The organism is Bradyrhizobium sp. SZCCHNR1017 (genome assembly GCF_032381375.1).
GTDB lineage: Bacteria > Pseudomonadota > Alphaproteobacteria > Rhizobiales > Xanthobacteraceae > Bradyrhizobium.
Map to the genome: position 1 here is coordinate 1 of NZ_JAUHIR010000008.1, position 56,406 is coordinate 56,406.

The window sequence follows — 56,406 nt, forward strand, 5'->3', positions numbered from 1 at the left end:
ATGTCAGGATGGCATTGCTCGTGAGCTCGCTGCCGTTGTCGCTCACCACCATCTTGGGCTTGCCGCGCTCGGCGACCAGCCGGTCCAATTCCCGAGCGACCCGGGCGCCCGAGAGTGAAGTGTCGGGCACCAGCGCTAGGCACTCGCGGGTGCAGTCGTCGACCACGGTCAGGATGCGGAAGCGCCGGCCATCGGTCATCTGATCCGACACGAAGTCGAGCGACCAGCGATCATTCGGGAGCAGCGGCACCGTCATCGGAGTTCGTGTGCCGAGGGCCCGCTTGCGGCCACCTCTGCGGCGCACCGTGAGCCGTTCCTCCCGGTACAGCCGGAACAGCTTCTTGTGATTGACCGCATAGCCCTCCCGCTTGAGCAGGACGTGCAGGCGACGATAGCCGAAGCGGCGGCGCTCATGGGCGATCGCCCTCATGCGCTGCCGCAGCCCGGCATCATCGGCCCGGCTCATCTGATATCTGACTGTCATGCGGCAACATCCGATGGCTTTACACGCCCGCCGTTCGCTCATCCCGTGAACACCCATGAGATGTGCGACAGCTTTCCGCTTCGCCGCAGGCGTCACCACTTCTTTCCCAGGAGATCCTTCAGCGCGGCATTGTCCAGCATGGCGTCCGCCAGCAGCCGCTTGAGCCGCGTGTTCTCGTCCTCCAGCGTCTTCAGCCGCTTGGCCTCCGAGACGTCCATTCCGCCGAACTTGGCCTTCCACTTGTAAATGCTGGCGTCGCTCACGCCATGCTTGCGGCACAGATCGGCGACCGGAACGCCAGCCTCGTGCTCCTTCAAAATCCCGATGATCTGCTCTTCCGTAAAGCGGCTGCGCTTCATGCTCTGGTCCTCGTTGGGCCAGAACGAACTTCAAACTGGATTAAGCCCGAGGGGCAAGGTCAGGAGGGATCGAACCTCCGAATGACGGAATCAAAAGCTACGGGCGTCCGCTGTAAATCAACGCTAATTCTGAATTTGGCGCAGATTCTAGCCCTAGTACCCGGCGGACAGAACCTGGGATGTGCCGGTTCCGGCATCGACTGCGCCACGCTGTACATCCGCAATGTTGGCCGAGACCAACTGCGTTCCCGCGCCCGTGTGCTGGACATTACGCGAGATATCCTGCGTGACAGCGCCCTGCTGCTCCACGGCCGATGCGATCGTCGACGAAATCTCCTGCAGCTTCTCGATTGTGATGCCGATCTCGCGGATGGCACGGACCGATTGCTGGGTGGCGGACTGGATGCTCGATAGCTGCTGGCCGATCTCGCCGGTGGGCCGCGTCGTTCGCGACTTTGACATGGCCGGCAGCCAGAAAGAACGACGCAACGGCGGCTCCCCTTGGTCAAAGCTCGCGGACCCGGCGAGGATGCGCCTTCGTATGCCATGCCCAGGCTGACCTGATGATCGTATGCAGGTCCGATCGCAATGGGCGGAACTGGAGATCGTCGTTGGCAGCTGTGGGGTCCGCCACCAACGTGGAGGGGTCACCGGGGCGACGATCCTTCATCGTTGTGGGCGGCGCAGAACCGGTTTCCCGCTCAATGGCGTGCAACACCTCTTTGACCGAATAACCCTTGCCGGTTCCGAGATTGAACGCTCGTCCGACAATTTTCCTTTCGTTTCTCATCAAGGCATGGATCGCCCTCACATGCGCATCTGCCAAATCGCTGACATGAATGTAGTCCCGGACTGCCGATCCATCGGGAGTATCGTAGTCATCCCCGTAGACGGCGAACTCATCCAGGTGTCCCTGAATGACCATCAGCGCCCGCGGAATCAGATGAGTTTCGGGGTCCCGAAGTTCGCCGATGAGCCCGCAATCATCTGCCCCGCAAGCATTAAAATAGCGCAACCGAATCGCGTTGAACCCAAATGAAGCCTCGAAGTCCCCGATGATCTGCTCGGCCATCCATTTCGACCTGCCGTATGGATTTACGGCATGCCCTGCTTGGGCTTCTCTGATGGGCATCCTAGGTACTTCGCCATAGACTGCGCCGGTGCTCGAAAAAACAATGTTGGAGCATCCGGCCTTGCGCATGGAGTCGAGCAGCGTCAGCGTGCCGACCACGTTGTTACGATAATAAATGTGAGGATGCGATACAGACTCACCCACCAGGCTCGATGCCGCCAAATGAATAACGGCCTGGATCTCAAACTCCCTTAGCGCTGCAACGAGGCTCCGTTCGTCCAGGATGTCCCCCGTAACAAGAGGTCCCCAGTTCACAAACGATCGATGGCCGATTGCAAGGTTGTCGTAGCAGACAGGCTCAAATCCAGCTTCCCTAACTGCCTTGCAACAATGTGACCCGATGTATCCGGCTCCGCCCGTAACAAGAATCCGCCGCCCAGCACCCATGCAAGAACTCGCTTTCTTCAGCCGCAACCTTCCCGCCTCGCAACCTCAACCAATGCGATCAAATATCGACACGACACCTTTTGATCGATACCATGGGTTATCGTTGTGGTCGACCGGCTTGCTCTAGTCCCGCTCATTCGGGTGACGGCCTCCAACGTGCTGCAGTCGTCGTAGCGATCCACTCAAGGCAACGATCCGGCCAGTTTGCGACCTCGCCGCCATGAATTCCGAGGCCAAAGCCATGGCCGCCGTGATCACAGATCATGGCCTCCACAGGCACGGCCGCCGCGCGCAGCGCCTCAAGATAGACGAAGCTATTCTCTGGCTTGGCGATGGTGTCGTCCCGAGCGTGAACGACAAATGTCGGACAGACGCCTGGCGTGACGGCCCGCTCAAACGAGTAACGTCCGGCCACGGCATCGGATGGAGACTTCCCGAGCAGGGCCTTGCGTGATCCAGCATGGGTAATGGCTCGATCCATTGAGATTACGGGGTAGACCAGGATGGCAAAAGCCGGCGATCCCGCCGACCGCGAGGCCCATGCCACCATATGCCCGCCGGCCGAGAAGCCCATGGCGCCGATCCGATCGGAGCGGATCCCCCACACCGTCGCATGGGCGCGCGCTACCGCCAGCGCTTCGTCGAGATCGGCCATCGGCAACGGCAGGGCGGTGTCCGCCCGATCCGATTGCGGCAGCCGGTATTTCAGGACAAGGCCGGCGATGCCCCGCGCCGCCAGCCAGCGCGCGACGTCATGACCTTCCTTGTCGATGGTGACGCCGGCATAGCCGCCGCCCGGACAGATGACGATCGCCGCTCCGGTCGCGATCCGCCGCTCGGGCAGGAACACCGTCAAGGTCGGCCGGCCGACGACGCGCACCGACCGGTCGGGACGACTGACGCCACGCTCTTCGATCCGATCGGCCATCGCCGATCCGCCGTTCCTGGTGCACAGCGCCAACTCGATCGGCAGCCGCCCGTCGCCCGTCGTCGTCCATGACGATCCCATCTGCAGGACCCCGCGCAGGACGTGCTCGACGCCCTCGATGGCTGGCAGTGCCAACGTCTTGGCAGAAGATGTCTTGGCTGAAGACGCCGCTGCCTCCAAGCCCACAGCGGCATAGCGGCCGCGAACCAGCCGCACGAGGCGCGCAATGCCGGGTTGGGGACTGTCCGTCACGACGGGAATGCCGAACAGGACGCCCAAAACGGCGCCCCAGTTCGCACCGCGCGACGACGGCGCGTAGAGAGCCGCGGGTCGACGGCTACGCAACTGCCAAGCCAGCCGCATCAGGCCGGAGAACCGCGTGAGTCCGGCCGGCCAGAGTTCCGGCGCAAACCAAGTGGGATCGAAACCGTCGCGCAAGGTGGCGGCTCGCGCCAGCGATGCCGCGTCGGCATCGTCGAACAGAATTGCCAATCGGAACGGTGTGGGCGCCTTCATCGCCCCGGCCGAAGCGCACGTTGTGCTGTTCATCGCGTCCGCAGACCGTCAGACCACGTCGGCGAAGCCGCGCTTCGTGCGCATGAAGAAAGCATAACCAGCGACAGCGACAACGACGCCAGCGGCGAACATCGCGCCCAGCCTCCCCCATTCCGGCGCAAGCCCCAGCACGGCGACCTTGCGCGCATCATCGACCAGCGCGGCAATCGGATTGAGATCGAACAGCCATCGGAATTCCGAGGGGACGCTGCTCAGCGAATAGAAGATCGCGCTGGCAAACATGAGCACTGTCAGCAACAATGGCACCATCGCGTTGAGATCCCTGACAAACACGCCGAGACTGGACAGCAGCCAGCTAAAGCCCAATGCAAAGCAGATCAACGGCGCGACCACGAGCGGAAGCAGCGTCGCCGTGGCCGGAACCGTACCGTGCGCCAGCAGGACGCCACAGAAGAATGGGACGAAGCTGACGATCATCTGCACGAGCGCGGCCGCCACGGCCGACAGCGACAGAATCTCCAGCGGGAAAACCACCTTGGTGACGAAGTTAGGTTTCGAGACGACCAGAGCGGGCGAGCGTCCGACCGCCTCGGCGAAGAAATCGAATAGGATCAGCCCGCAGAACATCGAGAGCACGAAGTCCAGCTTGCCCGCGCCACCGCCGAGTTGCGGCTGCAGGATGAAGCCGAAGACGACCACATAGACAGTCAGCATCCCCAGCGGCCGCAACAGCGACCAGACAACGCCCAGATACGAGCCGCGGTAGCGCGCCAGAATATCCCGCAAGGTAAACTGCCGAAGCAGCGTGCCGTGCGCGACCAGTCTGCGCACGATTTCCCACGGCAACAGCAGTTGCGGCCAGGAAAAATGATCTCGCGATTGCTGCACGGCCGCCATGTTACGTCGCCCCCGCTACGAAACCATAAGTATCAACAAGTTTGACAGTAGCGCCAAACGAGTGCAAGCAAATAGCTGAATTTCGCAAACCGACAGCGACGATTTCGCATCCTTCTCAGGCACAGCGCTCATGACGACCGAGCATCAGGATCGCTTTCCGCCTTGGGCTCTGGCGCTCTTGACCTTCGTCGGATCGGCGCTGATCGCGTTGCCCTCGTTTCCCGGACGGATGAATGCCGATGCGCTCGACCTGTATGGCCAGGCACTCGGCGACCGCTTTCACGACTGGCACGCTCCTCTCGTGGCCTGGCTGTGGAGAATGAGCGGCGCCTCTCCGACCCTGGTCGCGGGGCATACCACGCTGATCGTCTTCGCGATCGTTTACGCGGTCGTCCTCACCTTGCGCGCCAATGGCCTTTCGTCGCTGGCGGCGTTGCTGGCCGCGTTCGGATTCGCGTTGTTCCCACCCGTACTCAACCACCTCGTTGCGGTCTCGAAGGACACCTGGGTGGCCGCGCTATTCGTCGCGACCTTCGCGATGTCCTCAGCGGCCGCGCCAGCCAGGCTCCTCCATACGCGCGCAGCCCTGATTGCGCTCGCGCCATCGATACGCCCGGAGACCGTTCTCCTGCTGCCGCTGTTCATTTGGGGCGAGTACGTCCTGGCCGGACGAAAATTGCTCCCGGCCGCCCGCTTCGCCGGGGTCTTGCTCCTCACCGCCGCCGGGCTAGGCCTGTTCGTCGCAAAAGTCGTCAAGCCTGAAGCCCGGCATGCCGAGGGCGGGATCTTTCTGTTCGACCTCGCCGGCATTTCGATCCGGACCGATCAGCTCTTGCTGACTCCCGCGAGCTTTCCCGCCAACGATCTTGCTGTGCTGCAGCGGCACTACTGGAGCGACAGCCTGTCTCCGATCGCATGGGCGAATCCCGAAAGCGAAATGGTGCGGTTCGTCGTCGGCGACGACTTGGCAGAACTGCGTCGCCGCTGGGAGAGCGCCGTTGTGGCCTATCCGCTCGCATATCTCGACACCCGCAGCGTCATCGTGCGCGAGTACCTGCGCGGGCATTGGACGTACCATCCCGGCATCGATTCAAATCCTCGTATTCACCTCTTTTGGCCGAAGGCGAACGGAATGGTGAATGCCTATCTCGATGCCGCGCCTCAATGGCTCTCCAGCCATTGGCTGCCGATGATCGGAGCCGTCGTCCTTCTGGCGGCCATAGTGCGGCTGAAGCTGCATCGGCGTCGACCAGAGTGGATGGTCTATCTGGTCGTGGCTATCGCCTATCAGGTCATGCTGCTTCCCCTCATCGTCGTGCCGGATTATCGGTTCGGATATGCGGGCGTGATCCTGTTCTTCCTGATCCTTGGGTTGACGTCGCGCGATCTCGCGCTGATGGAACGAGCGCGGACTGTGGGCGATGACCATGGGACCAAGGCGGAGGGCGTCGCCGGCGGGCTGGCCGCGCCGGCGTCGACGTCCGCGGGATTACCGGGTCAGAAGCCAATAGACCGCGCGCTGCACCGGTGAGCCCCGACGATTGCGGCCGGCATGCCAATAATCGTGCCGGAGCACCCATCGGAACGACTGCGGTCGCGCCAGCATCCGCAGGCTGTGTGGATAGGCCAGCAGTCGTCTTGCGTATACGGCACCGAATCCTTCTCCGTGCGGAATATCGCCGACATGACGCGCCTCCGCTTCGGTCGGATACTGCAGGAAGCGCTTCAATTGCGCCGCCGCCGCGTCCTTGGACAAGGCGAGGTCCGGAAACCGGACCTTCAGCGCCAGATAATCGTCGACGAATTGCATCGCCCCTTGTTGCATGCGCACGATACTCTCGACCCTGTAGGGCTCGAGATCGGTGAACGCCCTAACGGGAGAATAGTTGCCGTCGGCGTCGCGCTCCATACGAACGATCGTGCCCTCCGTCGCCGAAAACAACAATTCGACGACTTCGACCCCCTCCCAGATCAAGCGCCGGTAGTCGTCCGGTTCGCCCCGCCGGAAAAGGTAGGCGTCGTGGGGATATTTCTCGTCGGGCAGAACGATCTCGTGCGCGAACCCATATGTGCCGAGGTAGAGTCCGGTAATCTCCGGGCAATCCCCCCTCTCGCGCAGCATATCGGTGATCGACCGCTGCATCGTACCATGCCACCCGACGTCGATCAGGCCAACGCGGCGGCCCCCCACCAGACCGGAAGCGCTCAAATAGTCCAGCAGAACCTCACGTTCCTCGCGCGCGTTCTCGCAGATCGGTCCTACAAGCCCGAGGAACAATTGCCGCAGGCGTCCATAATCCGCCTCCGTCTTGACCTCGTGGTCGGGGCCGCTAAATCCAGCCGCACCGAAAGCTCCCTCATGTTTGCGCCAGTCGACGCCAGCGCGCTCGATGAATTGCGCCGCTGTAAGCACCGATGTCCCGCCCGACAGAAACCGGATGACATCCTCATTGAGGTCCTTGATCGCCGCCACGTTAAGCGCACGCCTCGAACCATAAAGATAGTGCGTCTCTTTGACCGCTCCATCTGTCGCGGCGGCCAGCTTGTCATAGACCTGCTGCATCACGAGCCCTTCACGGGCCAGGAAATACAGGGCGTCCAAGCGGCGCGCCTTAGCCTGCTCAATCAACCATTCCGTGAAGCCGACAAACAGCGGACCGGCCGTTACATAGCCGAAATCCTCCCAAAAGCTCTCCTCGCGCGAGACCGGCACGGCGTCCCGTCTTGCATGGGTGATCCGGTTGGCGATCAGCCCCTGCGCGACCGACCTTGCCGCAGATGCAGGCTCCGATGTCTTCCACACCTTCGAGGCGCGGTGAGAGCTCATATACGCGTCCATGCAGCGCCGGTAATGCCAGGTCGACATTCCATGCTTCCGTCCCATCTCGATATCCGCACGGATGTTGTCGCCGATGTGGAGCCAGCGCTGACCTTCACCGGGCAGGCGCGCTCGCGCTTCGGCATGGAGCTCGCCGGTTGACTTCGTCTTCTTCGAGACCGACGAAACCAGCAAGGCTTCATGGCCGTCGTAGCCCGCATTCCGCAGCAGATCGGCGATCACGCGCTCCGGAAGGTACGAATCGGAGATGAAGGCGATTCGCTTGCCGCGATCGCGGCACCAGCGATAGGCATCATGAATGAACGGATTGCGCCGGCAGACGTCGAGCTCCGCCTCGATTTCCATTTGCGCAACGGATTTAGACAAATCCGAATCGATCGCCAGGAGCTCGGAAAGGGTGTCGTAGATTTCGTCCAACGTGACTTCCCGGGCACGATGGCTTTGCCAGGCGCGTTCGCGCGCCAGCCGCTCCGCATCGCGCCGCGCCGCCGCGAACTGTATTGAATCTGCGCCGAGCCTGCGGCGCACAGCCGGCTCCATCAACAGAAAGAGATCATCGGGCTCCGCCAACGCGCGAAGAATCGACGTATCGAAGACGTCGAATGAAACGACGTCGGCGTCATCAAGTCTGGATTGGAGTTCCGCGTCCATGTAGCTTTGCATGCTCAATCGTATTTTCTTCGGCGAAAGACGCGATGAAGAAAGCCCTTGTCCTGGCACCGTTTTCGAAGCCACGCCTCCAATAGAAACATCTGCCACGAAATATTGGCCAGGGTGCCGATCCCGGTGCGTCCGCTATTCAGTTCCTGACGAAGCCATTCGTTGCGGAGGAAGACGCTGTAGTTCTCATGCTGGTGGCTCTGATCGACGACCGAATTGCTGTATTCGACCGCGCCGGCCGGCAAACGATGGTGATAATAGGCCAGGCATTCGCACACCACTCCGATCTCGAAGGATTGCAGGAATCGGACATTGAATTCCCAGTCACCCAGAACTGGAAGATCCTCCCGGAATGGGCCGATCTTCACCAGCGCATCTCTCCTGAACAGGAACGAGATCGGCGGGAACATGTTTTGCGCCAGCATGCGAAACAAATGCACCCCCTTCACCCAGGAATTGAAATCGTGTCGTTGCACGGTCTCGATCCGGTCCTCCCTTATGGATTCGACGACTCTCTCCGTGTGGGTGATCACGCCGGCCAGTTTCGGAAACGTCGCATTCGCCTCCATATAGGCCACAGTCTTACTGAGGAAGTCCGGTCGCCATGCGTCATCATCGTCGTGAATAACGATATAGCGGCTGGATGACGCTTCAACGCCTTGATTTGACGCGGCTTCCATGCCGCGCGATGTATTATTGTGGATGACGTGGCAACGACCTGCATAGCGGCCCGCGCGCTGGGCGATCAGTCCGTCGACCGTGGCAGGATCGCCGCCGTCGTTGACCACGACGTGAATCCAATTCTCGAAGCTCTGGTCCAACACGCTGTCCAGGGCGCGCGGCAACAGCAACGGACGGTTCCTGGTCCGCGTGATCACCGCAACAGTGTCATCCATCTGATGATATCCCCAATCCATCCCGTCAATCACCGTCGGAGCGACGAACGATGCCGATCGCGCGCAACCAGCCAGAATGCTGCCGTCTTTCCAGTTCGCCGACGCGCTGTTTGAACCTCTCGCTTTCCTGCCACCAGCGGTCGGTCTGCTCCCTCTGCCATTGCAAGTCGATGGAGGCGCGGTAGCGCTCGACGAGCCATTCGCCGCGGTAGAGATAGCCGCGGATCTTGTCCGGCACGCCTTCCGCGAGCCCGGCGCGGTACCAGTGTTCGCCCTTGGGAAAGAGGATGCCGAGCCCCCACCGGTTCAGGAATTCGAAGTGCGGATGGCGCTGCTTGATCTCTGCCCAGAAACGGGCGGACTCGTAGCCCGATGACGGCGCGATATCGTGCATCAGGACGATTCCGTCCGGGGCAAGCTTTGGCAACCAGGTGGTGAAATCGCTGCGAACCGCATCATACGTGTGCAGGCCGTCGATATGCAGCAGATCGATCGAATCGTCGTCGAACGCTTCCGTCGCCTGATCGAAGCGGGCGCGATGCAGCACAAAGCGATCATCGGCGAACAAGCCAGCCATCGTCTTCGCGGCCGTCTCGTACACTTCGCCACCGTAGTGGCCGCAGTGCTCGTCGCCTTCCCACGTATCGATGCCAACGACCCGGCTCGGCAGATCGCGATCTTTGACCGCCTGGCAGAAGGCAAAATAGGAGCAGCCGTAGTGAACGCCGAGTTCGACGATCAGGCGCGGCCGCGAAAAGCCGACAAGATCATACGCGAAGTCGCGGTGCCCCTGCCAGGGGGATATCGCGAGCTGCGGGTTCAGGACATCCGACTCGTAAGCTGGTTCGCTGACGACCCAGGCTGGTTGCTGCGACAAGTCGGCGGAATGCTCGGGCTCGATCATACGCCACACCGGATTGATGGAGGCGCTGCCGAACCGGGGGCTGGCCAGGCCGTGGAACCGCCAAACGGCACGATGTCGAGCTTCGTTATCGGGTTGTTGAAGATGCCGTGGATCGCCCGACCAGGACTGATGGCGTTGAGCTTGACGACGCTATGAGCCCAGCATTGGACGACGTGCCGCAGCGGATCCGTCCCCTCCCCAATGCCGACCGTAAGGGTGTAGTCGCCCGGCTGGATTTCCGGCCAGACAAATTCGAGCCGCACCAGGTGTTCGCCGGGATCGAGTGCGACGACGCCGCGCGCGAGGCTACAACTGTTCTCGCCGCAGATTTGATTGCCGAGACGGTCGCTGAGCAGATAGCCGACGATCACGTGCGTCTTCGTTGCGGCGCACCCCAGCAACAGGTCGACGCTGATCCGGTCGCCCGCCTGAACCGTACCGGCCGGAGCAAGATCAGGTTTGGTGACGGCGACCCGCCTGATCCGAACGTCCCCCGCCCCGCTCAATTGCGACGACTTGAGATCAATCCATGGCAGCCGCTCGAACCTGTTCGCGTCCATGTCCACGCCCGGCGCGGCGCGTCTGCCGAGCGCTGCGGAGCCGGCGTCCGCCACGGAACGGTCGCGTCCGTCGGAGACGCGGTGCGACATCCCGATGTAGAAATCGACTGCATCCCTGGAGCTTCCGGCGAAGACGATTTCGCCGCGGTCGAGCACATAGGCGTATTCGGTCACGCTGCGGATCGCCTGGAGGTCGTGCGTGACGAAGACCTTGGTGACATCGGCCATGGCCTCCCTCATGTGGCGGATGCATTTCTGCTGGAAGAAGATGTCGCCGACGCTCAGCGCCTCATCAACCAGCAGCACCTCCGGCTTGAGACAGGCGGAGGTGGCGAACGCCAGACGGACGGTCATGCCGCTGGAATAGGTCTTGGTTGGTTGGTCGATGAAGTCGCCGATGTCCGCAAACGCGGCGATTTCGTCGAATTTCGCGTCGGTTTGCCGCCGGCTCATACCGCGGATGGCCGCATTCAGATAGACATTCTCACGCCCCGAAAAGTCCGGATCGAAGCCGCTGCCAAGCTCGAGCATGGCGGCAATGCTGCCGACGACGGCGATCTCGCCCTGGCTCGGCGTCAGCGTCCCAGCGAGCAGCTGCAAGAGCGTGCTCTTGCCTGAACCATTGCGGCCGATGATACCGACACTGGCGCCGCGCCGCACCTCGAGCGAGACGTCATGCAGGGCGTAGTAGTTGCGCACGGCGCCATGCGACAATCGCTCGCAGGTGTTTCGCACCGTGGCCGGCAGGAACGGCAGTTGGCCAAGCCGCCCGAGCAGCGGCCCATGTAGGCGCGCCGCCGGCGACGACCAGACCGTATAGGCTTTGGAGACGTTCTCGACTTTGATGGCGAGTGATGGCATCTGCGCAGACTGCGGACGAAGGCCATGCCATCAAACATCAACGAGCAGGCCCTGGCAATTGCAACCTTGAAGATGTCCGATATCTATCAATCCGGGGCGAAGAACGGTAGAGAAGAACGACAGAATCGTTGAATACAATTCGTACCGGTATTCTTTCTTGATCTGGGACAACACATTGCCCCGCTGGGCGCCGCTTCTGCCGGCCAAGCTTCGCTTTCGGCACATGCTGGCGGCGCATCACGGCGGACGGACAACGGGCCGGTTCGTGCCTGTCCCGGAGGAACCGCCGCCCGACCTGCGCCGCGCGCCACTCCGCATTCACTTCTGGACACCCAATCCGTGGCCCAGCACCGCAATCCATGTCGATCGGGTCGTACCGGAGTTGCGCCGTCAAGTCGCAGCTCTCGGTCTGCCTTGGCAGATCGATGCCGGAGGCCTCCCCACCGCGCCGGTGGATTGGCTGCTCTGCCTCAAGGCCGTCCCGCCGCGTGGCCTGTGCTCACCGCATCGTACCGTCCTGCTGCAGCCCGACGACGCGGACCGGGTCTGGGCGAATCTCGACCGCTTCGCTCATGTCGTCTCGGTTTCCTCTCCGGTATTCGCATCGTTCTTAGGGACTGCCCATTCCCGCACCTGGTTCATCGAGGAGACCGAAACGGTCGATCTCATCGAGAGCGGCGGCGCCGCGCTCGACGCTGCAGCCCCCTCGCAACGACCGCCACTCTTGTTGTGGCATGGTACGCGGGAAAGCCTCGATGGTCTCGTCGCCCTGAAGGACGCGCTCGCTTCGCTCGGCCGCGACACCAATGCCGAACTCGTCATCCTCACGAACCTTCCGGAGCGGAGCGAACGGTGGGGCGCCCTGCCGGTCCGCTACGCCGCCTGGTCGCCCAAAGCGCTGTGCGCGCTGGCAGCCCAGGCCCGGCTGGGCATCGTCCCGGCGCGGCCGTCAGTTCCCGATTCCTATCTCAAGTCTGCCGGCCGCATGCGTGGTCTGTTCGCCCGGGGATGTCCGGCCATCGGCGACGCCCGGTCGCCGGATGTTGTCGCCTTCAGCGAGATCTGCGGCATGCCGTCGGCGCAGACCGCGGATCAATGGCGCGACGCGATTCGGCAGATCTGGAACGATGATGTGCGGCTGGATCGCATTGCGCGTCAGGGACATGCCCAGATGCGCGCGCATTACAATACGGCTCGAACCGCGGCCCAGTGGCTTTGGTTCCTCGGCGGTGGGGCCGAAGGGCCCGACCGCCACGGTAGCACCCATTCCGCTGCCTTGCCCCGAGACCGCACATGACCGCAACCGGCGAGAACAGCCGCTCCTCTTCTGCGGTGGTGCATCGCCGCACGGCCTCGTCGCCGCTGACGATCGAGCAGGTCCACACCCGCGCGCAACTACACGATTTCATCGTCCTGCCGCGAGTGATCTACAACGGGATGCCGGGTTTCGTCGCTCCGCTCGATTTCGAACGGCGGCAGATGCTTGATCCCCGGCACAATTCATTCTTCACTCACGGGCAGGCAGCCTATTGGATCGCCATGCGGAATGGTCGGCCGCAGGGACGCATCTCGGCCCAGATCGATCACGCTGCCGCCGGGCCGGAAGCGGCCGACATCGGATTGTTCGGGTGTCTCGACGCGATCGACGACGGCGACGTCGTCAACGCGCTGTTCGTGGCCGCGGAGGCTTGGCTGCGTCAGCAGCGGCGCAAGGTGGCTCGGGGACCGTTCCTGCTGTCGATCAATGGCGAATCTGGCCTCCTCCTGGAAGGGCAACAGGAGCCGCCGATGACGCTGTTCCCATGGCATCCCGACTATCTCGATGGTCGCGTTCGCGACGCCGGATACGCGCTCGTCCGAGAGTTGCTCTGCTTCGAGTACAATAGAATGGACGTCGGCACCGAGAGTCGTTTCGAACGATTCTCCTCCATGCGACGTCACGCCGGCATCACCACGCGCGACATTCATCTCGACGCGCTCGACGCCGACATGGAGCTGGCGAGGCAGATCTTCAATGATGGTTGGCAGGACAATTGGGGCTTCACCCCGACCACGCAGTCCGATGTGCGTGCACTGACGGCCCAATTCAAGCCGATGCTGTTTTCGGACGCTGGATTCTTCATCGAGGTCAATGGCGAGCCTGCAGCATTCATGCTGGCGATTCCCAACTTGTTCGATGTCGCCGCCGGGCTCGGGCCTGTCCCGAGCCTCGTCGGCTGGCTCAAGCTGTTCATCCGCATCAAACGCGCGAAGTACCGTTCCTTCAGAATTGTCCTGCTCGGCATGGCCTCGAAATACCGCAGCAGCGCTCTCCGCGCAGCGATTACGGCCGTCATGGTCGAGGAACTCTGGAAGCGCGGATCGACGCTGGGCATCGACCGGGCAATAGCCGGGTGGGTTCTCGACAACAACCCCCTGGCGCAATCCCTGACGCGGATCGGATTGCGACAGTCGCACACCTATGGAGTCTACGAGAAGAGCATTGTAGACTGACTTGAAGTTGCCATAATCAGGCAGCGCAACCTGGCACGCAATCGGAGGCACGATTGACCCAATCGAATGTGGAAAAGGCCGCTCTTGCCGCCTCCCTGGCCGACCAGATCCTTGAAGTCATTGTCAGCGAAGGGAAGATCGACCCGGCCAAGACGATCCCCGATGCGACGCTGGAGAGTCTCGAGATCCAATCCATCGACGTCGTCATGATCCTGATGGCGATCGAGGAGAAGTTCGGCGTCTATGTGCCGATCGACGGCGGCATCGCTGACGTCAAGGACCTGAGCGGATTCGTGCAACAGATCGAAGCCCGCATTCTGGTGGAGCGCAGCTGACGTGTCGCGCCCTCGCGTCGTCGTCACCGGCATGGGCGCGGCTTGCGCGACCGGCAAGGGCATTGACGCCCTCTGGCGCGCAGCCCGCGACGGACAAAGCGCCGTGGGACCGCTCGAGTTCGAGCGGCCGGGCTCGAACCAGATCAAGCTCGCAGCGCAGATCAAATCCTTCGCCCCGGAGAGCTATGTCGAGGCCAAGGTTCTGCCGTTCTGCGACCGATACGCGCAGCTTGCCATCGTCGCTGCGGATGAAGCCCTGTCCCAGGCGGGCCTTGCGCGCGAGGAGCGCCAAGGACCGACGACCGCCGTGATTCTCGGAACCGGCGTCGGCGGCATCACCACCATCGACGAGCAGTGCTACAGCGCCTACGCGACGAAGTCCCGTCTCAATCCGCTGGCCATTCCGCGCATCATGAGCAGCGCCGCCACCTCGCACCTGAGCATACGCTACGGCTGCACTGGCCCGACCTTCACCATCACCAGCGCCTGCGCCTCATCGGCCCAGGCGATCGGAGTAGGTACCTCGCTGGTCCGGTCCGGCGCGGTGGAGCGGGCGATCGTTGGCGGCAGCGAATCGTCGATGACCGCGCTGAATATCCGCACCTGGGAATTGCTGCGAGTGCTGACCCCTGATGCCTGTCGGCCCTTCTCCACCGGCCGCAACGGCATGGTGCTCGGCGAGGGCGCCGCCATCATGGTGATCGAAAAACTCGAGACCGCGCGCCGACGCAACGTCGAACCGCTGGCCGAGATCGTCGGCTATGGCACGTCGAGCGATGCTTTCGACATCGTTCGTCCCGACCCCAATGGCGCTCGGTCCGCGATCGAACAGGCGATCGCCGACGCCGGGCTGACGCCCGGCGATATCGACTATGTCAACGCCCATGGCACCGGCACCGTCGCCAACGATATCGCCGAGGCCGAGGCGCTGCAGCGCGTGTTCAGCGACCGGCTGCCCCGCCTCGCAGTGTCGTCCACGAAGCCGATCCACGGCCACGCACTGGGCGCCGGCGGGGCGATCGAACTGGCGATCACCATCATGGCGATGCGCGACAACATTGCGCCGCCGACCATCAACTGGCTCGGTGCCGATGCGAAATGCGGCATCGACCCGGTCGCCAATGCGGCGCGCGCGATGCCGATCCGCGTCGCCATCTCGAACTCCTTCGCCTTCGGAGGCGTCAACGCATGCCTCGCCGTCGCGCGGGCGGATTGACCCTGAGGGATCTGATGTGAGCGGGCCGGACAGCGCGCAGGATCAGGTCAGCATCGGTCCGATTGCGGTCCGCGCTGACAGGGCGGACGTCGCTGCCTTCGTGTCCGCGCTGGGGCTGCAGCGCGGCTTCGGCCCCGTACCGTTTTCCTTTCCGATCCGCTGGCTCAGCCTTCCCGCAATCCGACCAACCGTGATCGGCAGGCTCGGGCTCACCGATGAAATCGTCGTGCAGCAATCGCAGACCTTCACCTATCATGAAGGCCTCGGCCCCGATCGCGACTACGGCTTCGCAGTCGAAGCCCGTCGCGCGCGGACCCCAACGGACCGGACGCTCTTGGGCGGGACCGTGTGCGATTCCGAAGGGCGGATCGTCGCAACGCTCGACACACTGTTGCGCACGTTTCGTCCCGACGCAGCACGCGACGCCGCACTCCGCTCGCGCCCGATGCCGGACTCGAGCTTTCCGGTGATCGAGACCGGGCCGATCGACATCGCGCAGACCGAGAGCTACGCGGCGGCATCGCTCGACGACAATCCGCTCCACAGCGATCCCGCGACGGCTCGCGCCGCAGGTCTCGACGGCCTGATAATCCACGGCATGCTGGCTATGGGGCAGATCGAAGGCGCGCTCCGCGACTGGATGCCGGCACTGCGGATCAATCGCATCCATGGCAATTTCCTGTTGCCCGTTCCAGTTGGCAGCCGCCTCCTCTTCTCCGGCCGTGTTGTCAAGCGAATGCCGTCGGACGTGCCGGGTAGCGGTCGCGCCGAGCAGTTGATCCTGCGCGTTATCGTCTCGACCGATGCGGGGTACGCAGCATGCGTCGCTGAAATCGCGGCGCGCCACGACGGCTGAGGATCGCACATCATGTCCGCCTCCAGTTCGATCGTCATCACCGGAGCCAGCAGCGGCATCGGCCGCGCGCTCGCGATGAACTATGCCGCGCCAGGGATCCACATGGCGCTGTCCGGCCGGGACGAGGGCCGCCTGGAAGAAACGGCAGCACAATGCCGGGCCAACGGCGCAGCCGTCACGACCGCGTCGATCGATGTCCGGGATCGCAATCGAATGGCGGGATGGATCCGCGCCGTCGACGACGCCGCCCCGATCGGGCTCGCGATCGCCGGCGCCGGGGTCACCGCTGGGCTCGGCATCGGCCGGCTGCGGGAAGATCCGGCCGTCGTGCGCAACGTGATCGCAATCAACCTGATCGGCGCCATCAACACCATCGATCCCCTGGCGGAGCGGATGTGCATGCGCGGGCGCGGGATGATCGCCGTCATCGGGTCGATCGGCGCCTTGCGCGGCTTGCCCTCCTGTCCCGCATACAGCGCCAGCAAGGCCGGCCTTCACGCCTATGCCGAGTCGCTTCGTCCTACTCTTGCCGCCCAGGGCGTCACCATCAGCACCGTTGCGCCTGGATTCGTCGACACGGCGCTCAACCGCGACACCGTCTGTCCGAAGCCCCTCATCATGAGCGCCGACCGTGCAGCCGCCATCATACGGCGGCGGCTGGAGCGCGGCGATGCGGTCATCGCATTCCCCCGCCTGCTGGCCTTCGGTCTGCATTTGACCCGCCTGTTGCCGCGGCGCTTGACCGACCTTGCGTTCGCCGCAGTCCATGTCGACGTGCCCGAGCGCACCGAACTCTACAACGAGTGACAGGCGCCGGCGATGGACGCGCTCTCGATGCTCCCGGTCGCCGCAGCGGCATGGTGGGCGATCTCCTGTGCTCTTCGCATCACGACCATCTCTGCCGCATTGGCGCACCCTCGCTTACGGCACAGGTTGGCTACGCGACATGATCGACCGCCGGTCTCGATCGTGATCCCAATCCGCCGGCTGGAGTTCGAAGCCGAAGCGGCCTTCACGTCCGCCTTCGCGCAAGTCTATCCGCAAAGCGAGATTCTGGTCGCCGCCGCGGAAGTCCGCTCGCCGATGATCGAGATCGCCCGGCAGGTCGCTGCGCAATTCCCGGCGGTCGGCGCGCGGATCCTGACCGGAAACGAGCGCATCACTCCGAACCCGAAAGTCAGTAATCTCGCGCCGGCCATCGCAGCGGCGCAACACGACCTGATCCTGATCAAGGATTCGAACATTCTCCTGAGCCCCGACCAACTCGCCGATCTGATGACGAACCTGACCGCCGGCGTCGGCCTCGTCTGCGCGATCCCGGTTGCCGTCGCCCCGACCGGATTCGCCGCCGAACTCGAGCGAGCGTTTCTCAATGGGCAGGCCGCTCCGCTGACGCTGGCACTGTCCGCCGCCGGCGCAAACGTCGGCTTCGGCAAGGTCATGCTGTTCGACCGGCGAGATCTGGCGCGGGCGGGCGGCATCGGATTGATGGCTTCGGCCTTCGGCGACGATCACGCGCTGTCGCAAGGGCTGGGACGCCTCGGCCTGCGAACGGTGTTCGCAGCCAAGGAGATCCGTCAGGCGATCGGCCAGCGGCCGTTCAGCGAAGTCTGGGACCGCCACCAGCGCTGGATGGTCATTCGTCGAATCCAGGCACCGCTGGCCTTCTGCGGCGAGCCGCTGGTCAGTGGCGCTTTCACGGCCCTGTGCGCCGCCGTGGGCGCTGCAGCCTTCGGAATGCCATGGTGGCTGATGGCGGGCGGGACCCTGCTCGGCTGGGTCTTGCTCGACGTCACCTTCTTCGCGGCCAAAGGCTGGGGCTGGTCCTGGATGTCCCCACTCTCTGGATTGTGCCGGGAAGTCCTGCTTCCCGTGATGTGGCTGAAGGCGCTGCTCGACCGCCGTGTGACCTGGGCCGGACTGCCGTTCGACGTTCCCGCCAAGACCACCTGACTAGACCGCCTGACAAGACCGCCTGATCAGAGGCCCGATCGGACCGCCGCCTGACCGATCACCGCCGGCGGTTCATGCCGACGCGCAAGGCCGGCATCGATTGATCCGATCTGCCGGTTCAGGCTTGCGATCACCTCTTTGGAGAACGGCCCGACATGGAGGTAGAGTAGAAATAGCGAGACCACCTGTTTGAGCGCCCTCGGATTGCGGATTGCGCATTCGGCGATGGTCGCAAGGAATCCGCTCAGGAGGTCCGGCCGCCGCGCGGCCACGAACCAGAGCAGGCGCACGACCGTCGCCGCATCGTTCAAAACCACCCGCCAGGGCACCGAGGCATTGATGCGAGCCGGGACCAGCAGGCGGGCGACCGCCCGGATCCGGCCGAAGAAGGCCGCAGGCCGATTGACCCGTTCCAATATCGAGCGGTAGTCGCCCAACACGTCGCGCCGCGCCCGGGCGGTTCGGAAATTGAGGCCCTCGGTGCATTGATCGCCGCCATCGGCGCTGCTGACGAAGCTGAAATCGACGTCAGGGTTCAGCCGCCCCTCGCGTTCGAGTCGTCGCGAGAGCTGGGTCTGCGGCAGCGCGGTCAGCAGGCCGACCATACAGATCGGCAGCCCGGCCGTTTCGATGCAGGAGACCATCTCGTCGGCGATCCGCTCGTGTTCGTTGTCGAATCCAACCACGAAACCTGCGGTCACGAACATTCCGGCACGGTAAACCTTGTGGACGCAGTCGGCGAGATTGCGCCGCATATTCTGCTTCTTCTGGGTGGACAGCAGTGCGTCCTCGTTGGGGCTTTCGATCCCAATGAAGACCGCCCCGAAATTCGCGTCGCGCATCAAGTGCAGGAGGACATCGTCGTCGGCGAGGTTGATCGAGGCCTGCGTGCTGAACGTGAAGGGATAGCCGTGCGCCTTTTGCCAGGCACAGAGATGCGGCAGAAACTGCTTCACCGCCTTCTTGTTGCCGATCAGATTGTCGTCGACGAAATCGACATGGCCGCGATAACCGAGCCGGTAGAGATTCTCCAGCTCGCCGAGCAACTGTTCAACGGTCTTGGCGCGCGGCACCCGTCCGTAGAGCTCGATGATGTCGCAGAACTCGCAGATGAACGGACAGCCCCGCGAAAACTGGACGGACAAAGCCAGATAATGGTCGAGCTTGAGAAGGTCGAAACGCGGGAGCGGACTCCTGGTCACATCGACGGTGAATTTCTCCGCCTCGAACAGCCCGCGGCGCTCGCCCGCATCCCAGGACTCTATGAAGGCGGCCATCGTCGCTTCGACCTCACCCGGCATGCGAAAGTCCGCATGACTGTAGGCATCCGGACTGGAGGTGATGTCGGGCCCGCCGACGACGACCGGTTTGCCGTGGGATTGACCGAGTTCGATCAGGCGCAGCGTGTCGGCTCGCTGCGGGATCATGCCGCCGGTCATGACCATGTCGGCCCAGGCGAGATCGCATTCGCCTACCTCCTCCGCATTGCGATCGATGAGGCGGACCGACCATTCCTTCGGCAGCATCGCCGCGACGGTGATCAGGCCGAGCGGAGGCTCCATGCGCCGCTTGCCGGCAATCCGGCACGTCGTCGTCAGGCTCCAGAACGACGTCAGATCGAAGCGAGGATAGACGAGGAGGACGTTGCATCGTGTCGCTGCCATGAATTCCCTCCCGATCCTGCCGACCGCAGCCGCTCAGTATCCCATCAGACCGCAACAGCGGGCGCAGACCGGCATGAGCCCGTCGCGACCGATGCTCGCCCGGAACTTCCTGTACGGCTCGGAATTCCATAATTCGGTGATCGTCGACGTCTTGACGTTGCCGACGACGTAGTCGTGGTAGTCGCGGCACGGCGAGACATCGCCGTTGCTGTTGATCTCGACCGCCTGGAAGATCGCCGCACATTCGTCATAGCCAAAGTGCTCCTGGTGATCGGTGTAATACGTCGTCAGCTTGTCAGAGCCGGAGATCGGCGGAATCAACGCGACCGCAGGCGATGACCAGCCGGACGATCGTTCCATCACCGCCCGTAGCTGATCGTCCAGCGCCTCCGTGCTGCTGGGCTTCCAGTTTCCGACCCAGCCGTGATGGCGGGTCGGATAGAAGCCGAAGCGGCGAAAGAAATCCTTCTCGTGCGCCTCCGCGTTACCCTGGTCGATCCACCATGACAGATAGAAGACAAACAGATCGACCTTGTCCCGAAAGGCATCGTAGATGTCGACCAGATGCTTGCAGTTGGCCTGCGAGATCACGGTCAGGGCGGCGATGAAGGGCAGCCCGCGGCCGTGCTTCGCCCGCGCCTCGGCAACCGCATCCAGCCCGCGGCAAAGCTCGTGGAAATTGTCGCCGCCGCCCCCCGCGGCCGGTCGCAGCGCATTGTGCAGGTCAGCGCGATGGCCGTCGACCGACACCTGCAACAGGAAGAGCGGCGCCTTGGCCAGCCGTTCGGCGGAGGCAGCCACCCGCGTACCGTTGGTCGCGATGCTCACCGGCAGCCCGAGTTCGGTAGCGCCCTCGATCAGGTCGAGGATGCCGTCATAGAGCATCGGCTCGCCGCCCCAGAAGTAGACCAGCGGGCCATGACCATGGTCGACGAGGTCGTGCAGCAATTCGAGATAGCGACCGGTCGGGATCTCGCGCTCCTTCAGATGCCGGAGGCTGGAGTTGAGCAGATAGCCATTGTCGCCCCACTGGCCGCAGGTATGGCAGCGCAGATTGCAGCGGTCGGTCAGACGGAAGCTCGCTTGGCGAATCCTACCGGCCTCGCCTTCCGCACGACTGATCCGGAACTTGCTGAAAATCCGCTTGTCAGCCTCCATCTGGATCAGTTTGGTTGCGATCCATGGATGCGGAAGGACTCGTCGCGCGTAGCGCGCCGCAGTTAGTATCCCCAGGCTGCTCGTCTTTGCCATGACTTCCCGACCGTCGTCGTCCCATCAAGCCCGATCCGAAGCCGCGACGCCGTGCGGCGCCAGCATCATCTTCCAATCAAGCCAGCTTCACCAACTTCGACACCTGGGCCACGGCGTCGACCGCCGCCCGGATCTGATCCGGCGTGTGGGCAGCGGAGACGCTGAAGCGCAACACCACGTCTCCGTCGGGTGTCGCCGGCGGCACCAACAGATTGACGTAGATGCCGCGATCGAGCAGTGCCTTCCAGAATTCATAGCCGGCGGCCAGCCCCGGCATCCGGATGCTCCCCACGGGGCCGGGGTCCGCGCATGGTCGGATGCCGATCCCGGCGAGGCCGTCATGCATGGCTCGCGCGTTGCGCCAGAGGTCGTCCCGCAATTTCGGCTCCCCTCCGATGAGGTGAAGCGCCCGCCGCGCCGCCGCCACGATCGGAGGTGGGAGCGACGCGGTGTAGAGATACGGCCTGCTCATGAAGCGCAGCGCGCGCAACGCACTCGAATCGCTCACGGCGTAACCACCGATTCCGCCAAGGCTCTTGCTGAAGGTGCCGACGATCACATCGACATTGGCTTCGACGCCGAGATGTTCCGCGATGCCGCGGCCGTAGCGCCCATAGATGCCGAGCGAATGGGCCTCGTCGACGATGACCACCGCTCCATGGCGCCGCGCGACGGTCGTCAGCCCCTTGAGCTCGCCAAGGTCGCCTCGAACGCTGTAGAGCCCCTCGCAGATCACCAATGTCTGCGGTCCGGGGACGTTGCTGCGCGCAAATCGGCTGTCGAGATCGCGGCGGTCATTGTGAGCGAAACTCTCCACCTGGGCGCCACTCAACCGACAGGCATCGAATATGCTTGCGTGGCAATGGGCATCGACAAAAATCATGTCGCCCTTGCGGGCGAGCGCCGAAGTCACGCCCAGATTGGCCATGAATCCCGTGCTGAAAATCACCGCGTCGCGCCGACCATAGAGGGTCGCGATGTCCTCCTCGAGCATCACGTGGAGACGGTGATTGCCTGCAGCGACCCGCGAAGCCGTGGAGCCCGTCCCGTAGTGTCGCGCAGCCTCGACCGAGGCCTCGATGCACGCCGGATTGAAGTTGAGCCCAAGATAGCTGTTGGTACCGAACATCAACGTTCGGCGGCCTGCGACCATAGCGGTGACGGTGTCCACGACATCATCGACGACGATGCTCAGCGGGTTGGTTCGCGAATCGGCCAACCTCTCCAGCGAGTTGCCGAGGCGATCTGCACGCGCCAATATCCCGTTTCCACCGTTGTCCATAAGCCGATCCGTCCAAGTAATCGATGAGTCGCCTGAACTACCAGTCAAGGACACGGCGGCGCGATCGCGTTCGGCAATTGATCGTGCGGTCCATTGGCAAGAGCGGCGGCGCCCCCGTCCCACAAAGCTAGTCCGGCGTGCAGCGCCGGCACGCCGGTCATTCCGAGCCGCATCGAAACGGCGGGCGTGGCGGACGGTGCGGCCATCGCCCCGCCGCGGCGCCTGAGGGCGAGGATGAGTGCCAGCGCCAGCTCGGCCAGAAAGAGCCCGCCGACCGCCCATGTCGTCCGCAAGTCCACCAGCGTCTGCTCGATGGTGAGCACCATGAAGAAATGCAGCGCCCCGATCGCGGCGCAGACGAGCAAGGCACGCGGACCTCGGCTGTCGCCGAAGCTGCGCCAGATGGGAAGCAGTTCGAGGCCGAGCCAGGTGTGGAGGAGCGCGAGAAGCGGGATTCCCAGGCGGTTGAGAGCCTCATGAATCCATTCGCGCGCCGTCCCCGGGTCGGCCATGGCCTTGGAACGGCCATCGAGGAAGTCCTGCAGGGGCACTTCGTCGATGATCGTATAGTCACGCTTGACGCCTCCGAAGCCATATTCGTTCAGTGGTACGAATATACGAGCATAGGCGACGCCCCTGACCTCCGACTGTCCGCTCCGCAAACTCTGAACGGTCCCGTCGAGCAGCACTAAGCCGCTTTCGTCCCCCTGCCTTTCGAACACCGCGTAACGAGCTTTGAAGACCCGCTCCTCGCCGTCGGACATCGCCTGCCGGATGAAGACATCGGCCAGCTCGTTGCCCTTGATGTAGTTCCTGAAATAGAAGACCTGACGACCATGATCGAACTGATTGAAAACGCCGACCTTGAGCAACGCCGGATTTACCCCGCGCCGCAGCGAGAACAGCACGTCGTGGAGATGCCCTGAGGTTAGCGGAACGACCCAACAGGTCAGCAAATAGCCGAGCGCCATCGCGGCGAACGCGACGGCAAAGCCCGGCAACCGCGCAGCGAAGGTCGAGCGACCGCTCGAATAGATCACGATCAGGATCCCATCTGCTGCAAACCTGCCGTATGACCAGACGATCGCGATCGCAACCAGCGCCGGGAGAACATGGAAGAGGATCATCGGCCCAGTGCTGGCGAGCGCGGGCCACACCAAGCTGGTATAGAGCGCCTCTTCGCCCAGATGGCTGATCAGAGAGATCAGAATCACCGGTGCGACGACAGCCGCAACGGCGACTGCCGAAGCAAGCAAGATCTGCCGTGTCAGATATCTGTCAATGACCCCAACTAGCACGCTTCGCCCCTGGCAGCAGTTCCACTCCGGGGGGACGGTCCTTCCTAGGAATCGTTCCCACCACGGCCCCCAAAGCCGTATTGCCGGCGGCTGTCTCTTACCGCCGACACTAGACATACGAAAATTATACTATCTTGGCGAGCATGTCCTGAAAACGCCGCCGGCCATCCACATTTCGCGCAGCTCTTGCGGGCAGCGGCCGAATACGGTCAATGGTTCGCGGCAATGACGTCTTTGGACAATTTTCCACGTCCACAGCCATCCGACCGCCGCCGTGTGGACGCCCCGACCAACCGCCGACGGAACCGACCGACGCGGTACTGTCGTCACGAAGCGTAGGCTCACTGAGCAGCAATGCAGAAGCTCATCAATCTCGCGATTTTCATCGACGATCTTGGTGTCGGCGGGACCCAGAACTGGCTGACTCTCCTGGTGCCGGCGCTGGCCGCGCGCGGTTTCGCAGTGCGCGTCTACGGCATGCGTGCAATCGCACATCCCGAAATCCTCGAACGTCTAGCGCCTTACGCCGAAGTTCAAATCATCGGCGAAGGCCGTCTGTGGGCAGGACCCGGGCTGCTGCGCCTGGCGCAGGAGCTCCGGACCTGGCCGGCACAGGTCGTGCAGACGGCACTGCCGACCTCCGACATGATCGGCCGCTTGCTGGCATGGCTGACGGGGGTACCGGCGGTCTTTTCTACCATCCGTGGCCGGAACGTCGACAAACCAAGTTGGCAGAGGTGGCTTGATCGCCGCACCGCACACTTGGCCAGGGCGGTCGTCTTCAATGACCGCGAGGCGGTGCCGTTTGCGATCCGCCACGAGGGCATACGCGCAGGCCAGGTCGTCTACATTCCCAATGGCGTTTCGATCACGACGGCGCGCCGGCCACCCGGCGACGTGCGCAGGGAACTGCGGACGTCCGCGGAAGCGACCGTGCTCGCGACCGTCGCCCGCCTCCATCCGTCCAAGGGACAACAATATCTGTTGCGCGCCTTCCGTCTCGTTCGCGAGCGCTACCCCGGCGCGGTTCTGTGGCTCGTCGGCGACGGTGAGTGTCGAGCAGCCTTGGAGCGCGAAGCTGACGAGCTCGGGATAACGACGTTCGTCCGCTTCGCGGGCACCCGGCGCGACGTGCGCGACATCCTCGATGCCGTCGATCTCTTCGCGCTTCCCTCTTTGTGGGAAGGCATGCCCAATGCACTGATGGAGGCCATGGCCGCGAGCCGGCCGGTGGTCGCTTCCGATGTCGACGCCATCCGCGAACTGGTGATCCACGGCAAAACCGGCTGGATGGTCAGGCCGGGCGACGCCGACGCTCTTGCACGCTGCATGATGGATATCCTGGCGGATCCCGCCCGGGCAGCCGACATCGGCCAGGCAGGCTTGCGGCACGTTCGCGAGCATTTCTCACTGGATGGCATGGCGGATGCCTACGCGACATTGTATCGCGACGGCCTGAAGGACGCAGCACTGCGCGTGGGAGCCCCGTTGCGATGAAGATCGTTCATATCCTCGACAATCTCGATCGCGGCGGAGCTCAAACCATGCTGCGGAGCGTGGTGGCCGGCCTCACGGCGCGCGGCCACATCCAGCACATCATTTGCCTCAACGAGATATTCAACGAAGAGGTCGTCGCTGCCATGCGCGCCGCCGGAGCCAGCGTCGAGATCATCGGGCGGCCGCGCCTGTACGGCCTGATCGGTCTTTGGCACCTCGCCGCGGAATTGCGGCGGCGCCGGCCGGATCTCGTCCACACCGAACTCCCGTGGGGCGATCTGATCGGACGTACCGCCGCTCGCGTCGCCGGCATCGCCCCGATTGTCTCGACTGTGACCGCCCGCTACGCGGACAAGCCGCGGCTGCAATTGTGGTTCGATCGCAAGACCGCGGCCTGGGCCGACCGCGTGGCCTTCCAGAGCGCCGAAATCGTTCCCTTCTCGCTCGCGCATGAAGGTGTCCGGCGCGACCAGGTTCAGGTCATTCCGAACGGGGTCGATGCGGACGACCGTGACCGTTCCGTTGCAGCATCCGCCCTGCGCCGGGACCATGGCGGCAGCGCCACCACCATCCTCGGCATGGTCGCACGGTTGCACCCACAGAAGGCCCACCCCGATCTCCTCGAGGCGTTCGCAAAGCTGGCGTGTTCGGACGTTCGCCTCTGGCTGGTCGGCGACGGACCCGATCGCGCGCAACTCATGGAGCAGGCGCGCGCGCTCGGCATCGCCGATCACGTGGTCTTCGCCGGCGACCGCGGCAACGTTCGCGACTGGATCGCTGCGATGGATATCTTCGTTCATCCGACTTATTTCGAGGGTCTGCCGCTCGCGGTCCTCGAGGCCATGGCCATGGGCAAACCGGTGATTACCTCGCCGGTCGATGGGCTTCGCAGCCTGATCACCTCCGGCGTCGACGGCTGGCTGGTGCCGCCCGGCAATCCCGACGCGCTCGCCGAGGTCATCGGCCACGTCGTCGCCCATCCCGAGGAACGGGCCCGCGTTGCCGCGACGGGCGCGATCCGCGCGCTGTCGCAATACGGCTCGGATCGCGTGGTCGAAGCCTACGAAACGCTGTTCAAGTCCGTGCTCGAGGCCCGGAGCGCGGGGAGCGGCGCCAACGGCCGTCGATGAACGCGTCGATCGCGGCAAAGGCCGCATCGTTGCCGCAGAAATCTCCGTGACCGATCCGGGCGCGATAGCTCTCCAGCCGCACCTCGAATTCGTGCAGGATCCGCGACGAGAAAGTCGCCAGATCGGCACGCATGCCGTAACCGAGCCGCTCCAGATAGTACGCGTTGAGAAACTGCTCGAAGGCGCCACGGACCGGAATCGACAACACCGGCTTGCCGAGATGCAGCGCCTCGGAGATGAGCGTATGGCCACCGCCGCAGACGACGAAGGCGCAGGACGCCAGATCATCGAGAAACGATTGCTCGTCGAATGCCTTGAAGACGACGCGACCCAGGCTGCAGCGCTCGCCCAGGCCGTAGACGCGGACAGGCCGGCCAAGCGTGGCGAGATGCTCGACGAAGGCCGGGAACGTCGGATAGCCCTGATAAGCGACGACGTGGTCACCCGGCGTCGGCCGGCGCGCAACGACGTCGCGCCGCAGCAGCGGCGGCAGTTGCCGAAGCCAGGGGCTCGCCGCCCGCGCGGGAACGTCGAAGAAATTGCAGACGAGGTACTGGTCGGCCGAACTGAACAGAAGCCGGACCGCCGCAGCCGTCGCTAACCGGCTCAACATCTGGCCCAGAGGGCATGTGATCCGTCCCATGGTGATGACATGTTGGTTGTCGAGCGACAGGCAAGCCACTCCCATCCTGCGCGCCACTTGCGGCACGAAGAACTCGTAGTCGGTCATGGCCAAGTCCGGGACGAAGGCCTCGGCCGCCTGCTCGACCCGGCGGCGCCAATGTGCGCCGTTGCTGAGTGTCGCGGCGGTACGCAGCAACGCCGCCGGAGCATCGACCCGATGCGAGCCCACGGGCGTGACCGGATTGGGACACTCGAACACCCGGAATTGGCCCCCGAGCAGGCGCGCCGCTTCTCCATGACAGACGAACAGGAAGTCGTGCTGGGAATAATGCTGAGCCAGGGTCGAGGCGCGGATCGCGTGCCCCCGGCCGGTCCCATGCACGCCATAGAGAATGCGCGCCATGACTTCAGACCGACGCGCCGGCAGGCCGGTGAAGCGGCGGCCAGCGCCGCGAAAGACAATTCACCATCGGCCCGTTCATTCCTTGTGCCGACAGTCCCGCAGGACCGTCGCCTTGCCCTTCGACTCATCTTATGGTTGTTATTGGTTGCTGAACATTCTAACGAGCAAGGATCGTGTCGAGAAGAGCGTCCAGGCGCATCAGCGAGAACAGTTTGGTTACGGGCGGCGCCGGCTTCATCGGTTCGCATCTGTGCGAGCGACTGATTTCCGACGGCCATCAGGTCGTCTGCGTCGACAATTTCTTCACCGGCACACGCCGCAATATCGAGCCCCTTCTCGACGATAGGAATTTCGAGCTGCTTCGGCACGACGTGACGTTTCCTCTCTATGTCGAGGTCGACAGCATCTACAACCTCGCCTGCCCCGCCTCGCCGGTCCATTACCAGCACGATCCCGTGCAGACGACCAAGACCAGCGTTCACGGCGCCATCAACATGCTAGGGCTGGCGAAACGGCTCAAGGCCATGATCCTTCAGGCCTCGACCTCGGAAGTCTACGGCGACCCGGAGAAGCATCCACAGACGGAGGATTATTGGGGCAACGTCAATCCGATCGGTCCGCGGTCCTGTTATGATGAAGGTAAGCGCTGCGCCGAGACGCTGTTCTTCGATTATTGGCGCCAGCACCGATTACAGATCAAGGTGGCCAGAATCTTCAATACCTACGGGCCTCGCATGCACCCCCACGACGGGCGCGTCGTCTCGAACTTCATCGTCCAGGCGCTGCTCGGCAAGCCGATCACCCTGTATGGCAACGGGTCACAGACGCGATCGTTCTGCTATGTCGACGACATGGTCGATGCGCTCGTCCGCCTCGCCGCGACCCCCGACGATGTGACCGGACCGGTCAATCTCGGCAACCCCGCCGAGATCTCGATCCAGGAACTCGCCAGGACCATCATCGACTTGTGCAATTCGCGGTCTGCCATCGTATGCGGGAAGCGACCGGTGGATGATCCATGTCGGCGACGGCCCGACATAGCGTGCGCCGAAGCTGTCCTGTCATGGCAGCCGAGGATTGGCCTTACCGAAGGCCTGACCAGGACCATCGCCTATTTCGACCGGCTCCTGTCCGAGGGTGCTGTCCGCCGATCCCTGCTGGACGACCCGGGTTGAGGTGACGGGCCTCGGTGTGGATCGGTCGACGGAATCTCGCTCGCCAGCGTCTGATGCCTGCGCGAGAAGTGGCAAGACGACCTGGGCGTGATCTGAGGCCGGAAAACTGGACCATTTTTGGCTAGAGTCTTGCGCTTGCCGAATCCCCTCGGCTGGGAGGAGCGGAAGACGATGAAAGCCTCGAAGTTTTCGGACGCCCAGAAGGCGTTCATTCTGAAGCAGGGCAATGACGGCGTGCCGGTCGCCGAGATCTGCCGCAAGGCCGGGATCAGCCCGGCGACCTATTTCAATTGGAAGAAGAAGTATGACGGGCTGCTGCCGACCGAGATGCGTCGGCTGAAGCAGCTCGAGGACGAGAACGGCAAGCTGAGAAAGCTGGTCGCTGATCTGTCGCTCGACAAGGAGATGCTGCAGGACGTAATCCGCCGAAAGCTGTGAAGCCTGGTCGGAAGCGCAAGCTCGTCGACGAGGTCTGTGGCGAGTGGCAGGTATCGATCCGCAGGGCCTGCGACGCCCTCGAATTCGACAGGTCGACCTACCACTACAGATCCCGTCGCTCCGACCAGGCCGCCCTCGAACAACGGATCAGGGAGATCTGTCAGGTTCGCGTCCGCTACGGTTATCGCCGCATTCACGTCGTGCTTCGTCGCGAAGGATGGCGCCACGGGCAGAACAAGACGCGGCGGGTCTATCGCGAGTTGGGCCTGCAACTACGCAACAAGACGCCGAAGCGCCGGGTCAAGGCCAAGCTGCGGGACGATCGCAGGCCGGCGACGCGATCGAACGAGACCTGGGCGATGGACTTCGTCCACGATCAGCTGGCAACCGGACGTAAGCTTCGGGTGCTCACGATCGTCGACATCTTCTCCCGATTCTCGCCAGCGCTGACACCGCGGTTCACTTTCCGCGGCACCGATGTCGTGGAGATACTGGAAGGAGTCTGCAATGAAGTGGGATTCCCGGCGACGATCCGTGTTGATCAAGGCACCGAGTTTGAAGTGCTCCCCAAAACTAGGCCAGCCGGAGCTGGAATTTTCCGGGGTTAGGCTCATGCCGGCGGGGGCGCCGATGAGCCATTCAACAGCGAAATCGGCGGCTTGTTGCCGATCGCGCTGTGTGGCCGGACCTCGTTATAGTCTCTACGCCAATCCTCCATTTTCTGCCGGGCGTCGTCAAGGCTCAGGAACCAGTGCGTGTTCAGGCACTCGTTTCGAAGCTTGCCATTGAAGGATTCGATGAAGCTGTTGTCTGTCGGTTTGCCTCGTCTGGAGAAGTCGAGAATGACATTCTTCTGGTAAGCCCAGATGTCGAGATCGCGGGAGATGAACTCCGACCCCTGATCGACGCGAATCGTCTTGGGGTAGCCGACGGCCTTGCAGACGCGTTCCAAAGTCAGCACGACGTCCTCGCCTCGATAGCTGAAGCGCGGATCGACGGCTGGAGAAAAGCGACTGAAGGTATCGACGATCGTAAGAACCCGGATCTTGCGACCGGTGGCAAGCTGATCGTGAACGAAATCCATCGCCCAGGTCTCGTTGATCTGACACGCGTCGGTACGATCCTCGCGCAGCTTGGCCTTGACGCGACGCCTCGGCGTTTTATTGCGCAATTGCAGGCCTAATTCCCTATAGAGACGATAGACGCGCTTGACGTTGACGGCCCAACCGGCACGTTGCAGCAGGACATGGACGCGGCGATATCCGTACCTCACCCGTGTCTGGCAGACGTCCTTGATCCGATTTTTGAGGGCGGCCTGGTCGCCACGCTTGGACTTGTAGACGTACAGTGCGCGATCGATCCGAAGCGTCGAACAGGCCCGCCTGATCGAGACCTTCCAGTCGCCCCGCACCTTGTCGACAAGCTCACGCTTGCGGCCAGGCTTCAGAGCTTTTTTGAGAGCACATCCTGCAGCATGGCCTTATCGAGCGACAAGTCCGCAACGATCCGCTTGAGCTTGGCGTTCTCCTCTTCGAGCTGGCGCAGCCGCTTCATCTCCGATGGCATCAGGCCCGCATACTTCTTCTTCCAATTGAAATACGTCGCCTGGCTGATCCCGGCCTTGCGGCAAACCTCCGCAACCGCCATGCCGTCCTCAGCCTGCTTCAGAACAAACGCGATCTGCGCCTCCGAAAACTTCGATGCCTGCATGGAACTCTCCTCTGTCCCGGGTCGGGATCATAAGTGGAAAATTCCAGTTCAGACTGGCCTAATTTGATGGGGGCAGGTCACCACCGCTACACCGTGGACGACCATGGAAGATCGTTAGGCAACGAAGTCGGGTTGCTTCGAGATCGGACTTCGGACTGGTGCCGCGCCTCTACGCGCATCGGATAGGTGTTCTGCTTCCCTCTCGGGGCTCTTAGTCAGAATTGCCTGTCCTTTGCGCGCGAAAATCTGCGACAAGCTTCGACCCGGCAAGTTCGTCTCTGAATTGGGAAGTCTGGCGATGATAGATGTAAGTCGCTTGTGACCGGACAAGTCCCACGAACTGCGTTTGGAATCCATACGACTGCCGCGGCTGTCGAGATTGAGGCCCTTAATGTCGAAACGAGTCATGCAGCCTACGGCTGAAACGATCGACCCATCTGCGCCGCTGCGTCTAGATATTGCCGCCAAAATAGCCTTCCCGGATGGATCTATGACCGCTTCTGGCCTGCGAAGAGAAGGCGCTAGAGGTCGACTGACTCTCGAACGGATCGCGAATAGAGATTATACTACCCTTGAAGCTATCAGCGCCATGAGGGAGTTATGTCGCGTCCAAGCAAAGGGATCAGACTCTACAAGAGAAAGGCCCGATACCGAGACGGAAAACTTGTTCATCAGGCGGTCTGGATCATCAAAGATGGAGATCGCCATATCGCCACGGGATGCGTTGCGAGCTCGATTGAAACGAAACCGCCTCGAGAGGCAGAGCAAGCCCTAGCGGACTACATCGCCAAAAAGTACCAACCCGAGCGCCGCCGGCAGGATATCGAGGACATCGACTGTGCTGACGTACTGTCGATCTATCTGACCGATATCGGCGAACCCGGCGACCAGTTTGAGATCGGGGCTAGGATTGAACGCCTCAATGAATTCTGGGGCGACAAAAAGCTGTCTACCGTCAATGCCCAGACGTGCGCCGCGTATGTCAGGCATCGTGGCAACCGCGGTGGCGCACGCCGCGACCTGGAGACATTTCGCGCTGCGATCAACCATCATGCGAAGGAAGGTTTCCACCGGGGCTTAGTACGCGTGTCGCTTCCGCCAAAGGGAGCCCCGAGAGACCGATGGCTTACGCGAGAGGAAGCCGCCGCCCTCATTTGGCATTGTTGGCGGCATCGAGAGACGCAGACTATCCATTCAGGGGCGGCGAAAGGTGATCCGGTCAGCACGAACCGCCGGCCGCTGAGACATGTGGCCAGATTTATTCTGATCGGCCTTTATACCGGCACTCGGGCTGGGGCTATTGCGTCAGCTTCGCCGTATACAGAGCCAGGCCGCTCTTACGTCGACCTTGATCGCGGGATATTCTACCGAAAGCCGATCGGCAAGCCTGCCACCAAGAAGCGCCAAACTCCAGCGCCCATACCACCGCGGCTGCTCGCACACCTGCGTCGGTGGAAAGATCGCAAGCTAATCGTCACGTGCTTCGTCGAGTTCAATGGCAAGCCGGTCGCATCGGTGAAGAAGGGGTTCGGCAGAGCCGTAGAGCTGGCGGGCCTGGCCGGCAAGGTCACCCCGCATACCTTGCGCCATACCGCCGCGACCTGGCTGATGCAGCGAGGCGTATCGATATGGGAAGCAGCAGGTTTCCTAGGAATGTCCCCAGAAATCCTGCAAGACACCTATGGCCACCATCATCCCGACTACCTGCAAGGCGCAGCAGCTGCAATCGGTCGAAAGGGCTTCAATGTTTCGGTGGCCAAAACGGTGGCCGGACTCACCGGGGATCGAACGCAGGAGAAAAACTCTAGGGAAATTTGGTCGGAGCGGCAGGATTCGAACCTGCGACCCCTGCGTCCCGAACTTGAGGGCCCACCTATCTACCATTGAAATCATTCGTGTTCTTGCGTCAATCGAACGTTGATCTTCTGGTTTTGTTCACGTTCATTCTGTACCCAATCTGTACCCCAGCCCTAGCGTCCATCATCCGTTCTGCGGAGTCGATCATGACCAAAACCACGGTCGCAATTGCCATGCTTGTGGCCACCTCGGCGCTGGCCGAGAGCCCCTACCCGACACCCACCCGAGACGGCCGGGAGCGCCTCCAGCGGCACGGCACCTGCCCGACAGGCTACGTCGGCCTGGGCGACAAGTGCGAGGCCCTACGTCGGGACACGCCTCGGGCCTACCCGAAGATCAAGGGCGCCGCCTGCCCGTCCGGCACCTTCGCCAGCGGCGACTACTGCGAGGCATTCCGATAAGTTCGTCCCCGGTGACTTTCCCGTCTAACGCCTCTTTAGAACAGGAACCCTACGGGGCAGCGGCGCGACGACCATGTTCGCAAGATCATCCCCCGAAGCAAGAGTCTGAAGTCCGGCCTTCTTCGGCGCGGTTACTAGCAATTCAGGCTGAGCAAATACCTTGAGAGCTTCGATCACATCAAGAACAGGAAATTCGCGACGCTGTTCAAGCTGGCGCGCAACTTCACGATGAGCCGGGTTTGGCAGCACGACCTCCTTGGGCACGCGCGAGTCGGCCGAAAAGAAAGCGAGTACGATGTTCCAGGCGTCGTAGAATATCTCCATGAACAAGCCATCATGGTGCAGCGGGCAGATGATCAGGTTCTTGCTCTCATCTTTAATGACCCGATCGCTGCGTCCGGACAAGCTGGGAACAATCCCGACTCGCAAACCCTTCGCGCCTACCAGAGCATTCGCGTTGATCTTTACCGTCGTGCCGACCCATCTTTCCGCCTCGGGTACGCCTAAGAAGAGATCGGCCTTCCAAAGCCCGCTGATTGATGTGGGGAGAGTCGTGGTGCGCCTACGAAACGCGCGAGCTAGCTCGCTGAGGTGGCGTTTGATCTTTGGCGGTTGGCCCTTGAGGCCAGATAGAACCCGGCTGTCGTCCGTAAATTCTTGATGCACAGTATCGATGAGCTGCTGTCTGCCAGACTTTTCAATGCCGAAAAGCAGGGACTTTGCGTCGCCCGTTACCTTGCAAAGCTTCAACGCATCGGTCACGCGCTCGACAACGTGGGCATCGCCCGTGTTGAGCGCCTCGTGAACAGCGTATTCAAAGCAAATGCCGCAGTCGCCGTCACCTTGTCTCCGCAATCGACCCAACATGAGGAGCTTCAAGTTCTCATAGTCGCCGGCCTCGATCGCAACTTCTCTCTTCAAGGCGTACAGGACCCCCCTTAAGATGGGGCCAATCACGGCTAATAGGGCCTGCACCTCGCCAGCGACTTCGTTAAGTTGTTGCTCCTGCTGAATTATCATCGTCCCTCCAAACGATTTTTACTAAAACGCTCTGCCTCCTAGCACATTGAGCCGACATACAGAAGTGCTGCGCGCTTCGCCTACCAACTCTAGCGATCCGGACTGCTAGGTCAGAAGGCAATCCTCTTGGCAGGCGAGCGCTACCTCGAGTATGTCTGTGGCATCCTGCAGAACAAGTTCTGGTACATCGAGGTGCCGATGTATGGACTGACAATAGGCCGGCAGCTGAGCTGGCTCGCTGAGAGGACCTGAAGATGCCGAGAATGATGTTGTTGCTTGCTGCGGCTGCTGCTCTTACCGCCTCCCCGGCCAGCGCATTCTACACCGAATGCACGGCCATCAAGGAAATCGAGCTGCTCAATCGGCCAGACGGCAAAACCGATCCCAGGTTCGAGCCCGTGGCGAAGGGCGACAAGGTTGCCTTCCGCGACGAGTATCAGGGCTGGTGGTTCGTCATTCACGACGGCACCTATGGCTGGGTCCAGAAGAGCGACTTGACGAAGTGCAAGAAGATGGACGGAACGCCATAATGCGAGTCCTGGTCTACGGCGGTCGGGACTTCGTCGATAGAAGATGGCTCTATCGCGTTTTGGACGAGCTGGATGCACGTTCAACCATCAGCTGTATCATTGAGGGTGAGGCGACTGGAGCCGATAGGATGGCCCGGGAATGGGCCAAGAGCCGCGGTGTCCTGTTCGATCCGTACCCAGCTGCGTGGAACGACATCACCCGCCCCGGCGCCGTGGTCCGACGCAACAAGGCCGGCAAGCTGTATGATGCAGCTGCCGGCCCATTCCGGAACGAGAAGATGCTTCGCGAGGGTAAGCCGGACTATGCGGTAGGCTTCCCTGGCGGGACCGGCACCCGGGACATGACGATCAGGTGTTGGGAATACGGACTCGCCCCTTCGCTTCCGAAGCCCACCTGATCAGGCTTGGCACTGAGACAGCAACGATGACGTTGAGAGCGATATAGATGAACCCCGCGGCGGTCGGCGCGCTCACCTCGTTGATTGGCGGGACGATGCACCAGTTGTAGCAGACGGCGCCGAGCATGGTCACGACGATCGCCGCCCATAAGCCCCAGACAATCCCGAAGCGGCTGTGCAATCGCCGCTGCTGCTGGCAGGGCCGGACTTGACGGTGAAGCGGCTGCGGAATGCGACAACTCCGGCCGGGCTGCTTACTGGCGCGGCACCATCAGCGAAATCGAGATCCATACGGCACATGGGCTTTTCGAGCAGGTCGCGGATCCACGACGGCTGTACATTTTTTGAGATATGCTGATCAAGGACTTCCTCTGCTGCGACCCAGAGCGCATCCACGCTTCTCAGGACCCGCAAGAGGTGGTTGGACGTCATCAAAAAATCATCCCCATCCAAGGACTTCGCCTGGTAACGGCCGTCTTCAGCCGAAATTTCGTAACCCCGATAACAAAAAGAACGCTTCATGGTGTTCCGCCGCCAGACCATAGCCGAGACCCCAACGCCCCGGTTCCGTCGTTTGCATTAGCTAGACCCGCGACAAAATGCAAGTTTTCACCGCGTCCACAATGCTATTCCGGCAGGAAGTGAAAACATCCAAAAACCCAACATTTCCGGCTTGAAAGCCCCTTCATCGGGTTCCAACCCAAAACTTGCTTGTTTGCATTTTGTATTGTATTGCAAATCCATAACGCAAATGGAGAGGCAAGGTGTTTAGCCGGTTGATGCTGGGTTGCTGTTCCGCCGTGAGTCCCTGCTCCCATCAGCAGCGCGATCCAAATTCGATCTGCGATATCTGCTGCCAGGCGTCCCGAATCGCTCCGGTCGCTGCGCCAGTTAGGACCGAGATCAAGCGCAACAACCTCGACTGGGATCGCTACCACCTGCGCGTGGCTCGCGAGATCGCCAGCGGATCGAAGGACCCGAGCACGCAAGTCGGCGCGGTGATCGTCCGACCGGACAGAACGATCGCGGGAACCGGATACAACGGCTTCCCGCGCGGAATCGCTGACACCTTCGAGCGCTTGCATGACCGGGACACCAAGATCGCCCTGGTCATCCACGCTGAGATCAACGCGGTGCTGACTGCTCGTGAGCCGCTCCACGGCTACACGCTCTACACCTGGCCGTTCCTCACCTGCGACCGCTGCGCCCTCCACATGGTGCAGGCAGGCATCAAGCGCGTCGTCGCGCCCGAGCTGCCGGAAGACAAGCGCGAACGGTGGAAGGACTCGATGGCAAAGTCACGCTCGATCTACGACGAATGCGGCATCCAGTGCGACATCATCGACCTGCCGGAGGACGAAGATGTCGCATGACCGCGGCTGCCCGTGCGGCAACGAGCGATGGGATTTTCGTGAGTGCGCCATCCGCGAGGGCGATGACTGCTATCGTTACCATCTCGTCCAGAACTGGAAGCCTCCTAAAACGAAGCCCCGCATCCGAGTGAAGGCAGCTACGGAGCGCGTCGATGCGACTTGAAGACTGGCCCCTGGCGCAGGTCCGCGTGAAGTGCGCGCAGTGCAACCGCGAAGGCCGTGTGAGCAAGGTCAAGCTGCTGGAGCGCTTCGGTCACGACCGCGAGATGTTCGTGGTCAGGGCCAAGCTAACGGAGCCGACCTGCGACCGCAAGGACAAGAAGCAGCCCTGCATGTCGATCCTGCCGGATGCCATGCTGGTCCAGGCGATCCTCGCAGAGCGCAAGGAAGACGTGCTCAAGCCAGAGCTGATCGAGGAAGCGATGCAACATCAGCCGCGGTGGCTGAAGGAGGAGGACTGATGAAGCTGACGAGCAGGGAGAAGTTGGCCTTGAAGGACGCTGTCGAGCGGCCCGGCGGTTGGGGACTCTTCAACCCGAAGACGACCGCGAAGCTGGCGGAGCGCGGCTTCTTCATCAAGGAGAATCTGAACGGCTACGGCATGCAGTGGCGGATCACCGATGCCGGCCGCGCAGCGCTCACAGAGGCTGACGTATGAAGGTCGGCGACAAGGTCGAGAAGATCAAGGGGTACAAGTGGCCGGGCGTGGTCGTCTCGATGTTCTCGACACTCAAGGGCGAGCCACGCCTGGTTGTCGAGTGTACCGTCCCTGAAGTCGCAGGCGCGCTTCACATCTACAATCTTGAGCAGCTCCGTCTGATCGATTGACGACCAAAAGTTGACAGCCCTCGCCCGCTCTGACATTTGCATGAATGCAAAGGACATAAATGCAAATGCCAAAGTTCCAACTGAGCCCTCTCCTGAGACACCACTATGGCCTGGCGAAGATCGACCCGCCGTGGACGTTCCAGACCTATTCAGAGAAAGGCAAGGGCAAGTCGGCTGAGCAGCACTACGAGTGCATGTCGATCGACGACATCTACGAGCTGCCGATTGCGGAGCTGGCGCACCCAGATGGCATGTGGGTTTGGCTCTATGCCACGGGCGCGATGTACGACGAGGCTCGCGAGTGCCTCAGGCGCTGGAACGTCAAGTACGTCACCCAAGGCGTCTGGGTGAAGATGACGAAGGACAACAGCCGGCCGACCTTCGGCACCGGCTACGTCTTCCGCAACTGTCATGAGCCGATCCTGATCGGCAAGGTTGGCAAGCCTCGCGTTCATGCCCGCGACATCCGCTCTGCCATCTTGAGCCCGCGTCGCGAACACTCACGCAAGCCCGAGGAGGGATACGTCAACGCTGCCAAGATGGCAGGACCGTATCCGAAGGCGGACATCTTCGCGCGCCAAGAGCGGCCGGGATGGGACGCCTGGGGAAATGAGGTCACGAAATTCAATTCCGAGCTGGTCGGTGAGCCGGCTCTGAACGTCGCTGGCGAACCAGAAATCCTCGCAGCTTAACCAGGAGATCGAAGTGAAGAGAGCAATCTCGGCGCTGCTCTGCGCCGCTGCCTTGGCCGCGACAGTCAGTACGGCTGAAGCTCGTCCCCGTCATCATCATCGCCAATATCATCACCAGGCGGTCGTGCAACAGGAGGAGCAGAGCGTCTTCGGCGGCTTCCAGAATGGTCTGCAGCATGGTTTCAGCGCCGGCAGCAGCTTCGTCGAGCGCGCTCGTCAGTTCGTCGGTGAGACGGCCCATCAGGTCGGCGTCCGCAGCACCCTGTGGTGCTCCGCCTTCCTGCGGAAGATCACAGGCGCCACGGGCGTGGATGATCGCGCCCTCTCATGGGAGAGCCACCGCCGTGTCGCGCCCCAGGTCGGAGCTGTCGTGACCATGGGTCGCCGCGGCGGCGGGCACGTCGGCATCGTCTCCGGCTTCACCGCGAAGGGTGATCCGATCGTCATCAGTGGAAATCACGGGCACCGAGTGGCGGAGAGCGTCTATCCGCGCCACCGCATCCGCACGTGGGTGTCGCCAACCTAAGGAGCAGAGATGCCGATAAAAAGGATGGATTGGATCACGAGACAGGACCTCCGGGGCAACCCGGAGGCAGTCTTCGTCTTCGGCGACAACGTGGAGCGCCGGGGCTACGGAGGTCAGGCGGCGGCCATGCGCGGCGAGCCCAACGCGATCGGCGTAGCCACGAAATGGAAGCCCAGCATGTCCGCTGCGGCGTTCTTCGACGACAGCATCGAGTGTCAGGTGGCGGTGATGCAGGACCTGAAGAAAGTCCAGGACGCGCTCGACGCCGGCAAGACCGTCTACGTGCCAAAGGACGGCATCGGGACCGGGCTATCCCGCCTGTTTGCCACGGCGCCGAACCTCGATCGCTTCATCAAGCGATGGTTCGAGGATCGCGAGAAGCCGCTCGGACTCGGTCGATGTCCGACCTGCGGCGAGCCAGGCCACATGATGGAGAAGCGGCCGAACGGTAACACGATCTGCATCGATGGTCACAGTCACCCGTCGAAGGAGTTTCTCTAAATGGGCTCGAAGCGTCAAGAACAGGGAAGAAGCTGATCTAGAATGTGACGCGGCGCCGGATCGAACTGGCCAACGAGCTTCGTGCCCACTCCGCTCGCGAGCACGACGCCTACAGCCTCCCCCGCCCGGAGGGATGGCTCCCCCATCGACGGGAGCATGGCTAGGCTTGCTAAAATCATTTGTTGTTCCCAAATGAAATCGACCAACCTTGTAGCCAAACGCCCCCTGGGCTGGAGCGTCCGCATTGGCCGGAATTTATGGTCTGTTCTCCGGACGTGACGGGAAGGTCCGATATGTCGGGCAGACCGCGGGTACGTGTGCCGACCGGTTTAAGCAACACGTGAAAAGGCCGAGCGACTGCCTATACAGGTGGTTTCACAACGAATGGAAAGACGGCTACCCGATCGAATACGTAAGGCTGGAAATTTGCGATGGTTTTAGTGATGACCTGCGGCGCAGTCGGGAGCGTCGTTGGATGGCAACGTTTCCCGGCCTGTTGAATGACCGAATAAGCGCTCAGACCTGGCTTAGTGGAATGTGCAGCAAGCCAGAGAAACTTCCTGAAATCGCCGCTTACATGCGAAGGTATCACTTTAACGCAGGTGGCTATCGGGGAATCCATTATGACAAGCATTGGGACTGTTATCGAGTTCTCCTATATGACGGCTTCGAGGCTGCCTGGTTATATGGCGATAGCTGCGATGAAATGATGCCAGGATGGGGTGGAAACATGTGGTTTCCGGACCGGACCGCAGCATTGATTGCGAGAGACCAGGCAAGGCAAAGTAAATGGCGGGGGCTCAAATGGTCCCCCGACATCGAACTACCGGCTGATATTTGAGACGTTTCCAAAGCCAGCGCCTAACGACCGTCGCGGGAAGTGGCGCCCACAGCATCTGGACCGCCCCCCCCCTCGTACATGTTATCGCACTGCGAGCAAAGATCCGCGGATATGGCGACTCAACGCATTTAACTTGCCTTTTCAGCGGCTTGCGTTGACTATTTATCAGTACGGATTGTTATCTTTCTCGATCCAGCGGTTTTTAGCCGACTACACCGTTGAATATCTTAAAGATCCTCGCACGCTTAGCGTGTTTGCGATGATTACCGATTCGCCTGCCGAGCCAACGTCGACACACGCGAGGGCCATGTGGCAAAACCTCCGCCAAACTCATTAGAGCTTCCGTTCCAGTTACTTGAGGCCGTGAAGAGTAGGAGAGCAATTCCGTTTCTGGGAGCTGGGGCATCCAAAGAAGCCACCAACGCTTCCAAGGCAAGGCCACCAGACGCCAATCAGCTGCGAGACATTCTTGCTGCCCGCTTCTTCAACAGAGACATGAGCCATCGTGACGTCATGGCCGTTGCCGAAATGGCCGTGGCCACTAGCGGAGGGCAAGCTCGAGTCTTCGAAGTGGTTCGGGAGGCCTTCGATAGGTTTGACCCTGGCGAAGCACACCGTCTGCTCACCCACTTCAACTGGCACATGATTGCCACAACGAACTACGATCTCCTCCTAGAGCGCGCATATGAAGAGCCACAGCGCCGCCAAAACTTGGTCCGGTTTGTGAAAGACGACGAGCCGATCGAGGAGCGACTGCAAGCTGTTTCAAATCCTGTACAATACTTGAAACTTCACGGTTGCCTGGACCACCTCCACGATCCCGATATACCGCTTGTTCTCTCGCGAGAGCAGTATGCCGCATACTCGCAGCACCGAACTCGACTGTTCGATCGACTGAAGGATCACGCTCGAGAGAACACCCTTATCTTTATTGGGTATCGTCTGGATGATACTCACATCCGTCAGCTGATCTACAATTTGCAGTCTAACCGGCGACCACGATGGTTCATCGTGACCCCTGACGCCGACGAGGATGACATTGATTTCTGGGCGACAAAAAACATCGGAGTTATAAAGTGCCGATTTTTGGATTTGATGAAGGCACTCGATAATTCAATTCCTCCGCTGTTCAGGGCTTTTACGCCATCTGATGCTGTTAGCGAATTCCCGATCAGGAAGTTTTACGTCGTTCGATCTGAAGAAACTCAGCAGGTCCGCCATGCCTTGAGTACGGATTTAGCTTTTGTGCATTCTGGCATGGCGGTCGCCGAACAAAAGCCAAAGCTGTTCTACGAAGGATACGATACTGGATGGGGGGCAATAACTGATCGCCTTGATGTTCGAAGAAAGGTTGAGGAGGACCTGCTCTACAAAGCTCTACTGGAGAACGAATCTCCTAAAGGCCCGTTGCTGCTAATGTTGCGAGGCTCTGCGGGTGCCGGAAAGACCATCGCCCTCAAGCGCACAGCATTCGAGGCTGCTACGTCCTCTAATGCCTTAGTGCTTTGGCTGGAAGAGAGTGGTGCACTTAAACCCGACGTTTTCGTCGAGCTAAACAGCCTTACTCAGCGGCCACTCTACGTGTTCGTGGATCAGGTCGCGCTCCAAATTAACAAAGTATATGCGCTGCTCAAAGCAGCAAAGGCTCGCTCGCTGCCAATCGTAGTTGTCGGAGCGGAGAGAGATTCAGACTGGAATACATATTGCGCCGCTCTTGAAGATGAGTTTACGCCGCATTTTCTGCGCGTCGGCAACCTGTCTCGCAATGAGGTCGAAGGTCTACTCGATTTGCTTGAAAGATACGACAGCCTCGGTTTGCTTAAGGATCGAAGCAGGGAAGAGCAGGTAGATGCGTTCATGGAAAAGGAGCGAGCTGATCGGCAACTGCTGGTCGCTTTGCATGAGTTGACCCGAGGGAAGCCGTTCGAAGAGATCATCATGAACGAGCATTCCAGGATTCACCCTGAGCGCGCTCGACAGCTCTATCTGGACATCGCAACCATGCACCAGTTCGGCGTGAAAGTACGAGCTGGTACTATCTCTAGAATCTCCGGCATTGAGCTTGAAGACTATAAGACAGATTTTTTCGGCCCGCTCCAGGACATTGTGAAGGTCGAGCAAGACCATTACACTGGCGATTACGCATATAAGACACGCCATGCGCGAGTGGCAACGATCATGTTTCGTCAGGTCTGTCCAGACGACGCTGCGCGATCTAAGCAATTCAGACGCCTGATCGAAGGCCTTGATTTAGGTTACTCTTCGGACAGAAGAGCGCTCGAAGAAATCACGAAGGGGCGCACGTTGGCCGAGGCCTTTTCGGGTGTAACAGAAGTCCGCGAGATCTATAAGGCCGCTATATCAATAGCTCCAGACCAGCCCTTCCTTTACCAGCAGTGGGCAATCTTCGAGTCAAACCATAAAGATGGATCGCTCTTGGAGGCGGAACGACTAGCCGAACTTGCTCGCCAAGCGGATTCAAAGAACAAGCGGCCAAATCGAACCATTGCGCATACGCAAGCTGAAATCGATCGAAAGCGCGCAAATGAGGAAGACTCTCCGTTGATGAGGGAATCTCTCCGCCGCAGGGCGCGATCGCGGTTGGAAGAACTCCCCGGCAACGACCGTTTCGTACTGTCCACGCGATGTAAGATCCTCGTCGATGAATTAGCTGAACTAAATGCCGAACTAACCGAAGAGTCAAAGTCTCACGAATTGCTGCATTTCGCAGAGCGGGTACGAGACGTCGAGGCGGCAATTTCACGGGCGCAACAGCTCCATCCCGACGATCCTGATCTGTTGCAGACCGAATCTCGCTTTCGGCGAGAGATTGATCAAGAAGACAAGGCGTTGAGGGCTCTGGAGCATGCTTGGAAAGCTGGTCCTAAGGGATCAGGGGCAGCCCTGAGGTTGGCTCAAATGTATGCAGCTCGAAATCGGCCCGAGGACGCGCTGAAGGTTCTACGCGAGGCGTTGGGTAGAAACGAAGATGATAAAGCCGTGCATCAGTCTCTCGCGATCCACTATCTGCATCAGCCTACATACGAGCGCTCCGTCGTGGAGGAGCACTTGCGGCGGAGCTTCGCACCGGAAGATCACAATTTCGAGGCGCGCTTCAATTTGGCACAATTCCTATTCCTCGTAGGTGACCTTCCCGGAGCGATATCTCTCTTCCAGGAGATAGATCGGCGCGCTCCCGAGGGCTTTCGTCAAAAAGCACCATCGAAGGAGAATGTCTTTACTGAAAAGTCCAGCCGTTACGTCGGTCGTGTTGAGAGGAGGCTCGAACGTTTCCTGTTTGTGAAGAGCCCTCATTATCCACACGATATTTTCGGTCATCGCTCCGCTTCGGAAGCCGACCTCTTTGACGAGCTGGAAATTGGTCAGGAGGTTAACTTTAGGATCCGCTTTAATAGGTTGGGACCGACGGCAGTTGACATAAGGCTGGGCCGGTCTGCTAATCTGTAGCCCGCATGTTCGATACCTAATTGTCACAGACGTCCCGGCACCAGGCGGCAAACCGCTTGATGTCGACGGCGAAGAATCTGCGCACCAGGTACGAGCGCACGACCGAGACGACCGTGAACGCCAACGTGATGCCCATGGACGCCCCGAGCTTCACTGGGGCGCCGAACAGCGGCAGGATCGCGAAGTTCACTGGCACGGACGTGATGAAGCCGATCAGGGCGTTCGTCACAACCTCCACCAGGGACATCACCCGGGACTGCTCCATCAGGCCGCCGGCCGGAGCTTCAGGGCGCCGCGCATGAACGAAGCGATGTTCCGCTTCAGCTCATCCAGAGTCCCGTTGTTGTCGATCACGAAATCGCACATCCAGGGCTCGATCGTCAGCGAGGTACGCGGCTCGCGATACTCCAGGCGCTCGCCTGCATCGATCCAGATCGAGATGTCGAAAACGCCGGCATTTCGCAGAGCGTGAAACTCTCTGGCGTTTCGGTTGCCGACATAGAGGTCATATTCGTTGAAGATCGCACGACCCAACGTGGTGAGGTCGGCCTTGTTGGACTCCGCGATCAGGTCGAACCACGTCGAGCGATGGTTCGCCCTGTCATCGTAGCATTCCTGCACCGATGCGTATTTGCCGGGATGCTTCTCCTCGAACCACGGAAACACGACACGCTCGGCCATGAACCAGCTCGACGAGACGAACGTCGCGCCGAAGTCATCACGCAGGATCTCGGCGGCAGTATCCTTGCCGTGCCGACCGTGGCCTACAACCATCATACGATACGGGAAACACATCGGAATCAACTCTCCATTTGCATTCACGCAAATATCTAAGCAACAGAAGCCGCCGGCATGCGGATGACAGGCTTCTCCGGACGCCACTTGCCCTTCTGCAGCGTGATCAGAGCGCGCTTGCCGTCCTGGTACTGGATGATGTGCGAGACAGCCCATCCGGACGGCCCCTTGTTGTATCCGTGCCGCAGGTTCATCGCGCCGGCCACGTACACGCCCTCGTTGATCTCGGGGCTGTGCTTGTCGCCGATCGTCATCTTGCGGCCCATGCGGGCGAAGCCAGCCACGGTGCCCTTAGCGCCGTTCGCGCCGCGGAAGCCGTGGTTGCCGACCTCGATGCCGTCGATCAGATGGCTGTAACCGTCGTGGCACCAGACCACCCTGTCGCCGAGCTGCGGGTACTTCATCCGGATGGCGTATTCGAGCAGCGAGAAGCGCGGGATCGGCAGATCGTTGTCGATGGCGTACGAACGCTTCTCGACGTGCGCCATGTAGGCGTCTTCGAGCTGCAGGCCGAAGCGCAGGTTAGTGCCGTGCCCGCGATAGCGAGCCTCGCGGACGTACTTCTCCAGCGCGATGTCGTGGTTACCCTCGGCAACGATGCCCTGGCTGTCATCACCGATCGTGCGGTGCAGGAAGTCGCCACACTGGTCGACCTCATCCTCCACCCTGTCACGCCCCCGGAACGCCATCTCGTACTGATAGGCGACGTCGTGGACGTGGTGATGGTTGCCCGGCTCGTTGTCGAAGATGTCGTGGTAGATCCGGTACTGCGGATTGAGTACGTCGGTGAGGCTGTTGCGATACCGGGCGATGTTGCCGCGCATGTCCCAGCCAAACGTCGCCATGGTGTTGGCGGCATCGAGCTTGCGGACATGGATGTCGGCATAGGTGATCGCCCGAGCGCGGTGCCCGGTCGTGACCTCGCCATCCGCCACATGGGCGTCGAGATCGTAGAATGAGCCGTCCTCGTTCGCCGTGATCTGCCGGCAGAAGACGTCGCCGTCGCCATCGAACTGGACCACGGTCGCCCCGATGACCTGGTGGAAGATGGATTTCACGCCCGCCTTGCGGGGGATCACCTTCGGCCGGGTCACCGCGCCGGTCGTCATGACCTGGTGCGCCTGGATGTTCGGATCGGTGGATGGAACGCTCTTCAGCTGACGCTTGGCGTGCGGGAAAACGGCCCAACGGCCCCGGCTGTAGGTCACGAGATCCGAGATCGGCTGCGACGCGGTCGGCAGAGTGTTCATCTCGCCGCAGAACATGAAGTTGTCGCCGATCTTCATCTGGCCGAAGCACAGATATTCGGTCAGTTCGTTCGAGTAGGCGCGGGCGGTCGGGTTGTTCTCGGCCCACCACTGCGTCTCGTAGGTCCAGGGACCGACGACGATCTCGGCGTTGAGGAACGCCGCATAGACCAGCAGGTTGGCCCAGAACTCCTCGTGCAGCAGCGCGTCGTTCTGAGCGCCCGTGAAGATGAAGTTGCGGTTGCGGGCATCGCGGATCGGAGCGACACGGAGCGTGTCGGTCATCCAGGTCCGCGGAGTCCCTTCCTTGGTCACGTAGCCGCGCAGCTGCCGGTCGTATTTCCGGACCAGGTAGGAGTCGATGATGATGGCGTCGGGGTTGATGACCGGATAGCGGGATCTGGTGATGAGGCTGGTCACCTCCACCGACAGGTCCTGGGCGCGCATGTGCGCGTGGTCCTCGGCGGACAGCTCCTCGCCGGCCTCATCGGCGCCCCGGGTCACGGTAGCGGCGGGCTGCGGCGGGATGTAAAGAGACCAGTCGACAGCGAAGTGCTCTTTGCGCTTGCGCTTCAAGGCCTCTTCGGCACGGACCCAGTTCGGATAATTGATGCCTTCGCGGCGCTCGGCGGTCTTGGTCGCGGAAGCAACGCCTCCGCGCGAGCCCTGGGGATGGTACCCCAGCTGCAGAAGGTCTTCGACTACCTTCTTTCTGCGGGCACGCTCTTCGGTCGTTAGCGCGGTCATAGCACCTTCGTCTGGTTGAGAGATTTTGCAGTACCACAATGTTTGCATTCATGCAAATTTTCGGACTATCGGCAGGCAGGTTTGGGTTGCATCGCAAAACACGAATATCTTGAGTCGAGGAGCTGCACGTGCATAGATTAGCCATTGCCACTCGCTCGAATTGCTGAGCCCGGATTATGATCCGCCCTTCACTCACTCTCCTCATTTTGCTCTGGATCGGTCAGTCAACCGCGAGCGCCGAGCCCTCGGGGTGGTCCAGGACCTGCGTGTTCAAGTCCGGGCCCCTCGCTGGTCAGTCGCAGTTTTTCGCGAACTACCCCCCAGCTCCAGTTGGCTCGTTCTGTTCAGACGGGATCGCAAACAGCGGCTTTGTCACTCCGGAAGGCTCCACCTGCAACTTTCAGACGGGCATCTTTGCGGGCCACAAGGTGTCCTACCGCTGGCTTGGCTATCTGCTTCCGGTCGGCGCGGGATGCCAGGATGGCATGGGTGGTGTTGGGCAAGTCGAAGACGCGCCTGGCGAGCAGGACTTCTCACAGACATGCCGTTATATGGTTGGGCCGAAGAGTGGCACGCGCGAGAGCTTTCCTAATTTGAAGCCGGCGCGGGTCGGGATCAATTGTTGGGACGGCGTTTCAAGTCACGGAGTCGTTTATATCAGCAGTCCAGGAGTGGCAGCTAACGGATGGAACGGAGACCCAAAAACGACGCCAGCTCCAGATCCCTCCGCTCCGCTGGTGGGCCCGGGCGGCGCAGCGGAGGCCCAGAAGACGCCTCTTTACTCGGCCATGAAATGTGTTGCCGCCAGCGGCGGCTCTGAAGAAGCGGCAGCGGCATGCGTAGCTAAAGACATGCCGCGCGACGCTGTTGAACAATGCGCGCGCGATTGCGGGGCCTGTTTCGGCAAGTGGGACACGAACTTCTATGCGTGCAAGGCAGTGATCGGAGGAGCGAAAATCCTCGGGATCGATCTTGGGGGTGCAGCTAAGGCCGCGGATGCAGCCTGGGGTGCAGCAGTAGACGGCGGCAAGGTCGTTCTCGACGCCGGAAAAGAGGTTGGGAGTGCTGCGGTTGGCACGGCGAAAACCATCGTAAAAACAATTGACAAGCTCAATCCGTTTTGACCGGGGTGGCTTCGTCCAACTTGGGGCTTCAGTGAGCAGCTGCCTCGAACAGCGCGGTACCGGGTGATGGAAGTCCGGAGCTAGGCACAAAAAGTGGCCCCCAGCTCGCGCCTGGGGCCATCAGAGTTTTGCAGAGGCGCCGCCTCTTAGCCGGGCGGCTTGAAGTTCAAAAATTTCATGATCCTATCGACCATGATGTCGGGCAGCTTCATCACCTGATCGGAGATGTCGTCCATTCGGGCGGTCAGACGACTCTCAATCGCCTGCACAGTCTCCCAGGAGGCGTACTCCTCGGCGACCTTCAGCTTGAAGGCTGCAAGCTCCCTCTCGTTCTGGAGGGCCTTCTTGGCCGCCTCGTCGATCTTCCCGTCCACGCGCCACCAGACGCCCAGGATGAGGCCAACGGCAGCGATGAAGGGGCCGGCAACGCTGACGATGCCTTCCATGGTGATGGCGTCAACGGGAGGGGTCGGCGCGACCATTATCTGGTTCCAATCTGTAGAGCATCGATCTGGGCGAGACACTCGGCTACGCCGTCGATACGGTTGTTCGCGGTGATGAGGGCAGCTTGGTAGCGGGCAATGACCGCGACCTTGTCCAAGCCTGGAGCGATCGGCGGCAGAGCCACCTTGTGAGCGACCTTCTGGCACTCAGCCAGGCCGGCCGGCGCCCCGTGGACGAGGTCACCTGATGTCAAGCAGCCAGCGAGAGTCAGCGGGAGAGAGACGAGCGCCGCTACTCGCAGCGCGCTTCGCAGGACGTGGTGCATGGATCTTTGCCTTGGGTTGAGGGACCGGCTGAGGCTGCGCTGTCGGCTGCTCAGGCTGCGGCGATGGGCATTGAGGGGCTGCGGACCTCTCCTGCTCGGCAGCAGCGAGCTGAAGCTTTGATGCTCCAAGCTCCCGCCTCAGGGACTCGATGGCTCCATGCCGACTGGCGGCGCCGACGTAATGCGCAGCGGCGAGCGCTAAGATGGCGAGCAGAGCAGCCAGGCTGATCTGGCCCTCCTTCGAGGTGATGATGTCCAGGACGGCTTTCGCCTTCTCCCGGACCGTGGGGATGAGCCCCACGATCTTCTCTATGATGGACATGATTACCTGTTGAGGTTCTGGCCGGTCTGGTGGTCTTTGAGACGGGCCTCGATGACATCGCCGTAGCAGCGCCACAGCACGAACCCGACGACGATCGCACCGACCCACCAGTACGGCAGGAGCCCGACAACAACGTCTTGGGCGGAGTCCAGGATGCCCTTGGCAACCTGCACCTGGCTGACCACGTCCTTGGCCTTGTCGAGGACGCCGGTCGTGTTGGCTCCGCCGATCGCGCCGGCGCCGACGATGACCTTGGTCAGCGTGGAGCCCTTCTGAGCCGCCTTGATCGTCTTGGAACCAGCGGCGGCAAGATCACCAGCCGTGGCGGTTGCGCGCTCAGGCGAGGCCGGACGGGGCGCTATGGCCTTATCCAGGGCCGCCGTGGTCTCGGCGTTCGGGTGACCAGTGACCTTCAGGCCTTCGCGCCGCTGGAACGCCGCGCAGGCGCCCGTGGTGAGGTCTGCCCAGTCGCCGTCGACCTTGCCGACGTTGTAATTCAGGCCCTTCAGCTTCTGCTGGTAGACCAGCGTGATCGACTTGCCGGGCTTGGCCTCGTAATCCCCGCTCGCCAGGCGCCGCGCCCAGGCGATGTCAGCGGCCTGCATGCGCGTGTCGTAGTGGTTTTGGGCGTATCCGGGACCGTTGTAACCCCGGGCGAAGCTGGTGAAGTCCTTGGCGACCAGGAACCTGTCGAGCTTCGCGTGCCGGATCTCGCGGCAGAGCGCGTCGACCTGCTCGGCGATGCCCTTCGACAGCTCGGCGACCATCGCTGTGGCGCTCTCGTATTTCAGGCCCTCAGCGTTGAAGCCCATGGTCTGGCCGAGACCCCAGGACGCCGCCCGGTTGGCGACCTCCTCGTCGATCTGACGCGCCTTGGCGATCAGCGACAGACGGCCGGCGGACTTGCCCTGATCCTTGTACTGGGTCTTCGGCGACCACTTCGGGATCGCGAGGCCGGCGGCGATCGCGGTCTTCAGCCTGCTCGGCTGATGAGCCTGCATCTCGGAATAGAACTTGTGGCGCTCGAACAGCAGCGTCGGGGTGTGATTGTCCTCCTCGAACGGCTTTCCGGACGTCTCGCACTCGACGACGGCCAGCAGCGAAGATGCCGGCCAGCCGTGCTGGTTCGCCGCCGCCACGATGGCGTCGATGATCTCTTGACTGAACATGTTGGATTCCGTGGTTTAGGGAGCCGCGTTGCCGCTTCCGGGCGCTCCGGGAAGCACACCGCCCATCGGCTCTCCGGGCATGGGTCTGAGGAACAGGTCGTCGGCGCGGTCGCTGTAATCGACACCGTCGCCGGGGGCTCGGCACTGCAGGCTGGAGCGGATGCCGGTGCTCTTGATGTACGTGTGGGTTGCCTTCTCAACGACGTAGGAGCCGTTGATGCCGTCCCGCATGTTGGTCACAAGGATCGTCTGCGCGTCGCGGATCCAGGGATCACCCTTGGCGAGATCGAAGATCGCCTCGACGGAGGCGCGCTTGATCGCCCCGGCCTTGGCAGCCGCGGCAGCCTCAGCCTCCATCTGAGAGTTGAAGATCTGGCCGATCGTGAAGGGATCGCCATCGCCGCCGGGAAGCGCGGACGAGATCCATTTCCGGATGTGCTGATCCTTATCCCAGTAGGCAGCCTTCACTTCAGACGCATCATTGCGGCCCGCGTAGCGGACGCGCCACGCTCCGAAGTGCTCGGGATGCAGCACCAATGTCGGCAATGCGACGCCGCTGACGCTCTCGGTCGAGTCGCGCGGGACGAAGACCAGGTTGCCGTCAGCCACCTTGCCAACGGCGCCGAACATGCGCTCCAGCTCGTGGATCATGTGCAGGTTGCTGACCTGCTGATTCTTGAATGGGATCTGCCGGCCAGCCAGGTCGCTTGGGATTGATAGCTGAAGTCCGGATTGCGAGGCCATCTCGCCGAGGATGTCACCAACAGTCTTGTTGCTGAAGTTGGCGATCTGCGGGGCCTTCTTGATATCGTTGAAGCCGGTCGATGTGCCGGTGAGCTGGATGCTCCGCGGCATACCTTCGAAGATGACGTCGTCGATCGTATAGGTTCCGAGATAGGCTAGGCCGATCTCCTTGTAGCCCAACCAGACCTGGATCATTTCTCCACCGAACGGCCTGGCAATGCGCCAGTCACGGTCATCGAGTTCGATCTCGCATCGGTCGCCCTCGCCCCCGCCGGACGTCAGGTCAACCTTGATCTTGGTGGTCCGATCATTGAAGTGATCGGTGATGTCGACCCCGCCTTTGTAGATGCGGTAGATCGGGGTGTAGCCAGTAGCCACGCACGCCTCCAAACAAAAAGGGCCGCCCCGAAGGACGGCCTTGATCTTTCATGGCGCATCAGAAGCTCGTTCTGATACGCGATTACGTATATTGAGCCGCTATACGCGACTGCGTATGTCTCAGTTCCAGAGGAAGAGTTGCGGAAGGACAGGCACCGCGGTGACCTTCACCGGAGGCTCCGGGAGGTTGATGCTGACGCCCATTGGCAGAACGATGCCATATAGCTCGATGCCGTCGTTCTGCTCGATGACCCACTCCACGAGACGGTTGCTGGTCGAGCCGTATCGTGCGTAGACGATGCGGTCGAGCCGGTCGAACATCTTGGTGACGTAAATCGACATCAGGTGGCCCAGAAATCTTGAGCAGCTGTAGTGTTTAGGTCGTCGCCATACCGCGTCAACTCCAGCTGGAAGTCAATCTTGTGCGCGATGCCGATCGTGCCGATCTTGGACTCCACGGTGCGAAGCCGCTTGATGGCGAAGTTGCCAAGGTTCTCGCTGCCATACGAAAGAGAACCGCCAGGCTGCGACAGCGGATAGAAGCGCGCCAGAATGTAAGGCTTACCTGATCGGCCGGCCTGATCGAGCAGCTTGATGGTTGAGAGGCCGCCGAAGTGATACGGATACATCCGACCTTCGACGACGATGTTCTCTTCTCCAGGCCCAGTGAACTGCATCGCGGGATCGCGCGACAGGCGGTCGTTCGAAACCCAGGTGAACTGTCGATCACGCTGCAGCTGCTCGAAGCCGGGAGTGTCGTTGTTCGGCAGGGGGACGTAGAAAAGGATCACATTGTCGCTCGCGTTGGGTTCGAGCGAACCCAAACCCATGAGCACAGAGGCCATAGAACCCTCTCGAAATGAAAAGGCCCCGCCGGATGGCGAGGCCTCTATCAGTGGAAGTTATGTCCCGGCCCCGTAGGGCCAGGCGCATTAGGTGTATTCGGACTCGCTGTCGTGAGCGCGGTAGTTCATGGACTCGTCGATGCGGCGCTGGACCAGAAGCGCGAGAGATTCAGGATCATGCGAACCACCGTTGATGTGGATCGCGACCTGACCGCCTCCGCCCATGCGAACATCACCAGCGCCAGCACCCGGAGTAGCGGGCATCGGCACCTTGCTCGTGGCTGCGCCGGCAGACGGGACCTTGGAGGTCTCGCCAGCGATGCCCTTCTCGATCATCTGGCGATAATCGCGAGACCGCTTATTTCCGAGCCATTCGGTGAACTCGTTGCCGCCGTAGTTCACGGTCGGCAGCGCGGGCAACCCCTTACGACGCCGCGTGACGGTGCCATTCGGGTCGGTCGGCAGTCCCTGGTCGGTAAAGCCACCGATCTTGTGGCTTCCGGCGAGCGCCTGCTGCGTATAGCGATCGTACTTCGCAAACAGCTTCGGATCGTTCTGAAGCTTCCGGATTGCCCCCGGCAGCTCATGACGCTTGATCGGCCCGTAGAACTGGAACTTCGTGTTCGGAAGACCGTCCTGGCCTGCACCGAGGCCGTGACGAAGCGACTGCCCCGTCATGTCCATGCGGTTCATCAGAGCCTCAATCGTTCCGCCGCCGCTCGCGCCTTCGGTCATCTGCATGGCCGCGAGGTGCATCCTCAGGGTCGGATCGTTCTTCAGCTCCTCAGCGAACCGAGCGCGCCTTGCCTGCAAGAACTCAGAGCCGGCCAGGCCAGCTCCGACACCGTCGTCGGCTGACGATCCTCCCCCGCCGCTGAAGCTGGGGACGTTGCTCGGGCTGATGATGCGCCCGTTCGAACCGTTTCGAATGAGTCCGCCGCCACGATGCAGGATCGAGCCGCTGGAGCCGACACCGAAGTCAGGCAGAATGCGGCCAGGCGTGCTGCTGAACAGCGCGGTAGGGCTGCCGCTACCAGACCCGAGGGCCATGATGCGACCGCCGGAGCCACCGCCTCCAAGCGACGATGCAACAGCACTGCCAGTTGAGCCGATGCCGCTGCCGATGAAGGCAGCCTTCTCGACGTTGCCGCCGAGCTTCTTCAGCTGGTCCGTCAAATCGTCGACCTGGCTGGTGCGACGACGACCGGAGAAGTCGGTCGGGCCGGTGTAGCTCGACCGCTTCAGCAGTTCCAGGCGCTTGAGGTACTCCTCGGTGCTCTCTCCGGGCTTCATCGCCGGAGGCGGCACCCAACCCTTGCCCTTGAACTTGTTCTCGCCCTTGGGCTGACCCCTGCTCTTGCCGGCCTCCTTCTGGAGGGCGTCCATGTCCTCGGCGCTGTTGTCCGCGCGGCCATCACCCATCATGATGCCGCCGAGCATGCCGCCGGTGAGGCCACCAACTCCGAGCTTGGCGAGCATCGCCAAGACAGCCTTGCTGACCACGCCCTTGCCAACGCCCTTGAGCGCAGCGCCGATGGCGACGATGCCAACGACCAGCGATGAGAACACGCTCATCACCGGGGCCAGCGCCGTCAGTGCGACCACCAATGCGGTGATACGGCCGGCGAACTTGCCGATCACCTCAGGATCGGACGAGTTCTGTCCGAACATCTGGAGGATAATCTTTCCGGCAGATCCGATCGCCGAAATGATCGAGGTGATTCCTTCAGCGAGGCCCTTGCCGAATTTTCCGATGTTCTCGGCGCTCCAGCCACTCTGGCTGCCAGGCTTTCCGAAGACCTGATCCAGGAGATCTCGGAGGGTCGCTCCCTTCTTCCCGGTGAAGCCCTCGATCAGACCATTGATGAACGCCCTCAGGCGCTCCTTCATGCCGCCGGTCTTGAGCGACTCATACATGTCGCCAGCCCAGACGCTGATCTGCTCGATGAACGGCTTCAGCGTGTCACCGATCTCGGCCTTCAGAACCTTCCAAACCGCACCGAGGCGGTCCATCATGTTCTCAAGGCCCTTCTGGTATTCCGCCCAGGCCCGGGTGATCCCGTTGTTCTCTGGGTTCTCGGCCGCCGCCCTGCGGGCGATCTTCAGGTTCTCCCACATGTTGCCCGGAGCGTCGATCATGTTCTTGATGATCGGTCCGAACTCAGAACCGAAGAAGGCATGCAGCGCCTGGCTGCGCTTTTCGAGATCCTTGATGTTGCGGAAGGACTCGATGATCTTGAACAGACCTTCGTCGGGGTTGTCCTTCAGCATCGCACGCATGTTTCCGAGCGAGCCGAAGCCGAGTCTGTTGGGGATCGACATGAAGAGGCGATCCTCTTCAGTCCGATGACCCTTGCTGTTGATCATCTTGCGCTTCATCTCCAGCTCGGAGAACTGCTCTCCAAGGTGGGACAGGAAGCGCGACGCCTGACGTGCCTGAGCGCCGGCCAGGATTGCGGCGTTGCCGAATGCCATGGTGCCGACGTCGGACATGCCAACCGATGCACCAGCACCGAGACCAGATCGCAGGAACGACAGGGTTTCAGCGGGGTCGGTCGCGGTCTCTGCCGCGAGGGTCGATGCGATGTTGAACTTGCGGGTCAGCCCCGTGATATCGTTGCCCTGCATGCGGCCGGAGCCGATTTCCTGGGCAACCGCACGGCCGATGGCCGTCATCATCTCGCTGGGATCGATGCCGAAGCGCTTGGCGGTCTTGAACGACATCTCCGCGGCAGCCTTGGACATCCCCTCAGGGACGCCAGCCTTCGACGCCTCGACTGCTCCGCCCATCAGCGTGCCAGGGTCGATACCCATCTTGACAGCAGTGGGGAGCGCCCAGTTGTCACGCAGGTCTCGTGCATTGAGCTTGGACTGGTCCATGTTCATGCGCGCGGAGGTCTCAGCCGCGTCGACGTTGACTGCGGCGCGGACCGCCGACCTGGTCCCCATGGCGAGGCCGGCTGCAGACAGCGCGCCTCCGATGCCGACCGTCCGTCCAATGCTGGACAGGCGGCGCGGGACTTCACGGACGCGGTTGAAGCCACGCCTCAGGCCACGACGAACGCGAGCGCGCTCCTCAAGCGCCTGCTTCTCAGCACGAGCCCGCTCACGGGCTGCCTGGCGCTCCTGGCGCTCCAGCTTCTCCAGGTGCTGCTTCTGCTCCCTGGCCGCCTTAGCGAGCGCACGCTTCTTCTCAGCCTCGGATCTATCGGACAGCCGCTTCTTGGCTCGCTCCATCACCTCGTCGCGGCGCTGCTTTGCCAGCTCAAGCCGGCTCAAAGCCTGATGATGCCGGGATACAGCGCGCTGATGTCTCTCGTGCTCCTGCATGTAGACGTATCGGAACGCTCGTGCGTATCCGACCTGGTCGCGGAGCTGACGCGCCAGCTCGGCGCGCTTCTTGCCGGTCGACTTCTGGAAAGCGCTGACCGAGTTGTTGATGTCGTTGGTGATCTTGGTCCAGACCGTGGTGTTCATCCGCCCGAGCATCTTCTGCTCGCGAGCCCAACGCTTCTGTTCTTCGGTCAGGCGGTTGAAGCCCCTCTCGGTGACCTTGAGCGCCTTCTGCGCTTTGCTCTGGACTTCGGGATCGACGATTGATCCCTTGATCGGGGCTGCAGCGAAGCTCTTCTTGATCTGAGCCTCGAGCTGCTTGATCTGGGTGAGGAGCCGTTTGATATTGGCAGAGGCCTGGTCTTCGGCCGTAAGCCTGGCCCTAATGTCGAGAGTTTCGTCGGCCATCACCGCTCCTGGAGAGGGAAAGGGCGACCCGGGGTTAACGCCCCCGGGCCTTTTGCGCGGCTTCCATCGCTTCCTGATCGCGCTTATTCAGGAACTGAACGCCATCGGCGATTAGGAGGAAGTCGTCCCATTCGAGCGCCTCGACGGCGTCAAGCGTCCAGTGGAAGCGCTCGAAGATTGGGAACGAGTCCTCGATTATTCGTCCGATCCGTTCAGCATGGGCTTCAAAAAACCCTCGAACCACGCCTTCATGGGACCGAAGTCCTCGATGTCGATCTCGGCGATGATCTTCTCGTCGACCTCGCACAGATCGGCGAGCGCCTTCTCGAAGGCCGCAACGCTGTCGCGGTCGACGTTCTTCACGAAGTTGCGGAGATCGCGCACCTTCGGCCGGCGAGCCTTGAACTCGATGTAGTTCGCGCCGCGATACTCGAAGGGATGGGTGAGGTTGAACACTTTGATCGTCATTGGCTTGCACACCTATGTGACAGGGAAAGAAAAAGGCCCCGCCGGATGGCGAGGCCTGAAGTTCGGGAGATCTCGGGCTTAGTAGGTGAAGCCCAGGATCTGCCGGGCATTGGCGGTCTTGTCGACGCCGCCGATGTTGGTGATCTTGTTGAAGACGTCGATCTCGGTGACGAGGTTGTTGTCGATGTAGTGCGCGTAGTAATTCGCACACAGATTGATCGTCATCTCGACCTTCTTGCCGGGCGTGGCCTTGCCGGGCTTGATGGACTTGATCAGCGAGCGGGTCTCGATGATCACGCCCTTCTCCCCGCCGGCTGCCGTCAGCATGTAGCCGCGGAAGGTGACCGGAACGTCGAGCGAGCCTGGGCCATAGCCGAGGTTCTGCCAGATCTGCTCGTCCCAGGTGTGGAGCTGGAAGTCGAACTCGATCTTCTCGATGCCCATCGGGATCTCGACGGTGCCGTCCATGCCGCCACCGCGAAACTCTTCGACCTCGATGTTGATCTCCGGGGGCTGGAACTCGGGGGACTCGCCGATCTTGCCGATGTCCTGGATCCAGACCGTGAAGTCCTGGAGAATGTTGGAGTCGCGAAGGTTGTTGTTTGCCATTTAACTCTCCGGCCATGACGGAGCGCGTCCGGCCCAGGAAGGACCGAGCGACCCGCGATGGCTCTTGGTGATGTGATCGTTGCGGAGGCGAAGCAGCGCTTAGCTGGTCGCAACCTGCCGCGAAAACTCCTCGATGAAGTCCGTGTAGTAGTTCGGGTTGCGGCGGGCGCGGAACTGCAGGTGCTCCAAGCAGGCCGGGGGCTCCAGATCGAAGTCCACCGTCAGCTCACCGTTGGCGAAGGTCGCCGGGGTGTTGATGGACTTG

At 61.6% G+C, this 56,406-nt stretch carries 55 protein-coding genes and 3 pseudogenes (1 of these 58 only partly in view); 28 read left to right on the plus strand and 30 right to left on the minus strand.

Features of this window, described 5'->3' with window-relative positions; translation table 11 throughout:
* The 5 genes and pseudogenes from QW863_RS19725 to QW863_RS19745 form a co-directional block, all read right to left on the minus strand.
* A pseudogene (locus QW863_RS19725) lies at nucleotides 1-843 on the minus strand (IS3 family transposase); the annotation flags it as partial.
* A gap of 162 nt (nucleotides 844-1,005) precedes the next feature.
* A pseudogene (locus QW863_RS19730) lies at nucleotides 1,006-1,293 on the minus strand (methyl-accepting chemotaxis protein); the annotation flags it as partial.
* A 55-nt stretch (nucleotides 1,294-1,348) separates the two neighbouring features.
* Entirely contained in the window at nucleotides 1,349-2,362 is a 1,014-nt protein-coding gene (gene galE, locus QW863_RS19735; RefSeq protein ID WP_315717176.1) for a UDP-glucose 4-epimerase GalE, read from the minus strand.
* A gap of 133 nt (nucleotides 2,363-2,495) precedes the next feature.
* Nucleotides 2,496-3,806 (minus strand): alpha/beta hydrolase, encoded by a 1,311-nt coding sequence (locus QW863_RS19740; RefSeq protein ID WP_315717177.1) that lies wholly within the window; start codon nucleotides 3,804-3,806, stop codon nucleotides 2,496-2,498.
* A 48-nt stretch (nucleotides 3,807-3,854) separates the two neighbouring features.
* On the minus strand, nucleotides 3,855-4,703 hold the full coding sequence (locus tag QW863_RS19745) for an ABC transporter permease (protein ID WP_315717178.1): 849 nt from the start codon (nucleotides 4,701-4,703) through the stop codon (nucleotides 3,855-3,857).
* Nucleotides 4,704-4,833: 130 nt separating this feature from the next.
* Here QW863_RS19745 and QW863_RS19750 point away from each other — a divergent pair, with 130 nt between their 5' ends.
* Nucleotides 4,834-6,234, plus strand: a complete 1,401-nt coding sequence (locus QW863_RS19750; protein WP_315717179.1) for a hypothetical protein — start codon at nucleotides 4,834-4,836, stop codon at nucleotides 6,232-6,234.
* Here QW863_RS19750 and QW863_RS19755 read toward each other — a convergent pair.
* From QW863_RS19755 to QW863_RS19770, 4 genes are read right to left on the minus strand one after another with little or no spacing between them, the layout of a single operon-like run.
* Entirely contained in the window at nucleotides 6,193-8,205 is a 2,013-nt protein-coding gene (locus QW863_RS19755; RefSeq protein WP_315717180.1) for a hypothetical protein, read from the minus strand. The genes QW863_RS19750 and QW863_RS19755 overlap by 42 nt on opposite strands.
* A 2-nt stretch (nucleotides 8,206-8,207) precedes the next feature.
* Nucleotides 8,208-9,098, minus strand: coding sequence for a glycosyltransferase family 2 protein (locus tag QW863_RS19760; RefSeq protein WP_315717181.1), 891 nt, complete (start codon nucleotides 9,096-9,098; stop codon nucleotides 8,208-8,210).
* A 25-nt stretch (nucleotides 9,099-9,123) separates the two neighbouring features.
* Nucleotides 9,124-10,002 carry a class I SAM-dependent methyltransferase gene (locus QW863_RS19765; protein WP_315717182.1) on the minus strand — a complete coding sequence of 293 codons (879 nt, stop codon included), beginning with the start codon at nucleotides 10,000-10,002 and terminating at the stop codon, nucleotides 9,124-9,126.
* Entirely contained in the window at nucleotides 9,999-11,261 is a 1,263-nt protein-coding gene (locus QW863_RS19770) for an ABC transporter ATP-binding protein (RefSeq protein WP_315717183.1), read from the minus strand. The genes QW863_RS19765 and QW863_RS19770 overlap by 4 nt, the downstream gene beginning before the upstream one ends.
* Before the next feature lie 319 nt (nucleotides 11,262-11,580).
* On the opposite strand from QW863_RS19770, the gene QW863_RS19775 reads away from it, so the two are divergent.
* The 7 genes from QW863_RS19775 (at nucleotide 11,581) to QW863_RS19805 (ending at nucleotide 18,276) form a co-directional block, all read left to right on the plus strand.
* A complete protein-coding gene (locus QW863_RS19775) occupies nucleotides 11,581-12,720 on the plus strand; it encodes a glycosyltransferase (RefSeq protein ID WP_315717184.1) in 1,140 nt (379 codons plus the stop codon).
* Complete coding sequence (locus tag QW863_RS19780; protein ID WP_315717185.1) at nucleotides 12,717-13,916, plus strand: hypothetical protein; 1,200 nt, start codon at nucleotides 12,717-12,719, stop codon at nucleotides 13,914-13,916. Before QW863_RS19775 ends, QW863_RS19780 begins: the two co-directional genes overlap by 4 nt.
* 68 nt (nucleotides 13,917-13,984) lie before the next feature.
* Nucleotides 13,985-14,251: an acyl carrier protein gene (locus QW863_RS19785; protein WP_315717186.1), complete on the plus strand. Its 267-nt coding sequence runs from the start codon at nucleotides 13,985-13,987 to the stop codon at nucleotides 14,249-14,251.
* Between the two features lies 1 nt (nucleotide 14,252).
* Nucleotides 14,253-15,467 (plus strand): beta-ketoacyl-[acyl-carrier-protein] synthase family protein, encoded by a 1,215-nt coding sequence (locus tag QW863_RS19790; RefSeq protein WP_315717187.1) that lies wholly within the window; start codon nucleotides 14,253-14,255, stop codon nucleotides 15,465-15,467.
* 16 nt (nucleotides 15,468-15,483) lie between these two features.
* Nucleotides 15,484-16,323 carry a MaoC family dehydratase gene (locus QW863_RS19795; protein ID WP_315717188.1) on the plus strand — a complete coding sequence of 280 codons (840 nt, stop codon included), beginning with the start codon at nucleotides 15,484-15,486 and terminating at the stop codon, nucleotides 16,321-16,323.
* Between the two features lie 12 nt (nucleotides 16,324-16,335).
* The gene (locus tag QW863_RS19800) at nucleotides 16,336-17,130 is read left to right on the plus strand and encodes an SDR family NAD(P)-dependent oxidoreductase (RefSeq protein ID WP_315717189.1); all 795 of its coding nucleotides are present in this window, start codon (nucleotides 16,336-16,338) and stop codon (nucleotides 17,128-17,130) included.
* A gap of 27 nt (nucleotides 17,131-17,157) precedes the next feature.
* On the plus strand, nucleotides 17,158-18,276 hold the full coding sequence (locus tag QW863_RS19805; protein ID WP_315717365.1) for a glycosyltransferase: 1,119 nt from the start codon (nucleotides 17,158-17,160) through the stop codon (nucleotides 18,274-18,276).
* Between the two features lie 26 nt (nucleotides 18,277-18,302).
* On the opposite strand, the gene QW863_RS19810 is transcribed toward QW863_RS19805, so the two are convergent.
* From QW863_RS19810 to QW863_RS19825, 4 genes are all read right to left on the minus strand, one after another.
* Nucleotides 18,303-19,802, minus strand: coding sequence for a B12-binding domain-containing radical SAM protein (locus QW863_RS19810; RefSeq protein WP_315717190.1), 1,500 nt, complete (start codon nucleotides 19,800-19,802; stop codon nucleotides 18,303-18,305).
* 171 nt (nucleotides 19,803-19,973) lie between these two features.
* Nucleotides 19,974-21,191, minus strand: a complete 1,218-nt coding sequence (locus QW863_RS19815; RefSeq protein WP_315717191.1) for a radical SAM protein — start codon at nucleotides 21,189-21,191, stop codon at nucleotides 19,974-19,976.
* A gap of 76 nt (nucleotides 21,192-21,267) precedes the next feature.
* Complete coding sequence (locus QW863_RS19820) at nucleotides 21,268-22,473, minus strand: pyridoxal phosphate-dependent aminotransferase family protein (protein WP_315717192.1); 1,206 nt, start codon at nucleotides 22,471-22,473, stop codon at nucleotides 21,268-21,270.
* A gap of 44 nt (nucleotides 22,474-22,517) precedes the next feature.
* Nucleotides 22,518-23,888 carry an LptF/LptG family permease gene (locus tag QW863_RS19825; protein ID WP_315729366.1) on the minus strand — a complete coding sequence of 457 codons (1,371 nt, stop codon included), beginning with the start codon at nucleotides 23,886-23,888 and terminating at the stop codon, nucleotides 22,518-22,520.
* 237 nt (nucleotides 23,889-24,125) lie between these two features.
* Between QW863_RS19825 and QW863_RS19830 the strand changes: the two genes are divergently transcribed.
* Together QW863_RS19830 and QW863_RS19835 are read left to right on the plus strand one after the other, a co-directional pair.
* The gene (locus QW863_RS19830) at nucleotides 24,126-25,268 is read left to right on the plus strand and encodes a glycosyltransferase (protein ID WP_315717194.1); all 1,143 of its coding nucleotides are present in this window, start codon (nucleotides 24,126-24,128) and stop codon (nucleotides 25,266-25,268) included.
* A complete protein-coding gene (locus QW863_RS19835) occupies nucleotides 25,265-26,398 on the plus strand; it encodes a glycosyltransferase (RefSeq protein ID WP_315717195.1) in 1,134 nt (377 codons plus the stop codon). Before QW863_RS19830 ends, QW863_RS19835 begins: the two co-directional genes overlap by 4 nt.
* On the opposite strand, the gene QW863_RS19840 is transcribed toward QW863_RS19835, so the two are convergent.
* Nucleotides 26,343-27,425, minus strand: coding sequence for a glycosyltransferase family protein (locus QW863_RS19840; protein ID WP_315717196.1), 1,083 nt, complete (start codon nucleotides 27,423-27,425; stop codon nucleotides 26,343-26,345). The genes QW863_RS19835 and QW863_RS19840 overlap by 56 nt on opposite strands.
* A 173-nt stretch (nucleotides 27,426-27,598) precedes the next feature.
* Here QW863_RS19840 and QW863_RS19845 point away from each other — a divergent pair, with 173 nt between their 5' ends.
* A complete protein-coding gene (locus tag QW863_RS19845) occupies nucleotides 27,599-28,600 on the plus strand; it encodes a UDP-glucuronic acid decarboxylase family protein (protein ID WP_409977950.1) in 1,002 nt (333 codons plus the stop codon).
* Between the two features lie 171 nt (nucleotides 28,601-28,771).
* Nucleotides 28,772-29,595, plus strand: a pseudogene (locus QW863_RS19850) (IS3 family transposase); the annotation flags it as partial.
* Between the two features lie 53 nt (nucleotides 29,596-29,648).
* Here the strand turns inward: QW863_RS19850 and QW863_RS19855 are convergent.
* A protein-coding gene (locus QW863_RS19855; RefSeq protein WP_315717197.1) for an IS3 family transposase occupies nucleotides 29,649-30,748 on the minus strand; the annotation gives its coding sequence in 2 pieces (ribosomal slippage) (nucleotides 29,649-30,496 and nucleotides 30,496-30,748; 1,101 coding nt in all).
* Nucleotides 30,749-31,348: 600 nt separating this feature from the next.
* Here QW863_RS19855 and QW863_RS19860 point away from each other — a divergent pair.
* Nucleotides 31,349-32,635 (plus strand): site-specific integrase, encoded by a 1,287-nt coding sequence (locus QW863_RS19860; protein WP_315768316.1) that lies wholly within the window; start codon nucleotides 31,349-31,351, stop codon nucleotides 32,633-32,635.
* A gap of 116 nt (nucleotides 32,636-32,751) precedes the next feature.
* The gene (locus QW863_RS19865) at nucleotides 32,752-33,006 is read left to right on the plus strand and encodes a hypothetical protein (protein WP_315768318.1); all 255 of its coding nucleotides are present in this window, start codon (nucleotides 32,752-32,754) and stop codon (nucleotides 33,004-33,006) included.
* Nucleotides 33,007-33,030: 24 nt separating this feature from the next.
* On the opposite strand, the gene QW863_RS19870 is transcribed toward QW863_RS19865, so the two are convergent.
* Nucleotides 33,031-34,026 (minus strand): hypothetical protein, encoded by a 996-nt coding sequence (locus QW863_RS19870; protein WP_315768320.1) that lies wholly within the window; start codon nucleotides 34,024-34,026, stop codon nucleotides 33,031-33,033.
* Nucleotides 34,027-34,146: 120 nt separating this feature from the next.
* On the opposite strand from QW863_RS19870, the gene QW863_RS19875 reads away from it, so the two are divergent.
* The 3 genes from QW863_RS19875 to QW863_RS19885 are packed head-to-tail and all read left to right on the plus strand — an operon-like array spanning nucleotide 34,147 to nucleotide 34,954.
* Nucleotides 34,147-34,278, plus strand: coding sequence for a DUF6884 domain-containing protein (locus tag QW863_RS19875; protein WP_409998349.1), 132 nt, complete (start codon nucleotides 34,147-34,149; stop codon nucleotides 34,276-34,278).
* Nucleotides 34,279-34,289: 11 nt separating this feature from the next.
* Entirely contained in the window at nucleotides 34,290-34,556 is a 267-nt protein-coding gene (locus QW863_RS19880; RefSeq protein ID WP_315768323.1) for a hypothetical protein, read from the plus strand.
* The gene (locus QW863_RS19885) at nucleotides 34,556-34,954 is read left to right on the plus strand and encodes a DUF2493 domain-containing protein (RefSeq protein WP_315768325.1); all 399 of its coding nucleotides are present in this window, start codon (nucleotides 34,556-34,558) and stop codon (nucleotides 34,952-34,954) included. Before QW863_RS19880 ends, QW863_RS19885 begins: the two co-directional genes overlap by 1 nt.
* Here QW863_RS19885 and QW863_RS36010 read toward each other — a convergent pair.
* Nucleotides 34,905-35,081, minus strand: a complete 177-nt coding sequence (locus tag QW863_RS36010) for a hypothetical protein (protein ID WP_409977951.1) — start codon at nucleotides 35,079-35,081, stop codon at nucleotides 34,905-34,907. The two genes, QW863_RS19885 and QW863_RS36010, sit on opposite strands and share 50 nt — an antisense overlap.
* Before the next feature lie 2 nt (nucleotides 35,082-35,083).
* Entirely contained in the window at nucleotides 35,084-35,476 is a 393-nt protein-coding gene (locus QW863_RS19890; protein WP_315768327.1) for a hypothetical protein, read from the minus strand.
* 242 nt (nucleotides 35,477-35,718) lie between these two features.
* Between QW863_RS19890 and QW863_RS19895 the strand changes: the two genes are divergently transcribed.
* The 9 genes from QW863_RS19895 (at nucleotide 35,719) to QW863_RS19935 (ending at nucleotide 43,183) form a co-directional block, all read left to right on the plus strand.
* Nucleotides 35,719-36,327, plus strand: coding sequence for a deoxycytidylate deaminase (locus tag QW863_RS19895; protein WP_315740162.1), 609 nt, complete (start codon nucleotides 35,719-35,721; stop codon nucleotides 36,325-36,327).
* Between the two features lie 152 nt (nucleotides 36,328-36,479).
* A complete protein-coding gene (locus QW863_RS19900; protein WP_315768329.1) occupies nucleotides 36,480-36,788 on the plus strand; it encodes a hypothetical protein in 309 nt (102 codons plus the stop codon).
* Nucleotides 36,788-36,985 (plus strand): hypothetical protein, encoded by a 198-nt coding sequence (locus tag QW863_RS19905; RefSeq protein ID WP_315740160.1) that lies wholly within the window; start codon nucleotides 36,788-36,790, stop codon nucleotides 36,983-36,985. The genes QW863_RS19900 and QW863_RS19905 overlap by 1 nt, the downstream gene beginning before the upstream one ends.
* Nucleotides 36,982-37,155 carry a hypothetical protein gene (locus QW863_RS19910; protein ID WP_315740159.1) on the plus strand — a complete coding sequence of 58 codons (174 nt, stop codon included), beginning with the start codon at nucleotides 36,982-36,984 and terminating at the stop codon, nucleotides 37,153-37,155. Before QW863_RS19905 ends, QW863_RS19910 begins: the two co-directional genes overlap by 4 nt.
* Before the next feature lie 65 nt (nucleotides 37,156-37,220).
* The gene (locus QW863_RS19915; protein ID WP_315768332.1) at nucleotides 37,221-37,847 is read left to right on the plus strand and encodes an MT-A70 family methyltransferase; all 627 of its coding nucleotides are present in this window, start codon (nucleotides 37,221-37,223) and stop codon (nucleotides 37,845-37,847) included.
* Between the two features lie 13 nt (nucleotides 37,848-37,860).
* Entirely contained in the window at nucleotides 37,861-38,373 is a 513-nt protein-coding gene (locus QW863_RS19920; RefSeq protein WP_315768334.1) for a TIGR02594 family protein, read from the plus strand.
* 24 nt (nucleotides 38,374-38,397) lie between these two features.
* Nucleotides 38,398-38,874 carry a hypothetical protein gene (locus QW863_RS19925; protein ID WP_315768336.1) on the plus strand — a complete coding sequence of 159 codons (477 nt, stop codon included), beginning with the start codon at nucleotides 38,398-38,400 and terminating at the stop codon, nucleotides 38,872-38,874.
* A 244-nt stretch (nucleotides 38,875-39,118) separates the two neighbouring features.
* Nucleotides 39,119-39,715, plus strand: coding sequence for a hypothetical protein (locus QW863_RS19930; RefSeq protein WP_315768337.1), 597 nt, complete (start codon nucleotides 39,119-39,121; stop codon nucleotides 39,713-39,715).
* A 309-nt stretch (nucleotides 39,716-40,024) separates the two neighbouring features.
* On the plus strand, nucleotides 40,025-43,183 hold the full coding sequence (locus QW863_RS19935; RefSeq protein WP_315768339.1) for an SIR2 family protein: 3,159 nt from the start codon (nucleotides 40,025-40,027) through the stop codon (nucleotides 43,181-43,183).
* Between the two features lie 16 nt (nucleotides 43,184-43,199).
* On the opposite strand, the gene QW863_RS19940 is transcribed toward QW863_RS19935, so the two are convergent.
* Genes QW863_RS19940 through QW863_RS19950 form a run of 3 tightly spaced genes read right to left on the minus strand, consistent with a single transcriptional unit; the run spans nucleotide 43,200 to nucleotide 45,972 of the window.
* Nucleotides 43,200-43,448 (minus strand): polysaccharide biosynthesis C-terminal domain-containing protein, encoded by a 249-nt coding sequence (locus tag QW863_RS19940; protein ID WP_315768341.1) that lies wholly within the window; start codon nucleotides 43,446-43,448, stop codon nucleotides 43,200-43,202.
* Complete coding sequence (locus tag QW863_RS19945) at nucleotides 43,448-43,957, minus strand: hypothetical protein (protein ID WP_315768342.1); 510 nt, start codon at nucleotides 43,955-43,957, stop codon at nucleotides 43,448-43,450. Before QW863_RS19945 ends, QW863_RS19940 begins: the two co-directional genes overlap by 1 nt.
* A 56-nt stretch (nucleotides 43,958-44,013) precedes the next feature.
* Nucleotides 44,014-45,972, minus strand: a complete 1,959-nt coding sequence (locus QW863_RS19950; RefSeq protein ID WP_315768343.1) for a hypothetical protein — start codon at nucleotides 45,970-45,972, stop codon at nucleotides 44,014-44,016.
* Between the two features lie 266 nt (nucleotides 45,973-46,238).
* Between QW863_RS19950 and QW863_RS19955 the strand changes: the two genes are divergently transcribed.
* Nucleotides 46,239-47,096 carry a hypothetical protein gene (locus tag QW863_RS19955; RefSeq protein ID WP_315768344.1) on the plus strand — a complete coding sequence of 286 codons (858 nt, stop codon included), beginning with the start codon at nucleotides 46,239-46,241 and terminating at the stop codon, nucleotides 47,094-47,096.
* Nucleotides 47,097-47,242: 146 nt separating this feature from the next.
* Here the strand turns inward: QW863_RS19955 and QW863_RS19960 are convergent, their stop codons facing one another.
* From QW863_RS19960 to QW863_RS19985, 6 genes are all read right to left on the minus strand, one after another.
* Nucleotides 47,243-47,578 carry a hypothetical protein gene (locus tag QW863_RS19960; RefSeq protein WP_315740148.1) on the minus strand — a complete coding sequence of 112 codons (336 nt, stop codon included), beginning with the start codon at nucleotides 47,576-47,578 and terminating at the stop codon, nucleotides 47,243-47,245.
* A gap of 611 nt (nucleotides 47,579-48,189) precedes the next feature.
* Nucleotides 48,190-49,356 (minus strand): N-acetylmuramidase domain-containing protein, encoded by a 1,167-nt coding sequence (locus QW863_RS19965; protein WP_315768345.1) that lies wholly within the window; start codon nucleotides 49,354-49,356, stop codon nucleotides 48,190-48,192.
* Between the two features lie 15 nt (nucleotides 49,357-49,371).
* Nucleotides 49,372-50,478 (minus strand): hypothetical protein, encoded by a 1,107-nt coding sequence (locus QW863_RS19970; protein WP_315768346.1) that lies wholly within the window; start codon nucleotides 50,476-50,478, stop codon nucleotides 49,372-49,374.
* Nucleotides 50,479-50,598: 120 nt separating this feature from the next.
* Nucleotides 50,599-50,820, minus strand: a complete 222-nt coding sequence (locus tag QW863_RS19975) for a tail protein X (RefSeq protein WP_315740145.1) — start codon at nucleotides 50,818-50,820, stop codon at nucleotides 50,599-50,601.
* Complete coding sequence (locus QW863_RS19980) at nucleotides 50,820-51,323, minus strand: phage tail protein (protein ID WP_315768347.1); 504 nt, start codon at nucleotides 51,321-51,323, stop codon at nucleotides 50,820-50,822. Before QW863_RS19980 ends, QW863_RS19975 begins: the two co-directional genes overlap by 1 nt.
* A gap of 87 nt (nucleotides 51,324-51,410) precedes the next feature.
* Entirely contained in the window at nucleotides 51,411-53,702 is a 2,292-nt protein-coding gene (locus tag QW863_RS19985; protein ID WP_315768348.1) for a phage tail tape measure protein, read from the minus strand.
* Between QW863_RS19985 and QW863_RS19990 the strand changes: the two genes are divergently transcribed.
* On the plus strand, nucleotides 53,670-54,923 hold the full coding sequence (locus tag QW863_RS19990) for a hypothetical protein (protein ID WP_315768349.1): 1,254 nt from the start codon (nucleotides 53,670-53,672) through the stop codon (nucleotides 54,921-54,923). The genes QW863_RS19985 and QW863_RS19990 overlap by 33 nt on opposite strands.
* Before the next feature lie 336 nt (nucleotides 54,924-55,259).
* Here the strand turns inward: QW863_RS19990 and QW863_RS19995 are convergent, their stop codons facing one another.
* The 3 genes from QW863_RS19995 to QW863_RS20005 all read right to left on the minus strand — a co-directional run.
* Nucleotides 55,260-55,532, minus strand: coding sequence for a phage tail assembly protein (locus QW863_RS19995; RefSeq protein WP_315768351.1), 273 nt, complete (start codon nucleotides 55,530-55,532; stop codon nucleotides 55,260-55,262).
* Nucleotides 55,533-55,610: 78 nt separating this feature from the next.
* Entirely contained in the window at nucleotides 55,611-56,141 is a 531-nt protein-coding gene (locus QW863_RS20000) for a phage major tail tube protein (RefSeq protein WP_315740140.1), read from the minus strand.
* Nucleotides 56,142-56,240: 99 nt separating this feature from the next.
* On the minus strand, nucleotides 56,241-56,406 hold the final stretch of the coding sequence (locus tag QW863_RS20005; RefSeq protein ID WP_315768353.1) for a phage tail sheath subtilisin-like domain-containing protein. Its footprint extends 1,268 nt past the window's final position; 166 of the gene's 1,434 nt are visible here — the last part of the coding sequence; its start codon lies off the right edge, out of view; its stop codon occupies nucleotides 56,241-56,243.

What these genes read in the sequence shown, in the direction of transcription:
- galE (WP_315717176.1), bottom strand. Translation starts at nt 2,362, where the DNA reads ATGGGTGCTGGGCGGCGGATTCTTGTTACGGGCGGAGCCGGATACATC.
- QW863_RS19740 (WP_315717177.1), bottom strand. Translation starts at nt 3,806, where the DNA reads ATGAAGGCGCCCACACCGTTCCGATTGGCAATTCTGTTCGACGATGCC.
- QW863_RS19745 (WP_315717178.1), bottom strand. Translation starts at nt 4,703, where the DNA reads ATGGCGGCCGTGCAGCAATCGCGAGATCATTTTTCCTGGCCGCAACTG.
- QW863_RS19750 (WP_315717179.1), top strand. Translation starts at nt 4,834, where the DNA reads ATGACGACCGAGCATCAGGATCGCTTTCCGCCTTGGGCTCTGGCGCTC.
- QW863_RS19755 (WP_315717180.1), bottom strand. Translation starts at nt 8,205, where the DNA reads ATGCAAAGCTACATGGACGCGGAACTCCAATCCAGACTTGATGACGCC.
- QW863_RS19760 (WP_315717181.1), bottom strand. Translation starts at nt 9,098, where the DNA reads ATGGATGACACTGTTGCGGTGATCACGCGGACCAGGAACCGTCCGTTG.
- QW863_RS19765 (WP_315717182.1), bottom strand. Translation starts at nt 10,002, where the DNA reads ATGATCGAGCCCGAGCATTCCGCCGACTTGTCGCAGCAACCAGCCTGG.
- QW863_RS19780 (WP_315717185.1), top strand. Translation starts at nt 12,717, where the DNA reads ATGACCGCAACCGGCGAGAACAGCCGCTCCTCTTCTGCGGTGGTGCAT.
- QW863_RS19800 (WP_315717189.1), top strand. Translation starts at nt 16,336, where the DNA reads ATGTCCGCCTCCAGTTCGATCGTCATCACCGGAGCCAGCAGCGGCATC.
- QW863_RS19805 (WP_315717365.1), top strand. Translation starts at nt 17,158, where the DNA reads ATGCTCCCGGTCGCCGCAGCGGCATGGTGGGCGATCTCCTGTGCTCTT.
- QW863_RS19810 (WP_315717190.1), bottom strand. Translation starts at nt 19,802, where the DNA reads ATGCTGCCGAAGGAATGGTCGGTCCGCCTCATCGATCGCAATGCGGAG.
- QW863_RS19815 (WP_315717191.1), bottom strand. Translation starts at nt 21,191, where the DNA reads ATGGCAAAGACGAGCAGCCTGGGGATACTAACTGCGGCGCGCTACGCG.
- QW863_RS19820 (WP_315717192.1), bottom strand. Translation starts at nt 22,473, where the DNA reads ATGGACAACGGTGGAAACGGGATATTGGCGCGTGCAGATCGCCTCGGC.
- QW863_RS19825 (WP_315729366.1), bottom strand. Translation starts at nt 23,888, where the DNA reads ATGTCTAGTGTCGGCGGTAAGAGACAGCCGCCGGCAATACGGCTTTGG.
- QW863_RS19830 (WP_315717194.1), top strand. Translation starts at nt 24,126, where the DNA reads ATGCAGAAGCTCATCAATCTCGCGATTTTCATCGACGATCTTGGTGTC.
- QW863_RS19835 (WP_315717195.1), top strand. Translation starts at nt 25,265, where the DNA reads ATGAAGATCGTTCATATCCTCGACAATCTCGATCGCGGCGGAGCTCAA.
- QW863_RS19840 (WP_315717196.1), bottom strand. Translation starts at nt 27,425, where the DNA reads ATGGCGCGCATTCTCTATGGCGTGCATGGGACCGGCCGGGGGCACGCG.
- QW863_RS19860 (WP_315768316.1), top strand. Translation starts at nt 31,349, where the DNA reads ATGTCGCGTCCAAGCAAAGGGATCAGACTCTACAAGAGAAAGGCCCGA.
- QW863_RS19865 (WP_315768318.1), top strand. Translation starts at nt 32,752, where the DNA reads ATGACCAAAACCACGGTCGCAATTGCCATGCTTGTGGCCACCTCGGCG.
- QW863_RS19870 (WP_315768320.1), bottom strand. Translation starts at nt 34,026, where the DNA reads ATGATAATTCAGCAGGAGCAACAACTTAACGAAGTCGCTGGCGAGGTG.
- QW863_RS19880 (WP_315768323.1), top strand. Translation starts at nt 34,290, where the DNA reads ATGATGTTGTTGCTTGCTGCGGCTGCTGCTCTTACCGCCTCCCCGGCC.
- QW863_RS19885 (WP_315768325.1), top strand. Translation starts at nt 34,556, where the DNA reads ATGCGAGTCCTGGTCTACGGCGGTCGGGACTTCGTCGATAGAAGATGG.
- QW863_RS36010 (WP_409977951.1), bottom strand. Translation starts at nt 35,081, where the DNA reads ATGCTCGGCGCCGTCTGCTACAACTGGTGCATCGTCCCGCCAATCAAC.
- QW863_RS19890 (WP_315768327.1), bottom strand. Translation starts at nt 35,476, where the DNA reads ATGAAGCGTTCTTTTTGTTATCGGGGTTACGAAATTTCGGCTGAAGAC.
- QW863_RS19900 (WP_315768329.1), top strand. Translation starts at nt 36,480, where the DNA reads ATGCGACTTGAAGACTGGCCCCTGGCGCAGGTCCGCGTGAAGTGCGCG.
- QW863_RS19905 (WP_315740160.1), top strand. Translation starts at nt 36,788, where the DNA reads ATGAAGCTGACGAGCAGGGAGAAGTTGGCCTTGAAGGACGCTGTCGAG.
- QW863_RS19910 (WP_315740159.1), top strand. Translation starts at nt 36,982, where the DNA reads ATGAAGGTCGGCGACAAGGTCGAGAAGATCAAGGGGTACAAGTGGCCG.
- QW863_RS19915 (WP_315768332.1), top strand. Translation starts at nt 37,221, where the DNA reads ATGCCAAAGTTCCAACTGAGCCCTCTCCTGAGACACCACTATGGCCTG.
- QW863_RS19925 (WP_315768336.1), top strand. Translation starts at nt 38,398, where the DNA reads ATGGATTGGATCACGAGACAGGACCTCCGGGGCAACCCGGAGGCAGTC.
- QW863_RS19940 (WP_315768341.1), bottom strand. Translation starts at nt 43,448, where the DNA reads ATGGAGCAGTCCCGGGTGATGTCCCTGGTGGAGGTTGTGACGAACGCC.
- QW863_RS19945 (WP_315768342.1), bottom strand. Translation starts at nt 43,957, where the DNA reads ATGGTTGTAGGCCACGGTCGGCACGGCAAGGATACTGCCGCCGAGATC.
- QW863_RS19950 (WP_315768343.1), bottom strand. Translation starts at nt 45,972, where the DNA reads ATGACCGCGCTAACGACCGAAGAGCGTGCCCGCAGAAAGAAGGTAGTC.
- QW863_RS19960 (WP_315740148.1), bottom strand. Translation starts at nt 47,578, where the DNA reads ATGGTCGCGCCGACCCCTCCCGTTGACGCCATCACCATGGAAGGCATC.
- QW863_RS19965 (WP_315768345.1), bottom strand. Translation starts at nt 49,356, where the DNA reads ATGTTCAGTCAAGAGATCATCGACGCCATCGTGGCGGCGGCGAACCAG.
- QW863_RS19975 (WP_315740145.1), bottom strand. Translation starts at nt 50,820, where the DNA reads ATGTCGATTTACGTCACCAAGATGTTCGACCGGCTCGACCGCATCGTC.
- QW863_RS19980 (WP_315768347.1), bottom strand. Translation starts at nt 51,323, where the DNA reads ATGGCCTCTGTGCTCATGGGTTTGGGTTCGCTCGAACCCAACGCGAGC.
- QW863_RS19990 (WP_315768349.1), top strand. Translation starts at nt 53,670, where the DNA reads ATGACCCTTGCTGTTGATCATCTTGCGCTTCATCTCCAGCTCGGAGAA.
- QW863_RS19985 (WP_315768348.1), bottom strand. Translation starts at nt 53,702, where the DNA reads ATGAAGCGCAAGATGATCAACAGCAAGGGTCATCGGACTGAAGAGGAT.
- QW863_RS19995 (WP_315768351.1), bottom strand. Translation starts at nt 55,532, where the DNA reads ATGACGATCAAAGTGTTCAACCTCACCCATCCCTTCGAGTATCGCGGC.
- QW863_RS20000 (WP_315740140.1), bottom strand. Translation starts at nt 56,141, where the DNA reads ATGGCAAACAACAACCTTCGCGACTCCAACATTCTCCAGGACTTCACG.